This window comes from Serratia sp. CY82433, assembly GCF_052166535.1.
GTDB lineage: Bacteria > Pseudomonadota > Gammaproteobacteria > Enterobacterales > Enterobacteriaceae > Serratia > Serratia sarumanii.
In genome coordinates this window covers 848,030-905,700 of the sequence record NZ_JBJNOR010000001.1, presented here as the reverse complement: position 1 = coordinate 905,700, position 57,671 = coordinate 848,030, and the positions used below count along the sequence as shown (strand labels likewise).

Sequence of the window (57,671 nt, the reverse complement as noted above, 5' to 3'; positions counted from 1 at the left end):
CTGGAAAACCTGCCGCGCACCGACAAGGGCGCCGTCGATTTCAGCCAGGACTTCTTCGGTAAGGAAGCCTTCCTCACCGTTTCCGGCCAGCTGAACGGCGAAACCTACGCCTGTGCGCTGTCCAAGGTATACACCTTCGGCCCAACCTTCCGTGCCGAAAACTCCAACACCAGCCGCCACCTGGCGGAGTTCTGGATGATCGAGCCGGAAGTGGCCTTCGCGACGCTGGACGATGTCGCCGGCCTGGCCGAAAGCATGCTGAAGTATGTGTTCCAGGCGGTGCTGGATGAACGTGCAGACGATCTGAAATTCTTCGCCGAACGCGTGGATAAAGACGCAATCTCTCGTCTGGAGCGCTTCGTCTCTTCCGATTTCGCCCAGGTGGACTACACCGACGCCATTGAGATCCTGCTGGCCTCTGGCCAAACCTTCGAAAACCCGGTTTCCTGGGGCATCGATCTCTCTTCCGAACATGAACGTTATCTGGCGGAGAAACACTTCCAGGCGCCGGTGGTGGTGAAGAACTACCCGAAAGACATCAAAGCGTTCTATATGCGCATGAACGAAGACGGTAAAACCGTCGCGGCCATGGACGTGCTGGCGCCGGGCATCGGTGAAATCATCGGCGGTTCGCAGCGTGAAGAACGCCTCGACATGCTCGATCAACGTCTGGAAGAGATGGGCCTGAATAAAGAAGACTACTGGTGGTATCGCGATCTGCGTCGTTACGGCACCGTGCCGCATTCCGGTTTCGGCCTGGGTTTTGAACGTTTAATCGCCTATGTCACCGGCGTGCAAAACGTGCGCGATGTGATCCCGTTCCCACGCACACCACGTAACGCAAGCTTCTAATTCATACGATCAAACGTTTTTTAAACGATTTCGTTACAAAACAAAGGCCAGCCTCGCTGGCCTTTCGCATTTTTTAATATTGACGCACATCACAAAGTTCCCGAAAAATTACATTTGGTTACACATACTTTCCTTTTGCAACCTGATTGGGACATTGGTATCATTTTCGTCCTAGATTAACCCGCCTGTGAATGGAACACTGCGTTCAGACACAGGACGACACCAATCTATCAACAATAGTTCCCAAAGAATTATTGGCGGCAGTGGCAAAGGTGTCCGAATAACACCAATGAGGGTAATAATGATGAAGCGCAACATTCTTGCAGTGGTTATCCCGGCTCTGTTGGCTGCTGGTGCAGCAAACGCAGCTGAAATCTACAACAAAGACGGCAACAAGCTGGATCTGTACGGCAAAGTTGACGGTCTGCACTACTTCTCCGACGACAAAGGCAATGACGGCGATCAGACCTATGTTCGTTTCGGCTTCAAAGGTGAAACCCAGATTACTGACCAACTGACCGGTTACGGCCAGTGGGAATACAACGTTCAGTCCAACCACGCCGAATCTCAGGGCACCGAAGGCACCAAAACCCGTCTGGGCTTCGCCGGTCTGAAATTCGCTGACTACGGCTCCTTCGACTACGGCCGTAACTACGGCGTACTGTACGACGTGGAAGGCTGGACCGATATGCTGCCAGAGTTCGGTGGCGATACTTACACCTACTCCGACAACTTCATGACCGGCCGTACCAACGGCGTTGCGACCTATCGTAACAACAACTTCTTCGGTCTGGTTGACGGTCTGAACTTCGCTCTGCAATACCAGGGCAAAAACCAGAACGACGGTCGTAACGTTAAGAAACAAAACGGCGACGGCTGGGGTATCTCCTCTACTTATGACATCGGCGAAGGCGTAAGCTTCGGCGCTGCATACGCTTCTTCCAACCGTACCGACGACCAGAAACTGCGTTCCAACGAGCGTGGCGACAAGGCTGACGCATGGACCGTGGGCGCGAAATACGATGCCAACAACGTTTACCTGGCGGCGATGTACGCAGAAACCCGTAACATGACTCCGTTCGGCGGCGGTAACTTCGGTGCAGGCTGTGCAGCTACCGATGACAAGTGCGGTGGCTTCGCGAGCAAAACTCAGAACTTCGAAGTCACTGCTCAGTACCAGTTCGACTTCGGTCTGCGTCCAGAAGTGTCTTACCTGCAGTCTAAAGGCAAGAACCTGAACGTCCCAGGCGTAAGCTCTGACCAGGATCTGGTTAAATATGTTTCTGTTGGTACCACTTACTACTTCAACAAAAACATGTCCACCTACGTTGATTACAAAATCAACCTGCTGGATGACAACGAGTTCACCAAAGCAACCGGCACCGCTACCGACGATATCGTAGCCGTTGGTCTGGTGTACCAGTTCTAAGTTGTCTCGCTTAACGGCGGTTTACCGTCGGCTAAGTTAAAAAACAGGGCTTCGGCCCTGTTTTTATTTGTGTCTCCCGGTAACGTTTTATCCTGCAGATTTCCCCTTCCCCATCATTTTTTCTGTCGAATCCTTCCCGTTCACAAGATCGCGGTGTTTTTATCGCAAACGGTTGGCAAAGCCGATAACTGGCGCTACCCTGATGCTTCTGTCTGCTTAACTCCGAGATTTGGAAGCACCTGACATGTTTGAAAAAATCACCGCCGCACCCGCCGACCCGATCCTGGGCCTGACCGACATTTTCCGCGCCGACGCCCGCCCGAATAAAATCAATTTAGGGATTGGCGTTTATAAAGACGAAACCGGCAAAACGCCGGTGCTGACCAGCGTAAAAAAAGCTGAACAGTATCTGCTGGAAAACGAGACCACCAAAAACTATCTCGGCATTGAAGGCATCCCGGCGTTCGCCAGCTGCACGCAAGAGCTGCTGTTCGGCAAAGAGAGCCCGATCGTTACCGCGCGGCGCGCGCGTACCGCACAGACGCCCGGCGGCACCGGCGGCCTGCGCGTGGCGGCAGACTTTATCGCCAACCAGACCAGCGCCAAGCGCATCTGGATCAGCAACCCAAGCTGGCCAAACCACAAGAACGTCTTTAGCGCCGTAGGCCTGGAAGTGCTGGAGTACGCCTACTACGACGCCGCCAACCACGCGTTGGACTTTGACGGCCTGCTGAACAGCCTGAAACAGGCACAGGCCGGTGATGTGGTGCTGTTCCACGGCTGCTGCCATAACCCGACAGGTATCGATCCAACGGCGGAACAGTGGGCACAGCTGGCTGAGCTTTCCGTCGCCAATGGCTGGCTGCCGCTGTTCGACTTCGCCTATCAGGGCTTCGCCAACGGTCTGGAAGAAGATGCGCAGGGCCTGCGTATTTTCGCCGCCAAGCACCAAGAGCTGATCGTTGCCAGCTCCTACTCGAAAAACTTCGGCCTGTACAATGAGCGCGTCGGCGCTTGCACCATTGTGGCTGCCGATGCCGAAACCGCCGATCGCGCCTTCAGCCAGGTGAAAGCGGCCATTCGCGCCAACTACTCCAACCCGCCGTCACACGGCGCGGCGGTTGTCGCCACCATTCTGGGCAACGATGCGCTGCGCGCGATGTGGGAGCAGGAGCTGACCGACATGCGCCAGCGTATTCACCGCATGCGTCAGCTGTTCGTGAACACCCTGCAGGAGAAAGGCGCGCAGCAGGACTTTAACTTCATCATCCAACAGAACGGCATGTTCTCGTTCAGCGGCCTGACCAAAGAACAGGTGCTGCGTCTGCGCGAAGAGTTCGGCGTCTATGCCGTGAACTCGGGCCGGGTGAACGTGGCCGGCATGACGCCGGACAACATGGCGCCGCTGTGTGAAGCCATCGTCGCCGTGCTCTAAAGGCATCGACGCAGGTCATAAATCGTAAAAAAGGGCGCTCTATGCGCCCTTGATTATTTCTGCCGGGAAATAATCGTTACCACACCGCCGGCTCTTCGCGCAGGAACGGGTTGGTCTGGCGCTCGTGGCCGAAGGTCGACATCGGGCCGTGGCCGGGAATAAAGCGCATGTCGTCGCCCAACGGCAGCAGTTTGGTGCGAATAGAGGCGATCAGCGCCTGATGGTCACCGCGCGGGAAGTCGCTGCGCCCCACGCCGCCGTTAAACAGCACGTCGCCCACCAGCGCCAAACGCGCCTGCTCATTGATAAAGACGATGTGGCCCGGCGTGTGCCCAGGGCAATGCAACACCTTGAGCGTCATCTCGCCCACCTGCATCTCATCGCCTTCCGACAGCCAGCGGGTCGGCGTCAGTGGCGCGCACTCTTCCAGCCCAAACATCCGGCTCTGCGCCGGCAAACCGTCCAGCCAAAACGCGTCCTCTTTATCCGGGCCATAGATTGGCACCTGATAATGGTCCGCCAGCTCCGCCGCCGCGCCGACATGATCCAAATGGCCGTGCGTCAGCAAAATCTGGGTGACCGTCACCCCCTGCCGCGCGACTTCCGCTTTGATTTTTTCCGCTTCACCGCCGGGATCGACCAACGCCGCCTGCTGCGTGTTTTCACACCAAATCAGACTGCAGTTCTGGCTAAAGGCGGTAACGGGAATAAGATGGTATTTCATAAGGCTCCAACGACAATAACGCCGCTTCCGCAAGGGGCGGCGTTATTCACTGACGGCACAGCGATTACCAGGTCCGAACCGGGCCGGTATCGATGTGTACGAAGTTGCTACGTGGGTAATATCCTACACCACCGGCGCGCATTTTTAACGCCGCTTTGCGGATATTGCTCAATTGGATACCTTCGATGTGGAAATCCATCGCCTGGCCTTTGGTGTGGTAGCTGTGCTTGGCCACGCCGCGGCTATGCGCACGCAGTTCGTTGTTGGTGTCTACGGAACGGTATCCGGAGATCAGCTGCACCGGCTTGCTGGTGCCCAGCAGCCCCTGCAGACGATAGAGGTGATCAAACAAGCGGGGATCGATCGATTTAACCTTGTTGGCGCGATAATCGCGGAACAGATGATTTAGCCGCACCAACTCTTCTTTATTGTAACCTTTGCCGTCAAAGAACTCGGCTTTAATAGATTCACCGGTATTCAGGTTATTCAACACTAAAATACGCGGTCGAGCGGTGGAAATACTGGCAAACGCCTGCCCTGGAAGCAGCGCTATGCCCATAGCGGCGCCACCTAGCGCCAGCCATTTACGGCGGTGATGATCAATTTTGTCCATGACTCTGTTAAACCCGGCAAGAATGTCAAAATAAATGCACAAAGCAGCGCACTGTCCGAACCATAACCGCCTGCGTATGCTGAGTCAACCCGCGATACGCCTAGGTTTACAGGCCCCCGGCTACGAGGGCCTGCGGTATAGCCAAACATTCTGACCGTTATTTATTTATAATTACTGCATTTACTGCATTAATTTTTTGGCCTGAGCCAAAATTTGTGCGCCCGATCGCACCGTATTATCATAATTGTAAATATCTGTACGGAATTGCGGTTGGCCGTCATCCGAAACCCAGGCGGTCAGATAATACAGTTTTACGGGAATACGCTGGCGAATATTCACATAAGTGGTATTCCCTTCTTTCAGCGTGGAAGACACGCGGCTGTTGTTCCAGCCGGCGTCCTGCAGCAGCATATTCGCCAAATCGGAAGCCTTGTTCACCCGCACGCAGCCGGAGCTGAGCGCGCGGATGTCTTTCTGGAACAGGCTGTGGTTCGGGGTATCGTGCAGGTAGATAGCGTCCGAGCTCGGCATATTGAACTTGAAGCGCCCCAGCGAGTTGGTGGCGCCCGGCGCCTGACGCACGCGATACGGGAAGTTGCGCGCAGAGACCATGCTCCAGTCGATCATCGCCGGGTTGATCACTTCCGCATCGTTGCTCCAGCCCGACAGCACGGTATAGCCGTGTTTCTGGAAGTAGTTACCGTCACGCATCGCCTTCGGCACAATGTCCTCACGCACCAGGGTAGTCGGCACGTTCCACGGCGGATTGACCACCACGTTGTTCAACGCGCTGCTCATCAGCGGCGTCTTGCGGCTCGGCCGCCCGACGATAACGCGGGAAGACAGCACCTCATTGCCGTTCTGGTAGTAGGTCAGCGAATAGTTGGGAATGTTCACCATGATGCCGGTGCCGACATGCCCCGGCAGGATCCGCAGGCGCTGGATATTCAGCGCCAGCAGCGCGGCGCGGGTTTTCGGTGACACGTTGAGCCACTCGCGGGTGCGCACGCCGATCACGCCATCCGCCGTCAGCCCTTGCCATTTCTGGAAGCGCTTGACGCCCTCCACCAGTTCGTCGGTATAGAGGTTATCGCTCACCACGCTGCCAATCTGCGGCGGCGTCTGTTCCGCGGTCAGCTCCGTCACCGGCGCTGCCGATGGGCTGACCGTCACGCGGCTTTTCTCTTCGTCTACCGTCAGCCCGCCGTCGTCGGGCTCATTGATCTTCGCCGAGACCACCGCCGGTTCCGGCTCCGCTTCCGGCGCCGCGGCGGCGAGCATACCGGTGCGCGTCAGGATCTCACGCAGCGCCGGAATATCATTGCTCATTTGGCCTGGACGCAGGCTCGGGCCGCTGCCCACCTGCGGCCAGGGACGATTGTCCGCCAGCATGTCGCGCAGCGCCTGATGCATCTTGGCGTATTGCGGATGCTGCGGCGCGAGCGAATTCACGTAGCTCAGAGTACGCGCCTGGCGCACCGCCAGCTGCCATTGGTTGATCACCGCGGTGGGCGGCAAGCCAAGCTTGTAGGGAATATTGCTGTACAGCCAGTTGTTGCCGTTGGCACCGATAGCGGAGACGAACTGCAAATAGCCCAGCATCGCATCGGACAGCACCGCATCGCGGCCCGCTTCACTGAGCGCCGGATCGGTCAACATCTTCACCCATTGGGTGAACTGCGGCTGCACGCCGGACATCGCCAGCTCGGCCAGCTGCTGCTGAAATTGCTGAACGGCTTCGCGATCCTGCCACATCGGCTGCATGTGATTCGCCGCATACAGCGGCGCCAGCGTGGACAGGTAGTGCAAATCCATGCCGCGCGGCAACGCGGCCAGCAGTTCAGAACGGCTCTGCGCAACGGACATGCCTGCTGATGCCACCGGCAACGCCGGGACGGTGGCCGATGCGGAAAACGACGACACAAGACTACAGGCGATAGCGCCACTCAGCGCCAAACGTCGTAGAGAGTTTCCCTTTTTAAGCAACATCCCTTGCCCCCTGTATGCTCACAAAAAAAACGTCAAAAACTGCATATAGTTTCAGTATACAAACAGAAAGGCCGTTTCGCCCTGCGGGCGCCGAATAACTGTTTATGTGATTAAACTAACCGCTTTTCAACGGATAAAAAAGCAGGACTATCATCCACGCGCACAAAAAAATAGCCACCCTGCGGCGGCTATTTTCGGATTTTTAGGGCGTTTTTCTGCGTTACGGCGTTTCAACCGGCGCAGCACCCAGCGCCGGCGGCTCGCCGGCGAAACCGCGCAGCCCCACCACGTGCACATGCTCGTGGTTCTGGAACACCTTACGCACCAGTTTATAGGTGGTGCCCTTCTCCGGGCTGATGTTTTCCGGCGCCGCGATGATCAGCTGCATCTCCAGACGGTCGCACAGTTCGAACAGCGTAGCGATCGACTTGGCATCCAGACGCGCCGCTTCATCGAGGAACAGCAGGCGGCACGGCGAGATGTCTTTGCCGCGCAGGCGACGGGATTCTTCTTCCCAGCTCTGCACCACCATCACCAGGATTGACATCCCGGTACCGATGGCTTCACCGGTAGACAACGCGCCGCTTTCCGCACGCAGCCAGCCGTCGGAGCCACGGTATACCTCCACTTCCATCTCCAGGTAGTTGCGGTAGTCCAGCAACTCCTCGCCGATGGTCTGCGGCGTGCGCTGCCCCATGTCGATCTGCGGATTCAGGCGCTGATACAGTTTGGCCAACGCTTCGGAGAAGGTCAGGCGGTTGCTGTTGAACAGATCCTGATGCTGTTCCTGCTGCTCGGAGAGCACGTCCAGCAGAGTGGCGTGCGCTTCGCGCACATTGACGTTCAGCCGCACGCTCTTCACCTGGCCGAAGGAAACGGCCTGCAGCCCCTGGTTCAGCATGCGAATGCGGTTCTGTTCGCGCTGAATGGTTTTGCGAATGATGTTGGCCACGCTTTTCGAACTGATCGCCAGCTTCTGCTCGCGCGCGGTCAGCTCTTCGGTCAGACGGCCCAGCTCGATTTCCATCTGTTCGATGGCTTCGACCGGATCGTCGGTGCGGATGATGTCCTGACGGATGCGTTCGCGCAGGTGCTGGTACACCGCGATATAGAACTGAATCTTACGCTCCGGCCGCTTCGGATCTTCCGACAGGCGCAGCACGTCGCGCAGGTGTTCGTTATCCGCCACCGCCAGACGCAGCGCGCCAAGCGCCTTATCCGACATCGAGCGCAGCTCGTCGCCATCCATATACGCCAGCTCGCGGCGGTGCAGGCGGCGTTCCACGCCGTTGTCTTTCACCAGGCGCATCACCGCGCACCAGCCCGCCTTGGCGGTCACCACCTGCTCGCGCAGCTGATGATAATCGCGTTCCAGCTTGCGCAGTTTCTTCTGCAGGCCGTCCATTTCGGCTTCGCAGAAGGTCAGCTGTTTCTCCAACTGATTGCGGCGAGCGCGGTTGTTGCTCAGCGCCGCATGCAGTTCGTCGCGACGCGCGCGGGCGCGCGCTTCGGCATTGGCGTCGGCCTGCACGCCGATGTCCACCAGCTCCTGGCTCAGCTCTTTCAGCATGTCGCGCTTGGCGTCGTACGAGCTTTTCAGCGAAGCCAGCACCTGACTGTACTGGGTGAACTGGGTTTGATACTGGCGCAGTTGCTCACGGGCGCGGGCGCGTTCGGCTTCCGCCTGCTCCAGACGCTGGCGCAGCTTGTCGTTCAGATCGTTGTTGGCGTTCTGCATGCCGGCAGAATCGGTGTAGCTGAAGTGCGCGCGACGCTGCACCACTTCAGTGAGCGCGAACGCCTGCTGTTTCGCCTGACGCTGCACGCTTTGCGCCTGCGCGTAATCCTGCTGCAGCTGTTCATGCTGCTGCGGATCGCTCTGCAGCACCGACAGCAGCGGCTCCAGCTTGGCCAGCGACACGCCGTGCTGCTGAATATGACGCGCGGCGTCCTGCGCTTCTTCCAGCTCTTCGCGCATCTCGTCGACGCGGTCCTGCAACGTTTCATCGTTCAGCAACGACACCAGCGGCATCAGGCGGTTGAGCGCGGAAATGCCCTCTTTGGCCTGATCGTACTGCTGACGCTGCTGCTGGTTCTGCGCTTCGTGATTGTTCAGCGCGCGTTCGATTTCGCCACGGCGGGCGTTCAGGCCGCGGATCTCCGCTTCCGGGTCAGCGTCGAACGCCACCGCCAGATGGGTGCCGATAAAGCGGCTGAAAGCCTGGTGCGAGCGCTGGGTTTTCTGCACGTCGAACGACAGCGTGGCATAGCGCTCCGCCAGCGTTTCACGCTCGGCATGCAGCACTTCCAGGCGGTTTTCGCGCGCCGCGCGGCCGAACAACGGCACTTCCGGGTAGCGGGAATAACGCCACTGGCGATCGGCGATTTTCACCACCACCGCTTTTTCCTGCTCTTCGACGGCGAATACGCTGTCATCGAACGACTGCGGATCCCCTTCGATCAGGTAGAGATCTTCCGGGCAATCTTCCAGCCCTTCCAGCATCTCGCGCACCAGCGACAGATCCGGCACCACGATAGCGTGGCGCGAAGGGCCGTACAGCGCCGAGAAGTAAGGCGCGTCGTCGATGGTGACGTCATCGTAGATTTCCGACAGCAGCACGCCGCCGAAACGTTCGGCCAGCGTGACCAGGCGTTGATCTTCCGCGCCGCCCGGCTGGCTGAGACGTTCGATCTGCGCTTCCACTTCACGTTTGCGGGCCGCCACTTCGTCGCGCTCGACGGTGGTTTCACGCTCGCGCTCCAGCAGCTGCTGCATGTATTCGGTCACCTGCTGGCTGTTTTCCAGCGGCTCTCCGCTCTGATCGCTGAGCTGGCTCAGAGCGTCCTGCGCCGCCAGCCACACCGGCGCGCGCGCCGTCAGCTCACGGATGCGCTGCTGGATCTGCTCCAGCTCCTGGCGCATCTCCATGCGGCGTTCGCCGGCTTCGCTGACGTTCTGCGACAGCGCTTCCAGGCGCTCTTCCAGCTCCTGCTGCAGCATGTCAAGATCGTCCGGCTGGTACTCTTGGCCATGGCGTTTGCAAAACTCTTGCAGCAGGCGCTCGGCGTCCTGCTGCGAGCGCAGGCGCTGTTCCAGTTCGCTCAGGCGCAGGCGCAGCGGCTGAACGCGCTCGGCGAGGTGCTGCTGCGAAGGCCAGTCGCGCAGCAATTCGCGCGCGCACTGCCAGGCTTCGCTGCGGCTGACCTGGCCGGCGATTTTCCCCACCAGCTGATAGGCCTGTTCGAACTGGCCGTGCGCGGCGTCGGCCACGCTCAGCTTCTGTTCCAGCATCAGCAGCGCTTCGGTCGCCTCCTGCTCGCGGGCCTGGAAGGTATCCAGCCACTGTTCGGCGTTATCGGCGGTCAGATCCGGCAGTTGGCACAGCGCGCGTGCGCGCTCCAGCGCCTGCAGCGCCTGCTGATACTGAATGGCGCGGGTCTGCTGCACGTCGAGCGCCTGCTGGTAGTCGGCCAGCTGGCTCTTCAGCTCATCCACTTCCAGCTCGGCCGCTTCGGCGCGCGCTTCATTTTCGGCCTGTTGCTCGCTCGCCTCGGCCACCACTTCGTTCTGCTCTTCCAGACGGTAGGTCAGCTCTTCCAGATCGGCTTCATAGCGCTCGATCTTCTCCTGCTGACGCATCGCCGTCTGCACCAGATTCAGGTGGTCGCTGGCGGCCTGGTAATCGGTTTCCAGATCGGATTCGGCACCGCTCTGTTCGCTCAGCTCGCGCGCCATTTCCACATGGCGATACTGTTCGGCGGCCAGCTGCTTGCGGCTGCCCAACAGATCGCTGCGCAGCGCCAGCGCGCCGTCCAGATGGATGCGGCGTTCGTTGGCGTGGCGCATATAGTCCGCCGCCACATAGGAGGTAGCCTCGGAGATCAGATGCTTGAACAGATCGCGATCCGACTGGGTGACGCGGATCGCTTCCAGCGTCATGCGGTTTTCGCGCAGCGCCGCTTCCATATCCTGGAACGCCTTGCGCACGCCGCTGTTTTCCGGCAGCAGGTAATCGCGCAGCGAGCGGGTGATGGCGCTGGAAATACCGCCGTACAGCGACGCTTCAATCAGACGGTAGAATTTGCTGCGATCGGCGGATGAACGCAGGCGTTTCGGGATCACGCCCAGATCGAACATCAGCGAGTGGTAATCGGTGATGGAGTTAAACTGCTTGAACTGCACGCCCTCCATCTCTTCCACGCGATCCTTCAGTTCCTGCAGCGACAGCACGCGCGCCTGGCGCTCACCCACGGTCTGGGTCAGCAGCTCGGTCGGCTGCACCGCGGTCGGCAGGCCCTGAATGGTGAACGGTTTGATGTCGACCTTGCGATCGCGCCCCGCCACCTGCTGCAGACGCACGCCGACCACCACGCGCTGATGGCGCGAGTTGACGACGTCGAGGGTGGAGTAACACACGCCGGCGCGCAGCTTGCCGTGCAGGCCTTTATCGCGCGAACCGCTGGTGGCGCCCGCTTCGGTGGTGTTACGGAAGTGCAGCAGCGTCAGATCGGGGATCAGTGCGGTGACGAAAGCCGCCATGGTGGTGGATTTCCCTGCCCCGTTACCGCCGGACAGCGTGGTCACCAGCTCATCCAGATCAAAGGTGCGGGCGAAGAAGCCGTTCCAGTTAACCAGCGTCAGCGAGCGAAATTTACCGCGTTCAATCATTCCTGTTCATCCTCTGCACCGTCAGGAGCGTTATCAACCTGCTGATCCTCAGCCTCATTCTCATCGTTCAGCGACAGGCTGGTTTCAACCGGCATCGCCTCGCCGTCGCGAATCATGCGCAGCTGCGCTTCACGCGGATCGTCGCCGCTGCGCACGTCGGCGCCGAAGCGGAACACCGCCTCGGTAATGCGGAACTTGCTGCTGTCATTGCCCATGAAGTAAACCATGCCAAGGCGGCGCAGGCGGTTCAGCGAGGTGCGCACCTTTTCGTGCAGCTTCTGCCGATCGAGATCCGAACCGGTGGAGCGCTGATTAACGAACTTCAGCAGCTTGTTCTCATCGGCCAGGCTCAGCAGCTCGTCGTACAGCTCCTGATGGCTGAAAATGCCTTCGTGCGCCAGGCGCTCGGGGCTGAGGTACAGGTAGCACAAGATCTTACCCACCATCATATCCAGCTCGGACAGCACCGAGCGCGGGATCAGCGTGGTAGAGCGCGGGCGCAAATAGAAGAAACCTTCCGGCGCCCGAATCAGCTCGACGCTGTAACGGGTGTAAAATTCTTCCAGCTCATCCTGGAAATCCATTAAAAAGGCATGGTTGTCCAGCTCATCGATACCGATGTGACGACCCGCGCGCAGTTGGCTGTCCAGCGCCGGGAACAGCGAGTTGGACAGTGCCTTGGCCAGCTTGACTGGCATTACTTGTTCAATATTTGTCGATGACATGGGCCTGGACCTTGGCTCCGTAATCATTGATTGCCTGCCATTCCGCCGGCAACCCTGAGAAATCTGCTTCAGCCACACCGAGGCGCACAGCCTGGTCGACCACTAAACGTGCCACGTCGAAATGACGCGCACGCGGATATTGCGCCAGATAATCGCGCATCACCGCTGCAAGGTTGAGCGGCATCTGCTGTTCCTGATACACCTTCAGCGCCTCTTCGATCATCGCCGCCAGCTGTTCGCGAATTTCGCTGAACTCTTCGAACTCCAGATCCGGCGGCAGTTCCCCGGTCACTTCCTCGCTGCGCAGCGCCAGTTCTTCGTCGCGCATGTCCAGCAGACGATCGGCATTGGCATGGGTCAGCGCCCACGGGTGGTCGAAATAGGTTTGCACCGACTGGCGCAGGCGTTGGGCGAACACGCGGTTTTTATCCATATCGATAGCGGTACGGATAAATTTATGCACGTGGCGATCGTAGCCGATCCACAGGTCAATCGCCTGCTGGCCCCAGCTGATGATGCGATCCAGCTTGCTTTGCAGATCGAACACCAGCTTGTCGACGAAGCCCAGCTCCACGTTGCCGAGGGTGGCGTCCTGGATGCGCAGCAGGTTGGCCTGCAGCTTGTCGCCCGCCGCATCCAGCGTATCCTGCAGCTCGCGCAGGGTGCCCGAGGTTTCCGACAGCAGCATTTCACAGCTGGAGATCGCCGCCCGCCAGTCTTTGCTCAGCAGCGCCGCGATGTCGTTTTTCACGCTCTGCTGCTGCTCGTCCATCACGCGTTGGGTCATGTCGATACTGTCGAAGATTTCCGCCACCGAATATTTCAACGGCGCGAACACGTTGCGGTGCCAATGGAAATCGTCGCCGCCCTCGTCGGCGGCGTCGGCGGCGCGCTTGAGCTCCTGCGCCACGATCGACAGCTGCATCGACAGACGCAGCGTGGAGAATTCGCGTTGGCGAATATAGTAATCGGTAATGCCGATGCCCAGCGGCGTGAGGCGGTAAATCGCGTTACCGTCCGCCAGTTCGCTGGTAAAGCGGTTCAACAGGCGCTGGCGCACCATGTCGTTGATCGCATTGTTGGCGCGCATCGCCACCGTTTCATGCGTCTGTTCAAAACCCTTGCTGACATGGCGAAATGCATCAACCAGCTCACCTTCGCTCATCTCGCCGTCCAGCCGTTCGCCGTTCAGGGTGGCGATGGCGAGCAAAAATGCGAGACGCTCAGTAGGGAGCGAAATAGAGAAATCATTTTTCCGTGCCCAGGCGACCAGTTCGGGTACTGTCTGGGAAAATTCACTCATAGTTCGTCCTTCAGGTTTGGTTTATGCGCCATGACGTGAATATAGCGCCCCAAACTCACGTACGGCTCCTGCCGGCAATAGTGCTGTTCAAGCGCCAGTAACTCTTCAAATTTTTGTGTTTGCAGCTGTCTGCTCTGCAGATAGTCGTGGAACACCCGCACCCCGGTTTTGCCGCTGATGCGCATGCCCAGCTGTTCCAGCCAACCGTAGACCAATAGCGGATCGTGCGGATATTGCGGCGACAGCGAACGCTTGCGGCGCCGCCTGACCTCGGGATCCACCAGTTGGAAATTACCCAACACCACGTTGCGCATCAAGAGGCCGTTGGCGTTGAAAAACATCAGCGACAGCGCGCCGCCCGGCGTCAGGCAGTCATACAACGCCCGCAGCGCCGCTTCGGGCTCGGCAATCCATTCAAGCACTGCATGAAACAATATCAGATCAACCGGCTGTTCCAAATGTTGAGCGATATCCTGCGCAGAACTTTGTACGAATTGCATGTTCTGGCTCACACCTTTCTGCTCCGCCAGCTGCGCGGCGCGCTGGATCATCTCACCAGAAAGATCGCACAACAACACCTGATGTCCTAATTCTGCCAGTTGGCAGGCCATATGGCCTTCACCGCCCCCGGCGTCGAGGATGCGCAGCGGCCGCTGCGGCAACTGCGCCAGCAGCCCGGTCAGATCCTGCCAAACCACCGCCTGGCGGATTTTTCCTTTCGTGGTGCCGTAAATATTACGCGCAAATTTTTCAGCAATATCGTCAAAATTGCGATCCTGCATGGACAACGGCTCCGCTGATCTCATTCTTGTCGGCGGCAAAGAGCACGCCCATTCAAACCTGCTATTTTGGCACAGACTGGCTTAGAATGTATCTTCTTGCGGCCCGTTTATGCCTGGATGCCGCTTTTTCACCCAAAAGGATCTGATTTTCGATGCTGTTCAACCTGAAAAAGTTCTTTGGCGCCATGCTGATGCCGCTGCCGCTGTTGATGCTGCTGATGGGGCTGGCGCTACTGCTGCTGTGGTTCACCCGCTGGCAAAAAAGCGGTAAGACGATTTTCACGCTGAGCTGGCTGTTTTTACTGCTTTTCAGCCTGCAACCGGTGGCCGACCGGCTGCTGCGGCCGATCGAAGCCGAATACCAGACTTATCGCGGCAACGATCCGGTCAGCTACATCGTGGTATTGGGCGGGGGCTATACCTACAATCCCGATTGGGCGCCCAGCTCGAACCTGCTCGGCAACAGTCTGCCGCGCGTGACGGAAGGCGTGCGGCTTTATCTTGCGCATCCCGGCGCCAGGATGGTGTTTACCGGCGCGTCCGCCGGACGCATGCAAAGCAACGCCGCCACGGCGGCGCTGGTGGCCGAAAGCCTGGGCGTGCCACGCAGTGATATGGTGATCCTGGGGGAACCGCGCGATACCGAGCAAGAGGCCGCTCAGGTCGCCAAGTTGGTCGGCGAGCAACCCTTCATTCTGGTCACCTCCGCCAACCATCTGCCGCGCGCCATGCGTTTCTTCAAGGCCAAGGGCCTGCACCCGATCCCGGCGCCGGCCAACCAGTTGGCGATCGACTCGCCGCTGAATATCTGGGATCGCGCCACGCCGTCGTCAATGTTCCTCGGCCATACCGAGCGCGCCTGGTATGAAACGCTGGGCAGCCTGTGGCAATGGCTGAAAGGCGCGGACCGCGCCGGCGCCGAGTAAGGCCCGTTCAACCGGCCAGCCAGGGCAGCAGCTGTTGCGACGCATAATCGAACGGCCGCCGCTCCAGCTTGCCGGTATGGATCAAACGCCCCACCGCTTCCCACACCACGTACAGCCAGCGCCGCGCCAGAAAAGCGTCGGCGACCGGCGCGCGCCGCAGATAGCTGAACAGCAGTTGGCTGGGCATACCCGCCTCGCACAGGCGGAAAAGATCGTATTCGCGTGGCGCCCACAGCACCACGCCGGGATTGAGCATCGCCAGCAGTTGATCGCTTTTGGGATCTTTCAGCATGCTGCGCAGCGACAGGTTGCCGTGCACCAGAACGCAAGGATCGTCGAAGCCGACGAAAAAATGGGTCAGCGCTTCGCGCGTGCGGTACAGCAAACGGCGATCCGCCATGGTCAGCTGCGGAGTGGTGAGATTGACCACCGTCGCCCACAGCACTTCGACCCGCTGTTGATACCAGCAAAACCAGTCGTTCTCCTGCGTGCTGTCAACGCTGCCGACGCTGCCGTGGCTGTCGATGCGGTGCCAGGCCAATATCCCGTCAACGATCTGCTCCATCAGCATATTCCAGCGATCCGGCGAACGCGTCGGCGCTTCAGCCGACACGCCGCGCAGGCGCTCGATCAGCAGGATTTCCTTGTACGGCGCCTGGTGGGTACACACCACGCCGTACACCGTAGGCAGGCGAATATCCCCGTCGCGCGCCAGCATTGACAGCTTGTACGCCTCCTGCTGGGCGATACCCTGACAGATAAAGCTTTTCGCCATCAGCGGGATCGCGTTGCCCTGCCGATCGTACAGCGAATACATATGCGCATAAGGCTGCTCGCTCACCCGCTCCAGCCGGCTGATGGACTCACCCAGCACAATGCTCAGTTCGGCGCGTAACTGCTCCATAAGGCATTCACCTCAGGCTAATAGGGGGAATGCGTAACATCATCGAACGGTGAGCGGAAAAATTCTTCAACGCAGATCAACAAAACGGGGATCAATAATGGAGGGTATTACATCGTCGGCGCGTTGCGTGCCGCGCCGACGAACTCAGGCTCAGGGTTGAATGCTGTCGCGCACGCGCTGGAGATCTTCCGGCGTATCGACCCCCACGCTCGGGATCGCTTTCGCGACCGCCACGTGGATTTTTTCACCGTACCACAGCACCCGCAGCTGTTCCAACAGCTCGATCTGCTCCAGTTGGCTCGGCGCCCAGCTGACGTAGCGGCGCACGAAGCCGGCGCGATAGGCGTAGATGCCGATATGACGCAGCAGGCTGTCGCCGATGCTCTCTTTCGACGCGGCGAAACGCTCACGGTCCCACGGAATGGTGGCGCGTGAGAAATAGAGCGCGTAGCCCTGCGCGTCCATCACGACCTTCACCGCGTTGGGGTTGAAAGCCTCTTCGGCGCTCTCGATCGGCACTGCCAGCGTCGCCATACCGGCCTGGCTGCCCGCCAGGTTCTCAGCCACCTGACGCACGATCACCGGCGGGATCAGCGGTTCATCGCCCTGCACGTTAACGATGATCTGGTCGTCGGCAAAGCCGTAGTGCGCGATCACTTCCGCCAGACGCTCGGTGCCGGAATGGTGATCCGGGCTGGTCATGCACACTTCGCCGCCGGCGGCTTCCACCGCTTTGGCGACTTCAGGGTGATCGGTCGCCACGATGACGCGGCTGGCGCCGGACTCGCGGGCGCGCTCCATCACGTGCACCACCATCGGCTTGCCGTGAATATCGGCCAGCGGTTTGCCCGGCAAACGGGTTGAGGCGTAGCGGGCGGGAATAATAGCGATAAAACTCATGCGTGCTTCTCATCCAGCGACAGCGCACGCGCTTCATTTTCCAACAGCACCGGAATGCCGTCGCGCAGCGGGTAAGCCAACCCGTCCGCTTTGCACACCAGTTCCTGGTTTTCTTTATTGAAATAGAGTTTGCCGTTGCATACCGGGCAGGCAACGATTTCGAGTAAACGGTGGTCCATGCATCCTCCGCTAGGGGATTGGTCATCTGGGAAAGGCAGTGAGGATAGCATAACGCCCGGCCTCAGGTTAATCACCGGCGGCGCCAACCCAGCGATATTTCCTCAGCGCGCCGGCGCAACAGCTTGAACTGCGGCGCATCCCGGCGTAGAATTTTGTGACACAAATCACAAAAAGGCCGTGATACGTGATCAAACGTCTGCATAAAATCATCGCTCTGTTCGCTAACTTCAGCCACTGAGCCCCTTTGTAACGAGCGGCGCTGAACTTCGTTTTACCCCACCGACGGCGTCGCTCGTTATCCCACTTCCCAGCCGGTACCCCATTCAGCGGCCAACGCCGCCGGAATGTCGCCCAGCGCGACGCGTTGCGCGCCGTGCCATTTGGCCATACGCGCGATGGCCTGCCGAATATCCTGGGCCCGCCGTTTGCCGAAGCGCACCCGCGGCTCCGCATGAAAGCTGATGATCTCGAACACCCCCTGGCGGCGGTGCGCCTTGGCGTCAATGCGCCCCACCAGTTCACCCCGATGCAGCACCGGCAAGGTGAAGTAGCCATAGCGGCGTTTTTCTTTCGGCGTATAGCACTCCAGCCGATAGTCAAAGTTGAACAGCTCGAGCGCCCGGCGGCGATCCCAAACCACCGGATCAAACGGCGACAGCAGGCTGGTGACCGTCGATTTCAGCTTGCCCTGTTCCGCCAGCGGCAGCAGTTCCGTCAGTGAGCCGTGCACATAGAACTGCCCTTCCAGCCCCTCTACCCGCACCGGCGAAATCTCCCCCTGATCCTGCAGCTCTGCCAGCAAAGTTTTTGGCGCCACGCGTTTCAGCCGATAGTAATCCGCCAACCATTCGGCGCGGAAAATGCCCAGATAGCGGCAGGTACGATGCAACATTTGCCGGCGCGCCCGCTCCGCAGGCAGCGCATGACGCGCATCGTCCCAGGCCGGCAGCAGCCTTTCGGTCAGATCGTAAACCCGGTGGAAGTTGCGACGCTCGGCCACCATCAGCTTGCCGGCGGTAAACAGGATCTCCAGATGCCGTTTCTCCGGTTTCCAGTCCCACCATCCGCTGTTGCCTTTCTTCTCGGCGCTGAAATCGGCGGAGCGCACCGGCCCCTGTTGTTCGATGTGCCGCAGCAGGTTGTCCATCGCCGCCTGGTGCTGCTGCACCCAGTCGGCGGAATATTTCCAGCCCATATCATGCGGCGCCAGCATGCGATGCCGCAGCAGACCAAAATCCTCGATCGGCAGGAAACAGGCTTCGTGCGCCCAATACTCGAACAGCTTGCGGCCGGCGAGCGCCTGCTCCAGCCATTCCGGTTGATAGGCCCCCAAACGGCTGAACAGCACCAGATACGGGCTGCGGGCGACGACGCTAATGGTATCGATTTGTAACAGCCCCATGCGCTGGATCGCGTTCACGACGTCGTCGGGCCGAGCCTGGCGTTTAAGCGGAGAAAGCAGCCCCTGGGCGGCAAGGTGCAGCGCGCGAGCGGCGGTAAGGGAAATTATCGGGGTGGTCATCCTGATATCCGTGGCAAGTAGGCAATGGCCTGATAATAGTGGATATCGAGGGATTTATCTTCGCCAGTGCATGCGGGTGGCGACACCGGCACTGGCGAGGAAGGTAGATGCGATCAGAACGCGATAACGTCTGCCGCGGACAGCCCATGTGAGCTGCGATAGATCGAGAACTCGACGTTCTGACCTTCGTTCAACGACTTATTTTTGGTGTTGGCGATAGCGTTGCGATTGACATAGATTTCGTCGCTGCCATCTACCGGTGAAATAAAACCATAGCCTTCGGCCTGATTAAACCATTTCACGCGGCCCATTTTTAACACAGTATTTTTAAACATAACTTATATCCTTTTACTTGAGCATCCTTGACAACGTCATTTTTTATATTGTCTGGACGCTACCAGCCCATCCTAAAGTTTTTCGTAACAAACCTCTCGTGAGCAAAAAATAAAAAACCCGCACTAAGGCGGGTTTGTTGAACTTAATATCTTCCGCATGACTCAGCGCTGACGCATCACCATGGTTGTATTAAGATCTCTTATACGCGTTCCCTGTATTCTTACAGAGCAACTACGTTGGCGGCAGCCGGCCCGCGCGGGCTGTCCTGGATGGTGTACTCGACGCGCTGGCCTTCAGCCAGGGTCTTGAAACCGTCGGTCATGATTGCGGAGAAGTGTACGAATACATCTTTGCCGCCGTCGTTCTGCTCAATGAAACCAAAACCTTTGCTTTCGTTGAACCACTTAACCTGACCAGTCTTCTTAGACATTACATTTACCTTTAAATATATTTACAAAACCTGCCATAAGAGGCAATTGGGGCCGTTTCAGAAACATTACTTATGGGAGGTACTTAGAAGGTTCGTCTTTGAAGCGGAATCGGATGATAACGTTTTTGGAGGAACTGCTTAACTCTAAACTCGAACATAAATAGGTCTGGATTACAGGCCGACTTGCATTTACTCATAAAACTGGTGAATGCACAAGAGGTTTATTGCCTTAAATTCATAAATAAGCCGAATTTATTTTTATCTCCCTGAATATGCATGACTTAATTTAATGGTCGCCGCGGCCGAACCACCGCGTCTCTCCGCTCGCCAGGGCATCTTTTGCCCGTCTGTGCGCTGCAAATGAGAGCTGACGCATAAAACTCTAATATGCTTGCCACGTCTATAACAAATCCCAAACCAGATAGCTAAACTTGAGGGGAAAACAAGGCAGACGGCTTTTTCGCCAGCACTTTTGCCGCTAAAAACACGATTTTTCAGATTATGCTGAATCAAGGAGCTATGCGCATGACCGCCCAGCAGTTCGTTTCACCTAATGAAATCCGCGCCAGATTCTCTCACGCGATGTCGGACATGTATCAAAAGGAGGTGCCGCTGTACGGCGATCTGCTGGAGCTGGTGGCGGAAACCAACCGACAGGTTCTGCGCGAAGATGCCGCACTGGCTCATCAACTGCAAATTACCGGCGAGATAGAACGCCTGGCGATGGAGCGCCACGGCGCCATCCGGGTCGGCACCGCGGACGAGCTGGCCACCCTGCGCCGCCTGTTCCGGGTGATGGGCATGGCACCGGTCGGTTACTATGACCTGTCGGTGGCGGGCGTTCCGGTGCACTCCACCGCTTTTCGCGCCGTACACGAAGACGCGCTGCAGATCAGCCCTTTCCGCGTGTTCACCTCCCTGCTGCGCCTGGAACTGATAGAAGATCCCGCGCTGCGTGCGCTGGCCGAGCGCTTGCTGGCGCGCCGCCGCATCTTTACCGATCGCGCGCTGGAGCTGATCGCGCTGCAGGAAGCGCAAGGCGGGCTGAATGAAGTGCAGGCGCAAGAATTTGTCGAACAAGCGCTGGAAACCTTCCGCTGGCACAACCAGGCGACGGTCAGCGCCGAAGAATACCGGCAGCTGCACGATCAGCATCGCCTGATCGCCGACGTGGTGGCGTTTAAAGGGCCGCATATCAACCATCTGACACCGCGCACGCTGGATATCGATCGCGTTCAGCAGGCGATGCCCGGCCGCGGCATTACGCCCAAGGCGGTCATCGAGGGCCCGCCGCGCCGTCGTCGCGCGATCCTGCTGCGCCAAACCAGCTTCAAGGCGTTGGAAGAACGCGTCGATTTCGTTGAGCATGACGGCCGTGCCGTCGCCGGCCACCATACCGCGCGCTTCGGCGAGATCGAACAGCGCGGTGTGGCGCTGACGACGAAAGGACGAGAACTCTACGACCGTCTGCTGCAGGCCACCAACGATGCGCTGCAGGGGCCGCCGAGCGAGAAGAATGCCGAGCGCTACTATCAACTGCTGGAGGAAAACTTCCGGGCGTTTCCGGATGATTACGCCACACTGCGCGAGCAACAGCTGGCCTGGTTCCGCTATTTCCCGACCGAATGCGGCCTGGCGGCCAAAGAGTCGCTGGATAAGCACAGCACTCTGGAGCAACTGATCGAGAAAGAACACGTTCGCTTCCAGCCGCTGGTGTATGAAGATTTTCTGCCGGTCAGCGCCGCGGGGATTTTCCAGTCGAATCTGGGGGACAGCCGCCACGCGCAGTACAACGCCGCTTCCAGCCGGGCAGCGTTTGAACAAGCGTTGGGCAGTGAGGTGATCGACGAGCTGGCGCTGTATCAGCAAACCCAGCAGCGTTCGCTGGAAGCCTGCGCGCAAGCCCTGGGGCTTGCCACGCTGACATCCTGAGGTTACTTGGTCAGCAGAGATTCGATATCCTGCAGCAGTTGCTCAGCCTGAGCGGACGGTAGCACCGCATCAACCGGCAAATACCACCAATTGGGCTGGGCAAAGGCGCGACATTTCACCGCGTCCTTCTCCGTCATCAACAGCGTTTGATCGGCAGCAACCAGCGCCGCCAGCTGCGCCTGCTGATATTCCTGATGATCGGCAAACGCCACTTCCTGCACCACCTCGACGTTCAGTTTTTCCAACGTCGCGAAGAAACGCGGCGGATGGCCGATGCCCGCCATCGCTACCACGCGCGGCAGCTCGGCCGCCGGGCGACGTTCACCGCTCAGCAGGTTCACCGCATCACGCGCCTGCAGGCGCATGGCAATTTCCCCGGCCTGCGCCACGCCGCCATTGGCGACGCGCGCATTGACACTGCCAAGCCGCGCAGCACGCTCGCGCATCGGCCCGGCCGGCAACCACCAGCCGTTGCCGAAGCGACGCACGCCGTCGATGACCACCAGCTCGAAGTCACGCTGTAAAGCATAGTGCTGCAAGCCATCGTCGGTGACGATCGCATCCAGCGGCTGTTGTTGCAGCAAGGCCTGCACCGCCTCTGCTCGCTTGGGCGCGATCGCCACGGGCGCACCGGTCCGCTGATAAATCAGCACCGGCTCATCGCCCGCCTCGCGGGTCGAGGTATTCTGATTGAGCACCAGGGGATAGACCGCCGACTTACCGCCGTAACCGCGTGACACCACACCAACGCGATAGCCCCGCTGCTGCAGGTGTTCCACCAGCCAGATCACCATCGGCGTTTTGCCGTTGCCACCGGCGGTGAGGTTACCCACCACCACCACCGGCACCGGCGAACGCCAGCTTTTGCGCAGGCCACAGCGGTAGCTGAGGCGGATCAGCCAGCTGAACAGGCCATACAGCCAGGAGAGCGGCAACAGCGCCAGATAAAGCAGCGAACCGCCGGACCAAATGCGCTCAATCATTATTGACCAAACTGCATGCGGTGCAGTTGCGCATAGGCGCCCTGCCGTTCAAGCAACTCGGCGTGCTCGCCGCGTTCGACGATGCGACCGTCCTCCACCACCAGGATCTCGTCCGCCTTCTCAATCGTCGACAGACGGTGTGCGATCACCAGCGAAGTACGGTCTTTCTGCAGCTCGTCCAGTGCGGCCTGAATGGCACGCTCGGATTCGGTATCCAGCGCAGAAGTCGCCTCATCCAGGATCAGGATCGGGCAATCGCGCAGCAAAGCACGCGCGATGGCGATGCGCTGACGTTGGCCGCCGGACAGCATCACGCCGTTTTCACCGATCACCGTATCCAGGCCGTTTTCCATCTTGTTGATGAAGTCCATCGCGTACGCCATTTCGGCCGCTTTCTCAATCTGCTCGCGGCTGTATTCGCTCTCGCGCGCATAGGCGATGTTGTTGGCGATGGTATCGTTGAACAGGTGCACGTTTTGCGAGACCAGCGCCACCTGATTACGCAGTGAGGCCAGGGTATATTCACGCAGATCGTGGCCATCCATCAGGATTTCGCCTTCCTGAATATCGTAGAAGCGCGTCAGCAGGTTGGCGATGGTGGATTTACCCGAACCCGAGCGGCCCACCAACGCCACAGTCTTGCCTTCGGCGATTTTCAGGTTGATATCACGCAGCGCCGGCGTTTCTTTAGCCGGATAGTAGAAGGTGACGTTGCGAAATTCGATGTCGCCTTTCGCACGCTTCACTTCGCGGGTGCCGGTGTCTTTTTCCTGTTCCATATCCAAAATGGAGAACAGCGTCTGGCAGGCCGCCATCCCACGCTGGAACTGGGCATTGACGTTGGTCAGCGACTTCAGCGGACGCATCAGCGCGATCATTGACGAGAACACCACGGTAATGGTGCCGGCGGTCAGGGTTTCCATCACGCTCGGGAAGCTGGCGGCAAACAGCACGAACGCCAAGGCCAGCGAAGCGATCAGCTGAATGATCGGATCGGAAATGGAAGACGCAGAGACCAGTTTCATGCCCTGTTGACGCATGCGGTTGCTCACCGAGTTAAAGCGCTCGGTTTCCACCTGCTGGCCACCGAAGATCAGCACTTCTTTATGGCCTTTCAGCATCTGTTCGGCGCTGGTGGTCACCTGCCCCATGGTGTTCTGCATGTTCTTGCTGATGTTGCGAAAACGCTTGGACACTAGCCGAATGGCGATGGAAACGATCGGCGCCAGCACGATCAGGATCACCGACAGCTGCCAGCTGTAGTAGAACATCATGATGAACAGGCCAATGATCGAGGCCCCTTCGCGCACCACGGTCACCAGCGCGCTGGAAGAAGAAGACGCCACCTGCTCGGAATCATAGGTAATGCGCGACAGCAACGTCCCGGTGGATTGCTGATCGAAGAAGGCCACCGGCATTCTCATCATGTGGCCAAACAGGCGGCGGCGCATCTGCATCACCACCATGCCGGAAACCCAGGAAATGCAGTAGCTTGAAACAAAGCTGGTCACGCCGCGCATCAGCATCAGCGCAATCACCGCCAGCGGCATCCACACCAGCACGCTGCTGTCGGTTTTTCCAAACCCATCGTCCAATAACGGTTTAAGCAGAGACAGCATCAGCGTGTCCCCCGCTGCGTTCATAATCAACGCAATGGCGGCCACAATCAGCCCGGTCTTAAAAGGAGTGATCATCGGCCAGAGTCGACGGAACGTCTGCCAGGTCGAGAGATCTTTATCATTCATCATGCAAATACCAGCATCGGAAGAAATAGCGGCCTATTTTACTCATTATCGCCCTCTACGCCAAACCGCTGATGGTACCAACGGGGCATTAATTGTTCGCGAAAGCCTTTAATTTGCCAATCGTTGTCGAAAAAAAGCACCGACAACTGGCCGGAGCGCGTCGTATCGTGCCATGTAATGCCATTTGCCCGATACCGGGCGACCACTTTACGCGCCGGCAAACGCCATTTACCGTAACGAGATGCGGACGCCAGCGCAGCTTCGGGATTAACCGCGCGCAAAAAAGGCGGTGTTGAGGAAGTTTTGCTGCCATGGTGCCCCACCTGCAATACCGTGGCCGTTAAGCGGTCGCGCCGCAATCGGAGCAACTGCGCCTCCGCCCTCTTTTCCGCATCGCCGGTGAGCAGCAGACTGTATTTCCCGTCGTCGATACGGATCACGCAAGAGTCGTCATTAACCGGCCTTTTGAGCATTTTCGGCGGCCACAGCACCTCGAATTGCAACGACTGCCAGCGCCAACGCTCGCCGGCGATGCAGGGTAAATGCCCTTCCCCGCGTATCGGGCTGCGCACGGTAGCTTGCGGGAACGCTCGCCGCATCGTCGGGAGCCCGCCGATATGATCGAGATGAATATGGCTGATAATGATCTGCTCCAGCTCAATGCCCCGCCAGTTCAGCATCGGCAATATATGCCGTTCTGCGGCACTGCCTGTCGCCCAACGATCGCCGGTGTCGTACAGTATCCCCTTGCCGTTTTGCTCGATCACCACTGCCAGGCCGTGCCCGACATCGAGCATGTCGACGCGCCAATGGTAATCCGGTGCTTTACCTCGCCATAACACGCAGCATATGGCTATCGCTGCCAGTCCAGGCGCATAGCGCCACCACCAATGAAAGCGCCAACAGATAACGAGAAGCCATCCCGACGCGCTGGCAAGCAACGAGGCAGCCCCCAAATCCACCCAACCGCGCTGCAGATAATTTAACGGCACAAACACCCATCCCAACGTGAAATCCGCCAACCACCAAAGCCCGTAACTTAGCGAGGGGAAGATGCCGCAAATCAACGCCAGCAAAATCAACGGCACCGTCACCAATGAGACGATGGGCACCGCCCAGAGATTGGCCGGCAGCGAGGTCAACGTCAGGCCCAGAAACAGCGCGGCCTGCATCGGCACCAGCAGCAACGTCATGCCTAGCTGAATATGCAGCCAGCGCACCGGAGCCCAATACCACGCCGAACGAAATCGCTCGCCGAGCGGTGCCCACTCGAACCAAAAAATCAGGCACCCCACCGCCAGTACCGACAACCAGAAACTGTCTGACAAGACCGCCAACGGATCGCACAGCAAAATAAGCCCGATGCACCACAGCCACACTTGCCATGAAGAGCAATGCACGCCGCGCAAACGCAGCAGCATCCACAGCGTCATCGCCAACGCGGTACGCACCGCCGGCGGCTGGGCGCCCACCAACCAAACATAGATCAGCGTCGCCACCCAGCCCGCGATCAACGGAAAGCGATAACCAATCAGATGGGCGGGGAGGAAAAACTGCAGCGCGCGCAGCACTGCCCAGAACAAAATGGCGACCATCGCAACATGTAACCCCGATATGGCCATCAGATGAGCGATACCGGTTTTCAACATCAGCGTGCGCAAAGCCTGTTCGAGCGCGGTTCTTTCCCCAAACGCCAACGCCAGCAACACCGCCTTGTAACGCAATTCACCAATGTTGGCTTCAGCATGGCTGATAATGCGCTGGCGCAGGCCGCAATTCCCCTCCAGCAAGCGCGCCTGCCTGACCTGAGCGGTCAACGGCTGGCGCTGTGCGATCGCCCAACGTTGGCTGTCGAAGCCTCCTTCATTGAGCTTGCCATGCACCGGCCGCATGCGCAGTTTCAATTGCCAACGCTGCCCGGCACACAGCCGTTGCTCTTTCGGAGCCCATGTCGTGGTAAACGCCAGTGCAGGCACCAACCAATGGCCGTTGACCCGCTCGATGCGCATCAGCGTCTGCTTACTGGCGGCAGGCTCCAGTGCGACGCTGCTCACCTGTACCACCGCCGTCACGTCCGGTATGCGGCTTAAGCGCTCCATTTGCCCGAGCAGGCTTCCTGCGTTGAAAACCGCCCATATGAATCCCAAACACAGACAGGCCAAATAACGGCAGAACGGCCAACGGGTGCGCAGCAGTAAACCGGCGACCAGCAGCATCGGCCACAGCAACCATTGCTCTGGCAACTGCGGTAAAAGCAGCAGCGGCAAGATGCCGCAGATAACGGCGAATATCGCCAGATCCAGCGAAATTTTGATCGCTCTTCTCCCATCAGCTTCACCATGAGCAAAAACGCGTCACGAAGAGCAAGCAGGATTATTCAAGCGACATGTCGCCGCCAGCGGGCTTTAGTGAGGATGCGGCGAGCACGGCAAGATAAGAGAGGCTTATGCAGCAGCCACACCGCAAATGCGGCGCGGTACGCAATTCACAAGCAGAGCTCGGGGAATCGCAGGCGAAAAAAAACGGCGCCTTAAAGGCACCGTTTTATATTCTTTACAAGCAACAACGCTATGGGCAGTCAGCGACTAGCCATAGATATTGGCGCGGTCACGCAACTCTTTGCCTGGTTTGAAGTGAGGAACGTACTTGCCGTCCAGCTCGACTTTGTCGCCGGTTTTCGGGTTGCGGCCTACACGCGGGGCACGGTAGTGAAGAGAAAAACTGCCGAATCCGCGGATCTCAATGCGTTCGCCCTCAGCCAGCGTTGCGGCCATGTGCTCAAGCATCTCTTTCACTGCATCCTCAACGGCCTTCGCCGGAATATGAGATTGCTGGCCAGCAAGTCTTTCAATAAGTTCAGACTTGGTCATAGTACCTCCAAGCTTTGCAGCTAAACTACCGTATCGGGGCGGTCAGAGACCGCCCCCCGTCATTACTCGCCTTTAGCCGCTTTGAAAGCTTCAGCCATTGCGTTAGAGAAGTTGCCTTCTTCCTGTTTGTTGTTAACAGTTGCGATGGCGTCTTTCTCGTCAGCTTCGTCCTTAGCACGTACGGACAGGCTTACAACGCGGTTCTTACGGTCAACGCCGGTGAATTTGGCTTCAACTTCGTCACCTACGTTCAGAACCAGAGTTGCATCTTCAATGCGGTCGCGAGAGGCTTCAGATGCACGCAGGTAACCTTCTACGCCGCCTGCCAATTCAACTGTAGCACCTTTGGCGTCAACTGCAGTGACTTTACCAGTAACAATAGCACCTTTCTTGTTCATAGACAGGTAGTTATTGAACGGGTCTTCAGCCAGCTGCTTCACGCCCAGGGAGATACGCTCGCGCTCTGCGTCAACTTGCAGAACAACCGCTGCGATTTCGTCGCCTTTCTTGTATTCACGAACTGCTTCTTCGCCTGCAACGTTCCAGGAGATGTCAGACAGGTGAACCAGGCCGTCGATGCCGCCGTCCAGGCCGATGAAGATACCGAAGTCAGTGATAGACTTGATTTTACCTTCAACGCGGTCGCCCTTGTTGTGGGTTTCTGCGAACTGCTGCCATGGGTTGGATTTGCACTGCTTCAGGCCCAGGGAGATACGACGACGTTCTTCATCGATGTCCAGAACCATCACTTCCACTACGTCGCCCACGTTAACAACTTTGGACGGATGGATGTTTTTGTTGGTCCAATCCATTTCAGAAACGTGTACCAGACCTTCAACGCCTTCTTCGATTTCTACGAAGCAGCCGTAATCAGTCAGGTTGGTTACACGACCAGTCAGCTTGGTGCCTTCTGGGTAACGTTTCGCGATAGCAACCCATGGATCTTCGCCCAGCTGTTTCAGGCCCAGGGATACACGAGTACGCTCGCGGTCGAACTTCAGCACTTTAACAGTGATTTCATCGCCAACGTTGACGATTTCGCTTGGGTGCTTAACGCGTTTCCAAGCCATGTCAGTGATGTGCAGCAGGCCGTCTACGCCGCCCAGATCAACGAATGCACCGTAGTCAGTGAGGTTCTTAACGATACCTTTAACTTCCATGCCTTCCTGCAGGTTTTCCAGCAGTTGATCGCGCTCAGCGCTGTTCTCGGATTCGATAACCGCACGGCGAGAAACGACAACGTTGTTGCGCTTCTGATCCAGCTTGATGACTTTGAACTCAAGCTCTTTGCCTTCCAGGTGCAGAGTGTCACGTACCGGACGCACGTCAACCAGGGAACCTGGCAGGAACGCGCGGATGCCGTTCAGCTCGACGGTGAAGCCACCCTTCACTTTGCCGTTGATAACACCGGTTACAGTCTCAGCTTCTTCGTAAGCTTTTTCCAGCGTGATCCAAGCTTCGTGACGCTTAGCTTTCTCACGGGACAGCAGGGTTTCACCGAAGCCGTCTTCAACAGCATCCAGAGCAACGTCAACTTCGTCACCAACCTGGATTTCCAGCTCGCCCTGGGCGTTTTTGAATTGCTCAGCCGGGATGGCAGACTCAGATTTCAGACCGGCGTCAACCAGTACGATATCTTTGTCGATAGCAACAACGACGCCACGAACGATGGAACCCGGGCGGGTTTCGATTTCTTTTAAGGATTCTTCAAAGAGTTGAGCGAAAGATTCAGTCATGTTGTTAATCTTCAGGGTTCTTTAGTTTAACGTCCATTTAGCGTCCCGCCGAATGGGGTTGTTTCACATACCCCGCCATTGGCTCCATGCCGACAGGGTTTAAGGTTACAGGGGTAAAATTTTACCCGATATATTGCGATACCGCTATGACAAATATGACAAAAAGCCAATAGCGCCGCCGCGCTTATTGCTGCGGCAACGCCAACACTTTCTGTGCATACGTCAACGCCTGCCGGATCACTTCTTCGATCGACATGCTGGTAGAATCCAGCACGAGGGCGTCAGAAGCGGGCACCAGAGGCGCGATAGGCCGATTACGGTCACGGTCGTCCCGTTCCTTTATCTCGGCTAAAAGACGTTCAAAGTTAACATTAAAGCCCTTCTCCTGCAACTGCAGCATGCGGCGGTGCGCGCGCTCCTCCGAGCTGGCGTCGAGGAAAATCTTGACCGGCGCGTCCGGGAACACCACCGTGCCCATGTCGCGGCCATCGGCAATCAGGCCGGGCGCCTCGCGGAATGCGCGCTGGCGGCGCAGCAGCGCCTCGCGCACGCGCGGAAACGCCGCCGCTTGCGACGCGGTGTTGCCGACGGTTTCGGTGCGGATCTCGTTGCTGACGTCCTCACCTTCCAAAATCACCTGCAGCTTGCCGTCCTGGGCAACGAAGCGAACATCGAGATGTGCGGCCAGCGGAACCAGCGCTTCCTCAGAAGTGATATCCACCTGATGATGCAACGCTGCCAGCGCCAGCACGCGATAGATCGCGCCGGAGTCCAGCAAACGCCAACCCAGAGACTCGGCCAACGCTTTACACAGCGTGCCTTTGCCTGCGCCACTTGGTCCATCAACGGTTATCACCGGGGCTGTAGCCGTCATTTCTCTCTCCTTCAGGTAGAAAACCTCACAGAGACACGGCGTGCTTCGACTCGAAGCCCGTGCGCTCTGTCACCTGCCCAATCAGGGGCAAATACGGTGGCGTATTATACGCTGCCCTACGGCGATCTGTTACCCTGGAACTGTCCGGTTGTTGAAAATAAGCGCACAACCGCGAAAAAGTATAGAAGAAATGCCGGCCGCCAAAGGTTAAAAACGATAAAGGCCCACAAAGGGGCCTTAAAATAAACGATTTGACGGGTTACGCCGGCTGGCTGATGCGGGCCAGCTGTTCGAAATAGTCCGGGAAGGTTTTCGCGGTGCATTTCGGATCGAGAATGGTGACCGGCGTATCCGACAGCGCCACCAGCGAGAAACACATCGCCATGCGGTGATCGTTGTAGGTGCCGATCTCGGCGAACTGCAGTTTGGCCGGCGGCACGACGTGAATGTAGTCTTCCCCTTCGTCCACTTCCGCCCCCACTTTACGCAGCTCGGTGGCCATCGCCGCCAGACGGTCGGTCTCCTTCACCCGCCAGTTGTAGATATTGCGGATGGTGGTCGGCCCCTCGGCGAACAGCGCCGCGGTGGCGATGGTCATCGCCGCGTCCGGAATGTGGTTCATGTCCATGTCGATGCCGCGCAGTTCACCGCGGCTGCACTCGATGAAATCGTCGCCCCAGGTAATGCGCGCGCCCATTTTCTCCAGCACGTCGGCAAACCTGGTGTCGCCCTGCACGCTTTTGCGGCCGATGCCGGTCACGCGCACGGTGCCGCCCTTGATAGCCGCCGCCGCCAGGAAGTAAGAAGCGGAAGACGCGTCGCCCTCAACCAGGTAATCGCCCGGCGCGATATACGTCTGGCGCCCCTGGATATGGAACACCCGATAGTTGTCGTGGCTCACCGATACGCCGAAAGTGCGCATCAGATGCAGCGTGATGTCGATGTACGGCTTGGAAACCAGCTCGCCCTTGATGTGGATCTGCGTATCCTGCGGCGCTAGCGGCGCAGTCATCAGCAACGCGGTCAGGAACTGGCTGGAGACGCTGCCGTCAACGGTGACGTCGCCGCCCTGGAAGCCGCCGCGCAGGCGGATCGGCGGGTAATCGGTCTGCTCGAGGTAATCAATCTGCGCCCCGCCCTGGCGCAACGCGTCCACCAGATGGCCGATCGGGCGCTCTTTCATGCGCGGTTCGCCGGTCAGCACCACGTCGCCTTCGCCGAGGCACAGCGCCGCCGCCAATGGGCGCATCGCCGTACCGGCGTTGCCGAGGAACAGTTCCAGCGGCCGTTCGGCCACCAGCGGCCCGGCCACGCCGGTCACTTCGCACAGGGTGCGATCGGCGGAAAGCTGGTAGTTCACGCCCAACGCCTGCAGCGCGTTCAGCATATGACGCACGTCGTCGCTGTCCAGCAGGTTGGTCAGCCGGGTCGTGCCTTTCGCCAGCGCCGCCAGCAGCAGAGCGCGGTTAGAAACGCTCTTCGAGCCGGGTAAGTTGACGGTGCCATTGACCAGGGCGACCGGTTGTAACGTCAGGGAATCCACCATGTGAACAAAACTCTCCAATTCTGATAAACGAAACGGCTCCGGAATAATGCCGGAGCCGCTTTAATGCAAAAGGACAACAGCCTGAGGCAGCCCGCGCCTGGCGGGCTGACGGAATCAACCGTGACGACGTTCGAAGTCGGCCATGAAATCGGTCAGCGCCTGCACGCCGGCCAGAGGCATGGCATTGTAAATAGAAGCGCGCATGCCGCCAACTACCCGGTGGCCTTTCAGCGCCTGCAGGCCGATGGCCTCGGCTTCGCTGAGGAACACCTTGTCCAGCGCCGCATCGGCCAGTTGGAACGGCACGTTCATCCACGAACGGTTGGCGATCGCCACCTGGCTGCGGTAGAAGTCGGATTTATCGATGGTCGCGTACAGCAGCTCGGCCTTGGCCTGATTGCGTTTTTGCATCTCCACCAGGCCGCCCTGCTCTTTCAGCCATTTGAACACCAGCCCGGACAGGTACCAGGCGAAGGTCGGCGGGGTGTTGAACATCGAGTCGTTCTCGGCCAGCACGGTGTAATCGAGGATCGACGGCACTTCTTTGCGCGCCTTGCCCAGCAGATCGTCGCGCACGATCACCAGCGTCAGGCCGGCCGGGCCGATATTTTTCTGCGCGCCGGCGTAAATCACGCCGAAGCGGCTGACGTCGAGCGGGCGGGACAGGATGGTCGAGGAGTAATCGCCGATCACCACCTTGTCGCCGAAGTCCGGCGTTTCATCGATGGCCACGCCGTCGATGGTCTCATTCGGGCAATAGTGCACGTAAGCCGCGTCGTCGCTGAGCTGCCACTCTTTCATCGGCTTGATGCCGCTCAGGCCGTCGATGCGGGTTTTCACGTCGATGACGTTCGGGGCGCAATACTTTTCCGCTTCCTTGATGGCGCTGTGCGCCCAATAGCCGCCGTCGATATAGTCGGCGGTGGCCTTGTCGCCCAGCAGGTTCAGCGGCAGCGCCGCGAACTGCGCGCGGGCGCCGCCGTGGCAAAACAGCACTTTATAGTTGGAGGGGACTTTCAGCAGATCGCGCAGATCCTGTTCCGCCTGCTCGGCAACGGCGATGAATTCTTTGCTGCGGTGACTGATCTCCATCACTGACGTGCCCAGCCCGTGCCAGTTGCACAGTTCCTGTTCCGCACGACGCAACACTTCCACCGGCAGCATCGCCGGGCCAGAGCTAAAATTATAAACCTGAGTCATTTCCCCTCACCACATTCACTGTTCGCCGCAGAAAAGCGACCTGTCGAAAAGACGCCCGAAGTTAACGCTCGCGTTAACCAACCCATCGGTTTTATCACTCACGCCCCATGGCTGCAACGCTTATTCGCCCGTCGGCGGCAAACGGCCGCGCCGGGTGATGACAGGCTCTGCGGCCGTCGCGATTGTTTGGACGATAAAACCCTGTGACATGGGGAAATTCAGCGGGTTAACGCGGTGTTTTATGCTGTATTCAGCCAAGATGGCTGCGAGAGCCCGGCCGGCTCCCGCAGGAGAGAAAACGATCAGTACTGATTGAACATCTGCTGGATCTGCTTCGCGTCTTTGGTTTGCGTCAGCGCCAGCTGCAGCAGTATGCGCGCTTTTTGCGGATTCAGCGTGCCGGCGGCCACAAAGCCGTACTTGGCGTCGTCCACTTCCGCATCTTCGGTGGTGGCGCCGGTCGGCACGCGCGATGAGCGCACCACCGCCACACCATTGTGCGCCGCCGTCGCCAGGGTGTCGAACACGGTTTTATACAGGTTGCCGTTGCCGACCCCGGCGCTGACGATGCCCTGGTAGCCTTCGGCGATCAGCGCCTTGGCCGGCGCATCGGAGGCGTTGGCATAGTTGTAGATGATGCCGACCTTCGGCAATTCGTTCAGCTTGCTGACGTCGAACGGCGTATCCCGGGTATGCTTACGCTGCGGCGAGCGCTGGTAATCGATCTTGCCGTTGTGGATATACCCCAGCGGGCCGTAGTTCGGCGACTGGAAGGTCTGCACGGCGGTGGTGTTGGTCTTGGTGACGTCGCGCGCATCCAGCACGGTGTCGTTCATCGCCACCAGCACCCCGCGGTTGGCCGATTGCGGATCCGCCGCCGTCACCACCGCGTTGTACAGATTGAACGGGCCGTCGGCGCTCATCGCCGTCGCCGGCCGCATCGCCCCCACCAGCACCACCGGCTTGTCGCATTTCACCGTCAAATCGAGGAAATAGGCCGTCTCCTCCAGCGTATCGGTGCCGTGGGTGATGACGAAGCCGTCGGTCTTGCCGCAGTCGGCGTCAATTTTCTTCGCCAGCGTCAGCCAGACCTGATCGTTCATGTCCTGCGAGCCGATGTTCACCACCTGCTCCCCCTGCACGTTGGCGACGTTCTTCAGCTCCGGCACCGCATCGACCAGCGCCTCGACGCCCAGCTTGCCCGCGGTATAGTTGGATTTCGTCGCCGAATCGCCGCCGCCGGCGATAGTGCCGCCGGTCGCTAGCAGGGTGATGTTGGGCAGCGCCAGCGCCGAGGCGCTGAAGCCGGTCAACAAGAGGGTTAACGCGCTGAGTTTCACTGATTTCATTAGATTTCTCCGTGACAGATAACTCGCTGAATTATGGCGCCTATCCTTAAAAAAACTGTGACTTTGCCGCCGCTTTAGGAATACGTGGAGCTCCAGCGTAAAACCCCGTATCATTGCGCGTTTTTAGTACGCGCAAAAAGTGAAGACAATGACGCAAACTTTTATCCCCGGTAAAGACGCCGCCCTGGAAGACTCCATCGCCCGTTTCCAGCAGAAACTGAGCGATCTCGGTTTCAACATCGAAGAAGCCTCCTGGCTGAACCCGGTGCCGCACGTGTGGTCGGTGCACATTCGCGATCGCGATTGCCCGCTGTGCTTCACCAACGGCAAAGGCGCCAGCAAAAAAGCCGCGCTGGCCTCCGCGCTGGGTGAATATTTCGAGCGCCTGTCCACCAACTACTTCTTCGCCGATTTCTATCTGGGCAAGCAGATCGCCGAAGGCGACTTCGTGCACTACCCGAATGAGAAATGGTTCCCGATCCCTGAAGACGACGCGCTGCCGGCCGGCATCCTCGACGAACGCCTGCACGCCTTCTACGATCCGCAGCAAGAGCTGAGCGCCAGCGATCTGGTCGATCTGCAGTCCGGCAACGCCGATCGCGGCGTGTGCGCGCTGCCGTTTACCCGCCAGTCCGATCAGCAAACCGTGTACATCCCGATGAACATCATCGGCAACCTGTATGTTTCCAACGGCATGTCTGCCGGCAACACCGCCAACGAAGCGCGCGTGCAGGGCCTGTCGGAAGTGTTCGAGCGCTATGTGAAAAACCGCATCATCGCCGAATCCATCAGCCTGCCGGCGATCCCGGACGACGTGCTGAACCGCTACCCGGGCGTGGTGGAAGCCATCGCCAAACTGGAAGAGGAAGGTTTCCCGATCCTCTCCTATGACGCCTCGCTGGGCGGCAACTACCCGGTGATCTGCGTGGTGCTGTTCAACCCGACCAACGGCACCTGCTTCGCCTCGTTCGGCGCGCACCCGGACTTCGGCGTGGCGCTGGAGCGCACGGTGACCGAACTGCTGCAGGGCCGCAGCCTGAAAGATCTCGACGTGTTCACCGCGCCGACCTTCGATGACGAAGAAGTGGCGGAACACACCAACCTGGAAACGCACTTCATCGACTCCAGCGGCCTGATCTCCTGGGATCTGTTCAAACAGGACGCGGATTACCCGTTCGTTGACTGGAACTTCAGCGGCAGCACGCAGGAAGAGTTCGCCACCCTGATGAGCATCTTCGACAAGGAAGACGCGGAAGTGTACATCGCCGACTACGAGCACCTGGGCGTCTACGCTTGCCGCATCATCGTGCCGGGCATGTCCGACATTTATCCGGCTGAAGACCTGCTGCTGGCCAACAACAGCATGGGCGCGCACCTGCGCGACACGCTGCTGGCGCTGCCGGGCAGCGAGTGGGAGCCGGAAGAGTACCTGGCGCTGATCGAGCAGCTGGACGACGAAGGGCTGGACGATTTCACCCGCGTACGCGAACTGCTGGGCATTGCCAGCGGCAAAGACAACGCCTGGCATACCCTGCGCGTGGGCGAGCTGAAGGCGATGCTGGCGCTGGCGGGCGGCGATCTGGATCAGGCGCTGATCTGGACCGAATGGACGCAGGACTTCAACGCCTCGGTGCTGAGCCCGGCGCGCAGCAACTACTACCGCTGCCTGCAAACGCTGCTGCTGCTGGCGCAGGAGCCTGAACGCGAAGCGGCGCAATACTATACCGCGTTCGTGAAGATGTATGGCCAGGAAGCGGTCGACGCCGCCTCCGCCGCCATCAGCGGTGAAGAACGCTTCAACGGGCTGTTCGCCGTCGATGCCGATCTGAAGGCGCTGCCGGCCCATCAGGCGCTGCTGGCGGCCTACGAGAAGCTGCAGGCGGCCAAACGCCGCCACTGGGCTAAGGCCTAAGCGTCATCAGGGGCACTACCACTTTGGGAGTACCCCTGCTGCCAAACGCCGCACGCCGTTGCGGCGTTTTCATTTTTGCGGTTTATTTCAACGCATGCGGTTTTATTTTTTCGCCGGAAAATAGGCGGTTAAACGACCATAAAAATAAATAAACCGTCAATTGTTGCCGGACGGTGAAATAATAATTAACCGATAATTAAACTTTCAGCCCTGCGCGGCGACAAAACGCCTAAAAATTTAACTTTAGCGCCTGCGGCCCACCCTGCACATTCAAAAAAATTTGCAAACATTAAAAAATTGTTTTATCTTAAAAATCAATAGATTAACCACAAAAACCACACAAAAAACACGTCATTTTGCCGCTCTACTTCCCCGCCTTATGATCCAAATCAAATTTTCCCCTATACTGCTTTGCTAGTATCTCATTGCGTTGTTTTAACCCTTAAGAGCGAGAGTTAGTTTGAAAACTGACAGCCCCTTCGATCTGATTTTACCTGCGGCAACGGCGAAAATCGCTGAAGATGCCGGCGTGTATAAAGCCACCAAACATCCGCTGAAAACGTTTTATTTGGCGATCACCGCCGGTGTCTTCATTTCCATCGCCTTCGTCTTCTACATCACGGCGACCACCGGCACCGCCGGCGTGCCTTTCGGGCTGGCGAAACTGGTCGGCGGCATCTGCTTCTCTCTCGGGTTAATGCTGGTGGTGGTGTCGGGCGCCGACCTGTTCACCTCTACCGTGCTCATCGTCATCGCCAAGGCCAGCGGCCGCATCAGCTGGGGCCAGCTGGGCGCCAACTGGCTGAACGTTTATCTCGGCAATCTGGTCGGCGCGCTGTTCTTCGTGGCGCTGATCTGGTTCTCCGGCGAGTATATGGTCGCCAATGGCCAGTGGGGGCTGAATGTCCTGCAAACCGCAGACCACAAGCTGCATCACACCTTTATCGAAGCCGTGTGCCTCGGCATTCTGGCTAACCTGATGGTCTGCCTGGCGGTCTGGATGAGCTACTCCGGCCGCACCCTGACCGACAAGATGCTCGCCATGGTGTTGCCGGTCGGGATGTTTGTCGCCAGCGGCTTCGAGCACAGCATCGCCAACATGTTTATGATCCCTATGGGCATCGTGGTCAAACACTTCGCCACGCCGGAATTCTGGCAAGCCGTAGGGGCGGTACCTGAGCAATTCGCTCATCTGACAGTAAGCAACTTCATCATCGACAACCTGATTCCGGTCACCATCGGCAACATCATCGGTGGCGGTCTGCTGGTTGGGTTGACTTACTGGGTAATTTATCTGCGCGGGGGCCGCGAACAGCACTAAGCTGTGAGTTACCGCGCGCAGAGTTAGAAATCCACAATCAAAGGTAGGTGTACAATGACCGAACTTAACGAGAAATTAGCCAACGCTTGGGAAGGTTTCAGCAAGGGTGACTGGCAGAATGAAGTCAACGTTCGTGACTTCATCCAGAAAAACTACACGCCTTATGAAGGTGACGAGTCCTTCCTGGCTGGGGCAACTCAGGCCACCACCACCTTGTGGGACAAGGTTATGGAAGGGATCAAACTGGAAAACCGCACTCACGCGCCGGTTGATTTCGACACCAACGTTGCTTCAACCATCGTTTCTCACGACGCGGGTTACATCGCCAAAGAGCTGGAAACCATCGTGGGTCTGCAGACCGACGCCCCTCTGAAACGCGCGCTGATCCCGTTCGGCGGCATCAAAATGGTCGAAGGTTCGTGCAAAGTGTACGGCCGCGAGCTGGATCCGCAGCTGAAAAAAGTGTTCACCGAATACCGTAAAACCCACAACCAGGGCGTATTCGACGTTTACACCAAAGACATCCTGAACTGCCGTAAATCCGGCGTGCTGACCGGCCTGCCGGACGCCTACGGCCGCGGCCGCATCATCGGCGACTACCGCCGCGTGGCGCTGTACGGTATCGACTTCCTGATGGCCGACAAGCTGAACCAGTTCAAATCGCTGCAGGAAAAACTGGAAAACGGCGAAGATCTGGAAATGACCATCCAGCTGCGCGAAGAGATCGCTGAACAGCACCGCGCTCTGGCTCAGATCAAAGAGATGGCCGCCAAATACGGCTACGACATCTCCGGCCCGGCCACCAGCGCGCAAGAAGCGGTGCAGTGGACCTACTTCGGCTACCTGGCCGCGGTGAAATCCCAGAATGGCGCAGCCATGTCCTTCGGCCGCGTGTCCACCTTCCTCGACGTGTTCATCGAGCGCGACATCAAGGCGGGCAAACTGACCGAAGAACAAGCGCAGGAACTGATCGACCACCTGGTGATGAAACTGCGTATGGTGCGCTTCCTGCGTACCCCTGAGTACGATGAGCTGTTCTCCGGCGACCCAATCTGGGCAACGGAATCCCTGGCCGGTATGGGCGTCGACGGCCGTACTCTGGTCACCAAAAACAGCTTCCGCTTCCTGAACACCCTGTACACCATGGGGCCGTCTCCGGAGCCGAACATGACCATCCTGTGGTCTGAGAAGCTGCCGCTGAACTTCAAGAAATTCGCGGCGAAAGTGTCCATCGACACCTCTTCCGTTCAGTACGAAAACGACGACCTGATGCGCCCTGACTTCAACAACGATGACTACGCCATCGCTTGCTGCGTCAGCCCGATGATCGTCGGCAAACAAATGCAGTTCTTCGGCGCCCGCGCCAACCTGGCGAAAACCATGCTGTACGCCATCAACGGCGGCGTTGACGAAAAACTGAAAATGCAGGTCGGCCCTAAAGAAGCGCCGATGATGGACGAAGTGCTGGACTATGACAAAGTCATGGCGCGCATGGACCACTTTATGGATTGGCTGGCCAAGCAGTACGTGACCGCGCTGAACATCATTCACTACATGCACGACAAGTACAGCTACGAAGCTGCGCTGATGGCGCTGCATGACCGTGACGTTTATCGCACCATGGCTTGCGGCATCGCCGGCCTGTCCGTTGCAGCCGACTCCCTGTCTGCCATCAAGTACGCGAAAGTCACCACCATTCGCGACGAAGACGGCCTGGCCATCGACTTCAAAGTGGAAGGCGAGTATCCGCAGTTCGGTAACAACGACGCCCGCGTCGATGACATCGCCTGCGACCTGGTGGAACGTTTCATGAAGAAAATTCAGAAACTGCGCACCTATCGCAATGCGGTACCGACCCAGTCCGTACTGACCATCACCTCCAACGTGGTGTACGGTAAGAAAACCGGTAACACCCCGGATGGCCGCCGCGCAGGCGCACCGTTCGGCCCAGGTGCCAACCCGATGCACGGCCGCGACCAGAAAGGTGCAGTCGCCTCCCTGACCTCGGTAGCCAAACTGCCGTTTGCCTACGCGAAAGACGGGATCTCCTACACCTTCTCCATCGTGCCTAACGCGCTGGGTAAAGACGACGACGTGCGTAAAGCCAACCTGGCGGGCCTGATGGATGGTTACTTCCACCATGAAGCCTCCATCGAAGGCGGCCAGCACCTGAACGTCAACGTGATGAACCGCGAAATGCTGCTGGACGCGATGGAAAACCCTGAGAAATACCCTCAGCTGACCATCCGCGTTTCCGGTTACGCCGTGCGCTTCAACTCGCTGACCAAAGAGCAACAGCAAGACGTGATTACTCGTACCTTCACTCAAACGATGTAATACGCCGGCCGGGCGGGAAACCGCTCGGCACCAACGCAGGGGCCGGTTTTGCCGGCCCTTTTCTCCCACCGCTCTCCCCTGACTCTGTACGAGTCTGTTTTGCCGGACATCTATACTGAATGGATAGCCGGCAAAACAGTTATCCGGCAACTGACCGGCCGACAGGCATCATTACCCCGGTGGCGGTTCCACCCGCTGCTGCATCGCAGATACCTGGCCGGCGGCCACGCGCCTATTTTTAGACTGCGTTTGACAGTCAATATTGGAGAAAACCCCGCAATGTCAGCAATTGGTCGCATCCACTCCTTCGAATCCTGCGGCACCGTCGATGGGCCCGGGATCCGCTTTATCGTCTTCTTCCAGGGCTGCCTGATGCGCTGCCTCTATTGCCATAACCGCGACACCTGGGACACCCACGGCGGCAAGGAAGTGACCGTCGAAGAGCTGATGAAAGACGCGGTGGCCTACCGCCACTTCATGAACGCCTCCGGCGGCGGCGTGACCGCGTCCGGCGGCGAGGCGATCCTGCAGGCTGAATTCGTGCGCGACTGGTTCCGCGCCTGCCACGCCGAAGGCATCAATACCTGCCTGGACACCAATGGCTTTGTGCGCCGCTACGATCCGGTGATCGACGAGCTGCTGGACACCACCGATCTGGTGATGCTGGATCTGAAACAGATGAACGACGAGATCCACCAGAACCTGGTCGGCGTCTCCAATCACCGCACGCTGGAATTCGCCCGCTACCTGGCGAAACGCAACCAGCGCACCTGGATCCGCTACGTGGTGGTGCCGGGCTGGTCAGACGACGATAAGTCGGCGCACCTGCTGGGCGAGTTCACCAAAGACATGACCAACATCGAGAAAATCGAGCTGCTGCCCTACCACGAGCTGGGCAAGCACAAATGGATAGCGATGGGGGAAGAGTACAAGCTGGACGGCGTGCACCCGCCGAAAGCCGAGACCATGGATCGCGTCAAAGGCATCCTGGAAAGCTACGGCCACAAAGTGATTTACTGATTGGCGCACGCCAAAAGAAAAAACCGGCTCATGGCCGGTTTTTTCATGCTCAGGCGGCGGCGAACGGCGTGTGATGGTGATCCGGCTTCTGTTTCTTCAGCAGCATCAGCAGGTAAACCAGCGCCACGGCGGCGATCATCACGAACAGCACGCGGTCGGAATAGTTTTGCATCAGTAACGCCGTCATCGACGGCCCCAGCAGGCTGCCGATGGTGTAACTCATCAACAGCGCCTGGTTCATCGCCACCAACTCGTGCGGCAGCGCCTTCTCGCAGGCCCAGGACATCGCCACCGGATACAGGGTAAAGCCGGCGCAGCCGAGGATGAACAGCGAAGGCGCCATGGCGTAGTTGCCGAGCATCGCCACGCTGGCGAGGATCACCACAAACACCTGAATGCGCAGCACCAACAGGCGCCCGTAACGATCGGCCAGGCGCCCGACCGGCCATTGGCCGACGATGCCGGAGCTGACCAGCAGCGCCATCCAGTAACCGACGTTGGCGTCGCTCATGCCCTGATGGGAGAGGTACAACGGCATCAGGCCGTACAGCGAACCGAGCACGATGCCGGAAATGATGCAACCGTTGATGCCGAGGCGCGCGCTGCGGCGTCTCAGCATGGTCCACACCGCCGCCTGCTGCGGCTCGTCTTCATGGCGGTTGACCCGCGCGAACAGCATCGGCAGCATGGCGCTGATCACAATGGCGGTCACCCACGGCACCACGTGCAACAATTCGGTCGAGGTCATGCTCAACAGCAATTGGCCGGTCACCGTACCAAGGTAATAAACGATCATATAGGCCGCCAGCAGCTGGCCGCGGTTGCTCAGGTTGCCGCTGCGCAACAGCGCGCTCTCCACGATCACCCAGATCCAAGCGCAACCGACGCCGGCGAAGAAGCGCCAGCCCAGCCAGCTCCAAAAATCGATCGACAGCACCATGCCGGCGGTCGCGGCGGCGAACACCAGACAAGAAAGATGATAGCTGCGGGTAAAGCCGACGCGCTGGATCAGTTTGCCCGCCACCAGCGTGCCCAATAGGTTGCCGCTGAAATAAGAGGAGCTGACCATTCCCACCTGCCAAGTCGACAGCTGAGCATGGGTTAACCAAAGAGGCACTAACGTATTCAAAACGGCAATGGATACCGTGAGCAGCAAGAGGCCGCAGAGCAATAAGAGCACTGGGCGGGAGTATGCGGACATAGTGAAATTGTGACCGAACGCGCAATGAGAGTGCGCGCATCATGCCACTGGCGATAAAAAAGTCAATCGCCTCTTATCGTTCCACCGCACGATTTGTTTCCGGCTAACCGGCTGAAAAAGCGCTATGCTCAGCGCAGAGCGAATTTGACGACAGAGAGGCAAGATGAGTCAGGCAAATGATGCGGCGGTAGAGGCCCTGCTGGCGGACATCGGCAGCACGCAAGGTGACCTGCTGGCCATTGTGCAGCAGGTGCGGCGAATCGCTGCGGCGAGCGGCAACGGCGTCACCGAGTCGGTCAAATACGGCGGCATCATGTTCTCGCATAGCCAATTTTTCTGCGGCGTTTTCGCCTACCGCCACCACGTCACGGTGGAATTCGGCCACGGCTACCGGCTGGCAGACAGCCATAACCAGCTCGAAGGCAGCGGCCAGTATCGGCGACACATCAAGCTCCACTCGCCCGCCGAGGTGAAAAGCAAGCATCTGGCGGACTACCTTCAACAGGCTTATACGCTGGCGCCAGACTGAATTCTCGACATAAAAAAGCGCCCGCAGGCGCTTTTTTCGTGGTTTGCCGTTTAGCCGATATATTCCAGGCCGCCCATATAAGGACGCAGCACTTCAGGCACCTGAATGCGGCCGTCGGCCTGCTGGTAGTTTTCCAGCACCGCCACCAGCGTACGGCCAACCGCCAGGCCGGAGCCGTTCAGCGTGTGAACCAGACGCGGTTTCTTGTCGGCTTTGCTGCGGCAGCGCGCCTGCATGCGACGCGCCTGGAAGTCCCACATGTTGGAGCAGGACGAGATCTCGCGGTAGGTATCCTGCGCCGGCAGCCACACTTCCAGATCGTAAGTTTTGCACGCGCCGAAGCCCATGTCGCCGGTGCACAGCAGCACCTTGCGGTAAGGCAGGTTCAGCAGCTGCAGCACTTTTTCCGCGTGGCCGGTCAGCTCTTCCAGGGCATCCATCGAATCTTCCGGACGAACGATCTGCACCATCTCGACCTTGTCGAACTGGTGCATGCGGATCAAACCGCGGGTGTCGCGGCCGTAAGAACCGGCTTCCGCGCGGAAGCATGGCGTGTGTGCGGTCATTTTCAGCGGCAGAGTTTCCTCTTCCACGATCTCGTCGCGCACCAGGTTGGTCAGCGGCACTTCCGCCGTTGGGATCAGCGCGTAGTTGCTGCTGTCGGCTTCTTCTTCCAGCGGACGGGTATGGAACAGGTCTTCGCCGAACTTCGGCAGCTGGCCGGTACCGTACAGCGTGGCGTGGTTAACCAGGTAAGGCACGTAGGCCTCCAGGTAGCCGTGCTGCTCGGTGTGCAGATCCAGCATGAACTGGGACAGCGCGCGGTGCATGCGGGCGATTTGCCCTTTCATCACCACGAAGCGCGAACCGGTCAGCTTAACCGCGGCGGCAAAATCCAGCCCGCCGGCCATTTCGCCCAGATCGACATGATCGCGCACCGCGAAGTCGTACTGGCGCGGTTCGCCCCAGCGGGCAACTTCCAGGTTTTCGCTGTCGTCTTTACCATCCGGCACGGCGTCGTCCGGCAGGTTAGGCAGCGTCAGGGCGTAATCGCGGATCTCGCTCTGCAACGCATCCAGCGCCGCCTTGGCGGCATCCAGCTTGTCACCCAGCTCGTTCACTTCGCGACGCAGCGGCTCGATGTCTTCCCCACGCGCTTTGGCCGCGCCGATGGATTTCGATCGGGAGTTGCGTTCCGCTTGCAGCGTTTCAGTTTCTACCTGCAGAACTTTGCGACGTTCTTCCTGCGAACGCAGCAGATCCAGATCGAGTTTAAAGCCTCGGCGAGCCAGTTTGACGGCGACTGCGTCTAGCTCATTACGCAGCAGATTGGGATCGAGCATGCTAATCCTGTGCTTGTTGTTATTGAAAGAAGTGTTGTTGTTCTATGCGGCTGATTTATAGCCGCATAAAAGAAGAGTGATACCCGCTAACCTTACCGCAACGGCCTCGCTAGCGGTAGCGTTTTGTCGGGCTATTTTGATCCTGCTCAGCCAGCCATGCCAACTTTTCGCCGATTTTCCCTTCCAGCCCGCGCGAGGTCGGTTGATAGTAGCGCGTATGGGCCATTTCGGGCGGGAAATAGTTCTCGCCGGCGGCGTAGGCGTTGGGTTCGTCGTGGGCGTAGCGGTACTCCGCCCCCAGCCCCATTTCCTTCATCAGCTTGGTCGGCGCGTTGCGCAGGTGCTCCGGCACGTCATAATCGGCCTGCTCTTTGGCGTCGCGCATGGCGGCCTTGAACGCGGTGTAAACCGCATTGCTCTTCGGCGCGCAGGCCAGGTAGACGATCGCCTGCGCGATGGCGCGCTCGCCCTCCGCCGGCCCCACGCGGGTGAAGCAATCCCAGGCGGCGATCGCCACCTGCATGCCGCGCGGATCGGCGTTGCCCACGTCTTCAGAGGCAATCGCCAACAGACGGCGCGCCACGTAGAGCGGATCGCCGCCGGCGGTAATGATGCGCGCATACCAGTACAGCGCTGCGTCCGGCGCCGAGCCGCGCACCGATTTATGCAGCGCGGAAATCAGATCGTAATAACGGTCGCCCTTGTTGTCGAAGCGCGCGCTGCGCTCGCCCGACACCTCTTTCAGCAGCTCCGGCGTCAGCACCCGCACGCCTTTGGCGTCCAACTCCGCCATGTCGGCCATCATTTCCAGGCTGTTCAGCGCCCGGCGTGCGTCGCCGCCCACCAGCTCCGACAGCAGGCGGCGCGTTTCCGCCGGCAGCTCGATATTCTGGCCGCCAAAGCCGCGCGCCTTGTCGCTCATCGCCTGATCCAGCACCTGGCCGATATCTTCGGCGGTCAGCGCCTTCAGCAGGTAAACGCGGGCGCGGGACAACAGCGCCGAGTTCAGTTCGAACGACGGGTTTTCGGTGGTGGCGCCGATAAAGGTGATGGTGCCGTCTTCGATATGCGGCAGGAAAGCGTCCTGCTGGCTTTTGTTAAAGCGGTGCACTTCGTCGACGAACAGGATGGTGCGGCGGCCGGCGTCGCGGTTTTGCCGCGCCCGCTCAATCGCCTCGCGGATCTCCTTGATGCCGGAGGTCACGGCAGAGATCCGTTCGACATCCGCCTGGCCATAACGGCCGATCAGCTCTGCCAACGTCGTCTTCCCGGTGCCCGGCGGCCCCCATAAAATCATCGAGTGCAGTTGCCCGGCCTCAATGGCACGCGGCAGCGGCTTGCCGGCGGCCAGCAGGTGCTGCTGGCCGATATACTGCGCCAGCGTGGTCGGCCGCATACGCGCGGCCAACGGCTGGAACTCGTTCTGGGAAAAATCGAGCGACAGATTATTACTCACTTGCACCTCACTGGCGCTGGTCGTCCAGCGTCACCCCCTTCGGCGGGGTAAATTTGAATTTGGCCGGATCGGCGGCGACGTTCTGCTGGCTTTTCAGCGTGTAGGAACTGCGCTGGCCGTCCTGCTCCACCGCGGCGAAGCTGCGGATGGTGCCGCTGTTGGTTACGCTGATGGCGAACTGCTTCAGGTTGCCGCTGGCGGACTTCGGCGTCAGCTCGAAATCATCGCCCTTTTGCTTCACGTTGTACTGTTTCCAGTCGCTGGCATTATTGCGGGTGATCAGCATAAACGGCGTATTGCCGGTGGCGTTCTTCAGCCAGGTTGCCGTCACCTGCTCGACGAATGGGTTATAGAACCACAGGGTCTGGCCATCGGAGACCAGCACGCTCTCATCGGGCGAGGTCATATGCCAGTTGAACAGGTTTGGCCGCTTCACCCACAGCTCGCCTTCCCCCTGTTGCACCGCGGCGCCGTCGGCGCTGGTCACGGTTTGTGAGAAGCTGGCGTGGAAACTGTTCACCTTCGCCAGGCGACTTTGCAGATCCTGTGCGGCATCGGCCAGCACGGAAGTAGAAGCGAATCCCGAAAGCAGACAGCAGGCAACTAACAGTTTTTTCATTATTCCAGATACCTTATGAAATGCGTTAACCGCAGGGCGACGCCGTGCGGGTCAAATCAACCCTTTACCCCGTTACTTTACCCGAAGCCGGCGATCGGCCGGTAGGCCAATGTTCCGAGAAGAAACGGGTTTACGCTTCTTTGCACAAGGGCCGCTTAAGCGGCCCTTTCTTATTGAATTGCAATGGCTAAACGACCATCAATCGTGCCGCGGCGGCGCCAGCACCTCGCGGTTGCCGTTGTGCCCCTGCTCGCTGACGATGCCCTGCGCTTCCATCTGTTCGATGATGCGCGCCGCGCGGTTATAGCCGATACGGAACTGGCGCTGTACGCCGGAGATGGAGGCGCGGCGTTTATCCACCACGAAATCCACCGCCTGGTCAAACAAAGGGTCCAGCTCTTCGTCGCCGTCCATACCACCGCCGGCACCGCCCTCGCCGTCTTCGCCGCCGCTGAGAATGCCCTCTTTATATTGGGGCCGCTCGCGCGCTTTCCAATCCTTGACCACCGCGTGCACTTCCTGATCGCGCACGAATGCGCCATGCACGCGCACCGGAATCGAGGAGTTCGGCGCCAGATAGAGCATGTCGCCCATACCCAGCAAGGACTCGGCGCCCCCCTGATCGAGGATGGTGCGGGAGTCGATCTTGCTCGACACGGTAAAGGCGATACGCGTCGGGATGTTGGCCTTGATAAGACCCGTGATCACATCCACCGATGGACGCTGGGTCGCCAGCACCAGATGGATACCCGCAGCACGCGCTTTCTGCGCCAGGCGAGCGATCAACTCTTCGACCTTCTTGCCGACCGTCATGATCAGATCGGCGAATTCGTCGACCATCACCACGATGTACGGCTCTTTCTCCAACACCGGCGGCGTGATGTCCATGCTGTCGGTCGGCTTCCAGAACGGATCCGGGATCGGACGCCCCATCGCTTCGGCCTGATCGACGCGCTCGTTGTAGCCGGCCAGGTTACGCACGCCCAGGGCAGACATCAGCTTGTAGCGGCGTTCCATTTCCCCCACGCACCAGCGCAGCGCGTTGGCGGCATCTTTCATGTCGGTGACCACATCGGTCAACAGGTGAGGAATGCCTTCGTAAACCGACAGCTCCAGCATTTTCGGGTCGATCATGATAAAGCGCACTTCTTTCGGCGTGGCTTTATACAGGATGCTCAGGATCATAGCGTTGACCCCGACCGACTTACCGGAACCGGTGGTACCGGCGACCAGCAAGTGCGGCATTTTGCCCAGATCGGCCACCACCGGTTCGCCGGAGATGTCCTTACCCAATACGATGGACAGCGGCGACGGGTTGTCACGGAAGGCCGGGCAATCCAGCACTTCGCGCAGGTACACCGTTTGCCGCTTGGCGTTCGGCAGCTCCAGACCGACGTAAGGCTTGCCGGGGATCACTTCTACCACGCGCACCGCCGACGTCGACAGCGAGCGCGCCAGATCGCGCGACAGGTTGGAAATGCGCGCCGCTTTAACGCCCGGCGCCAGATCCAGCTCGAAGCGGGTGATGACCGGCCCCGGCAGGATGTCTACCACGTCGGCTTTCACGCGGTAATCGGCCAGGCTGGCCTCCACCAGACGCGCCTTCTGTTCCAGCGCGAAGGAGTCGACCGGTTCTACCTCTTTCGGGGCCTCGGTCAGTAGATCCAGCGTCGGCAGCGGCGTGGTCGGCTTCTGCAGCGGCTGATCGTTGCGCATCAGGAACGGGTGAATCAAGCTGTCCATCGCCGGATGCTGCTCGGCCTGAGTTTGCTGAGGCTGCTGCACCGGTTGCTGTGGCTGCTGATATGGCTGCGACGGCTGTTGATACTGCTGCTGCGACGGCTGTTGATACTGTTGTTGCTGCGGCTGCTGGTATTGCTGAGGCTGCGAGTGCGGTTGCTGAGGTTGGGCAACCGGCGCCGCAGGCTCAAACTGGCCGAACGGCACGTCGTCCTGTTGCTCGCTTTGCTGTTCAATGCGCTCTTCAAGCTGCGGAGACAGCGTGAACATCGGCTCGCTCGGGCCATCATCCACCAGATCCGCCATCGGCGAGAAGCTGAAAGCATTGCGGGTATCGACCGGGCTGGCGGCCGGCGCTTGCGGAGCAGGCGCTTGCTGGCCGTAGCGCGCCTGCTGCTGCTCGGCGAACGCCTGGCGCAGCGCGGCCTCTTGCAGCGCCTCTTCGTCGTCCTGTTGATAGCCTTCGCCGTAGCGTTGGTTCTGCTGCTCGGCAAACGCCTTGCTCAGCTCGGCTTCCTGCAGGGCGCTCTCGTCATCTTGTTGCTCCGGCGCGTAGCTTTCGCCGTAGCGTTGGCTTTGCTGCTCGGCAAACGCCTGACGCAGCGCGGCTTCCTGCAGCGCCTCTTCTTCCTGCGGGCTCACCGCCGTCGGCTGCTGAGGATCCGCCTGGCGCTGTTCCTGCTCGGCCGCACGCTGCGAAGGCAGCTTGATGCCGTAAGAAGCCAGCTCGCGACGGGTCGGGATGCGCACCGGGTTCGGCCGCGGCAGCTCAGGGCCGATGCCCTGCTTAACCTGCGGATTGCCGTCGCTGGTGGCCGTGAAGGCCGGCATGAAGGTCGCCGCTGCGGCGCCCGCAGCGGCAGCGGCTGCCGTATCCAGCTGTGGCTTGGCACCGGTAGCGCTGAAACCACCCGCTCCGCTGACGTCGGCGCTGTCGCGCTGCGCGGCGGTAAAATCAAAGGGAGAACGCGCCGGCGGCTGCGGCGCAGCCGGCTCTTGCCAATTGCCGAGACGCGGCTCATCGTCATCCTGATAAGGATCGACAGGGCGCGTCGCCTTCGGTGCAGGCGTTTCTTCCGGAATTTCGAAGGAGTACAGCGGCGGCGTGGCGTCTTGCGCCGGGGCGCTCACCGGGTGCTGATTGACCGAAGCCGGCGCGGCCGGTGCCATCGTTACCGACGGCGCCTGAGCGGCGATCGGCGCTGCAACGGGCTCGTGGATCTCTGCCTTCACCGCCGGTGCAGGCGAAGCCGCCGGCGCGATTGGCGCGGCGTCGGCTTCAACCTCAGCATCGTCGGCTCGCAGGCCGCTGAGCAACGGATCGGCGGCGTCTTCCGCCGCCTCTTTGGCGCTTTCGGTGACCGAAGGCGCAGAGAACAACACGTCGTCATCGGCGGCTGCGGCTCCGGCGGCGGTCGCGGCAACCGCTGCGGCGGCGCCCTTCCCTGCCTGCTCAGGCTCGCCGTCAACGTAACGCTCGTCATCCTCGAAATAACGCGCTTCGCGACGCGAACGGTTGGTCATGAAGGTCGCGACGCCCAGCACCGCCCCGCCGATCTTCTCGGCGATCACCAGCCAGGACCAGCCGGTAAACAGCGTCAGCCCCGCCGCCCACACGCACAGCAGCGCCAGCGTGGCGCCGATGCCGTTGAACCATGGCAACATGGCGTTGCTCAGCAGGCTGCCGATCACGCCGCCGGAAGCGAAGTAATAGAGATCGTCAACGTTCAGCGCCGCCAGCCCACAGGAGGTGAGCACTAACGCCAGGGTGCCGATCAGGCGCAGGGAGAGCGCGAAATAGTCGACGTAGTCTCTGTTGGCTCGTTGGCGATAGGCCGCCCAGCACAGAACCAGCATGATCGGCGGTATCGCGTAGGCGAGCACCCCGAAGGTGAAGAACAGCGTGTCGGCCAACCAGGCCCCAACACCGCCGCCCAAGTTGTGAATCGGCTCATGCCACGCGGTCTGCGACCAGCTTGGGTCAGACGGGTTGAAACTGACCAGCGCAGCCATGAGGTAAACGGCAAAAATCGCTACCACGATAAGCACAGCCTCCAGCAAACGCCGGCCACTGCTGAGTCTTTTCAGGGTAACTTCTTTATCTTCTGTATATTCCTGGCTCAAGAAAGGCTCTCCAGGTTCCTGTTAGCTGACATAGCAACAGCGCCGAGAAGCTTCCCCGGCGCCGAAACTGTATGAATAAACAGGAGTGTAACCAATTTAATCAGGTTTTGCACCTGCACCTTACCGTGTTTTGATAACCAGACGGTTACTCTGTTTCACTTCTTCCATCACTACGTAGGTACGGGTGTCGTTGACCCCCGGCAAACGCAGCAAGGTTTCGCCCAGCAGTTTACGGTAAGCCGACATATCCGGTACGCGGGTTTTCAACAGGTAGTCGAAATCACCGGAAACCAGATGACACTCCTGAATCTCTTCAAGCTTCTGCACTGCCGAGTTGAATTGCTCAAACACATCCGGCGCGCCGCGGTTCAGCGTGATCTCCACGAAAACCAGCAGGGACGCATCCAGATAATGCGGGTTAAGCAATGCGGTATAGCCATGAATGAAACCCTGGCGCTCGAGACGGCGCACGCGTTCTAAACATGGTGTCGGGGATAACCCCACGCGCTTCGAAAGCTCGACGTTCGAAATACGCCCATCCTTCTGCAGCTCATTCAGGATGTTGCGGTCGATACGGTCAAGATCTTTACCCGGGCGTTTCTTGTTGTCTGCCATTATTATTGTCTCTCTTATTTTCTTCCGTGCACTTGCCACACCCTAGCCAACGTCAATGTGTAAGGGTTCGTTCCAAGCGAAGACCCGATGCCTGTCATATGCTTCTTCACTACCATCATTCCACGCCGCGCAGCCTGTCTGTCCAACCCCGCGCGGCGTCGGTAACGACGTTAAGGTCGAGAAAAAATCAGCAAACGCTTGCGCGCCCTGCTCCGCACATCCACCGCGCATTGCCGCCTCGCGGCGCAAATACGTACGATTTGCTGGTGTTACGGGGATAATTTCTTCTTCCTATGATGTTTTCGCAAATGCGCAGCGGATTGTCAAAGTAAAAGAAGCAAAATCAGAACAACGTACCGTCACGAAAAGTCTGCATCCCATTTTTGGTTATGAATCGCTGGCAGATAAACCCCGGCAGGGAGCGGCCTAAGTCGCAGAATGCGCCGTTTTTGCGCGCTTGGCGATTCAGCGGCCTAATGCGACTTTGATAAGGTAAATTTCTGCGTTCGGCGTACGATTTGCCGACAGCGGGTGCATTAATAGGCGACAGCTATCATACAAATCGTTAACAACGTCGCCCGGCGCTTTTTTTACTGCGTCATTTTCCCTACAATCGGCTTCATTGTCCGCCATTGTGGAATAAAGAGGTTATTCATGGGCACGGCTAAACATAGCAAATTACTGATTCTGGGCTCCGGCCCGGCCGGTTACACCGCCGCCGTTTACGCGGCGCGCGCCAACCTGAGCCCGGTGCTGATCACCGGTATGGAACAAGGCGGCCAGCTGACCACCACCACCGAGGTGGAAAACTGGCCGGGCGACGCCGAAGGCCTGACCGGTCCGGCGCTGATGGAGCGCATGCGCGAGCATGCGGAGAAGTTCCAGACCGAAATCGTCTTCGATCACATCAACAGCGTCGATCTGCAGCAGCGTCCGTTCCGCCTGTTCGGCGACAGCGGCGAATACAGCTGCGACGCGCTGATCATCGCGACCGGCGCCTCCGCCCGCTATCTTGGCCTGCCTTCCGAAGAGGCCTTCAAGGGCAAAGGCGTTTCCGCCTGTGCGACCTGCGACGGCTTCTTCTACCGCAACCAGAAAGTCGCGGTGGTCGGCGGCGGCAACACCGCCGTTGAAGAAGCGCTGTACCTGTCCAACATCGCCGCCGAGGTTCACCTGATCCACCGCCGCGACAGCTTCCGCTCGGAGAAGATCCTGATCGACCGGCTGATGGAAAAAGTGAAAAGCGGCAACATCGTGCTGCACACCGACCATACGCTGGACGAAGTGCTGGGCGATGAAATGGGCGTGACCGGCGTGCGTATCCGCAGCACCAAAGCGGAAAACGAAACCCGTGAACTGGAACTGGCCGGCGTGTTCATCGCCATCGGCCACAGCCCGAACACCGGCATCTTCGGCGGCCAGCTGGAGCTGGAAAACGGCTACATCAAAGTGCAGTCCGGCATTCACGGCAATGCGACCCAAACCACCATCCCCGGCGTGTTCGCCGCGGGCGACGTGATGGATCACATCTACCGCCAGGCGATCACCTCCGCCGGCACCGGCTGTATGGCGGCGCTGGACGCGGAGCGTTACCTGGACGGCATCGCCGGCGCAGAAGTCTGCTAAAACGTTCTCTTCATCAGCAAAAAGCGGCTCTCGAGCCGCTTTTTTTGTTTCCCCCCTCCGTACTCCCCTTCTCGCGTCTGTTATAGCCACATTTGGCCGCTTTATTATTTTCAGTCTGCCGGGTGACGAGGTAACATGGGGCCTCGCTTGTTTGTCGCCGATTGCGCCAAACACTATTATTTAACAGTACGTTAACCCAGCCCGTAACAAACGGGCGCCGGCGACGCAGACGCATATCTGATGAAAAAAACCAGACAGCAACAGTTAACCCGTTGGCTTAAAACCCAGAGTTCGTTAGCGCAGCGTTGGTTGCGCCTTTCCATGCTGTTAGGGCTGTTCAGCGGCCTGCTGATCGTGGCGCAGGCGTGGCTGTTGGCCAGCCTGCTGCACGCCCTGATCATCGAGCATACCCCGCGCGAACAGCTGATCCCTTCGTTTATCTGGCTGGCAGCCGCGTTCGCGCTGCGGGCGCTGTTGAGCTGGCTGCGGGAACGGGTCGGTTTCCGGTGTGGCCAGGTGATCCGCCAGCGCATGCGCCAACAGGTGCTGGATAAGCTGCAGCAGCTCGGGCCAGCCTGGATCCAGGGCAAACCGGCGGGCAGTTGGGCCAGCATCATCGTCGAGCAGATCGAGGATATGCAGGACTATTACTCGCGCTATCTGCCGCAGATGTATCTGGCGGTCTTCATCCCGCTGCTGATCCTGATCGCCGTCTTCCCGATCAATTGGGCCGCAGGCATCATTCTGCTGGCGACCGCGCCGCTGATCCCGCTGTTCATGGTGCTGGTCGGCATGGGGGCCGCCGACGCCAACCGCCGCAACTTCGTGGCGCTGGCGCGATTGAGCGGCAACTTCCTCGACCGCCTGCGCGGCCTGGACACCCTGCGGCTGTTCGACCGCGCGCAGGCCGAAACCGCGCAGATCGCCAAATCTTCCGAAGACTTCCGCAGCCGCACCATGGAAGTGCTGCGCATGGCCTTCCTCTCTTCCGGCGTGCTGGAGTTCTTCGCTTCGATCTCCATCGCCGTGGTGGCGGTGTACTTCGGCTTTTCCTACCTCGGCGAACTCAACTTCGGCAGCTACGGCCTCGGGGTAACGCTGTTTTCCGGTTTTCTGGTGCTGATTCTGGCGCCGGAGTTTTTCCAACCGCTGCGCGATCTCGGCACCTTCTACCATGCCAAGGCGCAGGCGGTCGGCGCGGCGGAAGCGCTGGAAACCTTCCTCAGCGCAGAAGGCGAGCAGATGGGCAACGGCACGCGGCAACTGCCCGCCGATCAACCGCTGACGCTGCAGGCGAACGCGTTGGAAATCCTGTCGCCGAACGGCGTACTGCTGGCCGGGCCGCTGAGCTTCACCCTGCAACCGCAGCAGCGCGTGGCGCTGGTCGGGCTGAGCGGCGCCGGTAAAAGCTCGCTGCTGAATCTGCTGCTCGGCTTCCTGCCCTATCGCGGATCGCTGACCGTCAACGGCGTCGAGCTGCGTGACCTGTCCGCAGAAAACTGGCGCCAGCAGCTGAGCTGGGTCGGTCAGAACCCGCACCTGCCGGCGCAAACCCTGCGCGCCAATATCCTGCTGGGCTGCCCGCTGGCCGACGAAGCGCAGCTGCAGCAGGCGGTGGAACACGCCTACGTCAGCGAATTGCTCCCTTATCTGCCGCAGGGGCTCGACACCGAAGTGGGCGACAACGCCGCCCGCCTGTCGGTCGGCCAGGCGCAGCGCGTGGCGGTCGCCCGGGCACTGATCGGCCCGCGCCGCCTGCTGCTGCTGGATGAACCGGCCGCCAGCCTCGATGCCCACAGCGAGCAGCGGGTGATGCAGGCGTTGAACGCCGCTTCGCATCAGCAAACCACCCTGCTGGTGACGCACCAGTTGGAAGACACCGAAGACTACGATCAGATTTGGGTGATGGATAACGGGCGCATCGTGCAACAGGGCGATTACGCCACCCTCAGCGCCCAGCCGGGCCTGTTCGCCACTCTGATCGCCCATCGCCGCGGGGAGCTTTAATCATGCGCGTTTTGCTGCCGTTTTTGGCGTTGTACCGCCGCCATAGCCTGCTGATTAGCCTCGGCATCCTCTTGGCGATCGTCACTCTGCTGGCCAGCATCGGCCTGCTGGCGCTCTCCGGCTGGTTCCTGGCCGCCTCGTCGCTGGCCGGACTGGCGGGCCTGCTGACCTTTAACTACATGCTGCCGGCCGCCGGCGTGCGCGGCGCGGCGATCTTCCGCACCGCCGGGCGCTATGCCGAGCGCGTGGTCAGCCACGACGCCACCTTCCGCGTGCTGTCGCATCTGCGGGTGTTCACCTTCAGCAAGATCCTGCCGCTGACGCCGGGCGGCATCGCCCGTTTCCGCCAGGCCGAGCTGCTCAACCGCCTGGTGGCGGACGTGGACACGCTGGATCACCTTTATCTGCGGGTGATCTCGCCGCTGATCAGCGCAGCGGTGGTGATCCTGGTGGTCACCTACGGCCTGAGCTGGCTGGATCCTGCACTCGCCCTGACGCTGGGCGGCATCCTGTTGCTGTTGTTGCTGCTGGTGCCGCCGGTGTTTTATTGCGCCGGCAAGCCGATCGGCGGCCAGCTTACCGCGCTGCGCGGCCAATACCGCACCGGCCTGACCGCCTGGCTGCAGGGGCAGGCGGAATTGGTGGTGTTCGGCGCCGTCAACGACTTCCGCCAGACGCTGAACGCCACCGAACAGCGGTGGCAACGCCGCCAGTGGCAGCAGGCCTCGCTGAGCGGCATGGCGCAGGCGCTGATGATCCTCGCCAGCGGGCTGACGGTAACGCTGCTGCTGTGGCTGACCGCCGCCGGCATCGGCGGCGATACCCAGCCCGGCGCGCTGATCGCGCTGTTTGTCTTCGCCGCGCTGGCGTCGTTCGAAGCGCTGATGCCGGTCGCCGGCGCCTTCCAGCACCTCGGCCAGGTCATTGCCTCCGCCACGCGGGTCAAGCAGATCATCGATCGTCAGCCGGAGGTCACCTTCCCGGCCGCCGGCCCGGCCGCCGCCGATCGGGCTCAGCTTAGCCTGCAGCAGCTGAGCTTCACCTACCCCGACCAACCGCAGCCGGTGCTGCGCGACGTCTCGCTCGAGGTCGCGGCCGGCGAACACGTCGCTTTGCTCGGCCGCACCGGCTGCGGCAAGTCCACCCTGCTGCAGCTGCTGACCCGCGCCTGGCGCACCGACGGCGGAAAAATTCTGCTCAACGGCGAACCGCTGGAGGATTATGATGAAGCCACGCTGCGTCGGATGACCACGGTCGTCAGCCAGCGGGTGCATATCTTCAGCGATACGCTGCAGGAAAACCTGCGGCTGGCCGCGCCGGATGCCGACGACGCTCGCCTGAGCGAAGTGCTGCGGCAGGTGGGGCTGGATAAATTGCTGGACAGCGACGGCGGGCTGAACGCCTGGCTGGGCGAAGGCGGCCGACAGCTGTCCGGCGGCGAACAGCGCCGCCTGGGCATCGCCCGCGCGCTGCTGCACCCGGCCCCGCTGCTGCTGCTCGACGAACCGACTGAAGGGCTGGACGCCGAAACCGAGCAGCAGATCCTGGCGCTGCTGCGCCGGCATTGTCAGGGTAAAACGCTGATCCTGGTGACGCACCGTCTGTACGGCCTGGAGCATCTCGACCGCATTTGCGTAATGGACGACGGCCGGATTGTCGAACAGGGCGATCACGCCACCCTGATGCGCCGGCAGGGCCGCTATGCCCGCTTTCGCAACCGTATCAGCAACCTGGCGCCGTAATCGGCCCGTAGAGGACGCAGAGACCCCGTATGCGCATCGTGAAGCTTTCCCCACAGTCGCTGGCGTTCCCCTCGCCTGAAAGCGCCCTGCGCGACCCTAACGGCCTGCTGGCTATCGGCGGCGACCTGACGGCGCCGCGGCTGCTGGCGGCCTACGAGCGCGGCATCTTCCCCTGGTATTCGCCGGGGGAAGCCATCCTGTGGTGGTCGCCCGATCCGCGTGCGGTGCTGTTCCCGACAGAGTTTCATCTCAACCGCAGCCTGAAACGCTTTTTGCGCCACGATCCGTTTCGCATCACGCTCAATCACGACTTCGCCGCGGTGATCGCCGCCTGCGCCCACCGGCCGGATGAAGGCACCTGGATCGGCCCGGAGGTACAGCGCGCCTATCAGCATCTGCACCGCCTCGGCTACGCGCACTCGGTGGAGGTATGGCAGGATAATCAACTGGTCGGCGGCATGTATGGCGTGGCGCAGGGCGCGTTGTTCTGCGGCGAATCGATGTTCAGCCGCGTCACCAACGCCTCAAAATGCGCATTGATGGCCTTTTGCCGCCATTTTGCCGCTTATGGCGGGGAATTGATTGACTGCCAGGTGCTGAACGCTCACACTGCCCGCCTTGGCGCGCGTGAAATTCCGCGCCGTCAATTTTTGCAGCAGCTCAGCACCCTTCAACGGCGGCCTTTGGCGCCGGCGTGCTGGGAGCCGCAAGTCATATCCCCACAGCCGGCTGAACCGCCCTCTCCAGTAAACTAATTGGTGGAAACGGTGCAATGTTCACCGACACATCTTTACATAATGGGGGTTTTTCGGCATTATCTTGCCGGTTAAAAACTAAGGTAGTTAGACCTAGAGGATTCGATGGCCAAAGAAGACAATATTGAAATGCAGGGCACCGTTCTTGATACGCTGCCGAACACCATGTTCCGCGTTGAATTGGAAAACGGGCACGTGGTAACCGCACACATCTCCGGTAAAATGCGTAAAAACTATATCCGCATCCTGACGGGCGACAAAGTCACTGTAGAGCTGACCCCGTACGACCTGAGCAAAGGCCGCATTGTCTTCCGTAGCCGTTAATCGGCTCACCGCGCGCCACACGTTGGCGGCATCGAGGATGTAATCCCTCGGGAGCCCTTTCCGTTTACCCCCGCAGCGACGTTACACAACGGGTTGCAGGTGCGCAGGTAAACTGAGAGGGCTCACTCGTTTCTGTTGTACGGTGAATCTCACCCATAAAAAAAGCGATGCCGAAGCATCGCTTTTTCTTTGCCTGAAGGCGGCCTTAGTGCACCGCGCCCTCGTCCGCCTTGCGCTTGGCGGCGCTGAGGAAGTGGTAGGTCAGCTGTTTCTTGTCCTTGTCCAGCTCGACCTTCACGGAGCCGCCGTCCACCAGCGAGCCGAACAGCAGTTCGTTGGCCAACGGTTTCTTCAGATTTTCCTGCATGACGCGCGCCATCGGACGAGCGCCCATCGCGCGGTCGTAGCCCTTCACCGACAGCCAGTCGCGCGCTTCGTCGCTCACTTCCAGCGAGACGCCCTTCGCATCCAGCTGCGCCTGCAGTTCGACAATAAACTTGTCGACCACCTGCTGGATCACCTCGGTAGACAGATGGTTGAACCAGATGATGTTGTCCAGACGGTTGCGGAACTCCGGCGTAAACACCTTCTTGATCTCTTCCATCGCGTCAGTGCTGTTGTCCTGCTGCACCAGGCCGATCGACTTGCGTTCGGTTTCCCGCACCCCGGCGTTGGTGGTCATCACCAGGATCACGTTGCGGAAGTCCGCCTTGCGGCCGTTGTTGTCGGTCAGCGTGCCGTTGTCCATCACCTGCAGCAGCAGGTTGAACACGTCCGGGTGCGCCTTCTCGATCTCATCGAGCAGCACCACCGCATGCGGATGCTTGATCACCGCATCGGTCAGCAGCCCACCCTGATCGTAACCGACGTAGCCCGGAGGCGCGCCAATCAGACGGCTGACGGTATGCCGCTCCATGTACTCGGACATGTCGAAACGCAGCAGCTCGATATCCATCGCCTTGGCCAACTGTACGGTGACCTCGGTTTTCCCGACCCCGGTCGGCCCGGCGAACAGGAAGGAACCGACCGGCTTGCGCTCGTGGCCC

General features: G+C 59.5%; 44 protein-coding genes (2 of these 44 running past the window's edge). 15 read left to right on the top strand and 29 right to left on the bottom strand.

Translation table 11 applies throughout. The annotated features are described in order from the left end of the window. The 3 genes from asnS to ACJ8PI_RS04390 form a co-directional block, all read left to right on the top strand. On the top strand, window positions 1-852 hold the 3' portion of the coding sequence (gene asnS, locus ACJ8PI_RS04400) for an asparagine--tRNA ligase (protein WP_033637870.1). Its footprint begins 549 nt before the window's first position; 852 of the gene's 1,401 nt are visible here — the last part of the coding sequence; its start codon lies off the left edge, out of view; its stop codon occupies window positions 850-852. Between the two features lie 301 nt (window positions 853-1,153). After that, on the top strand, window positions 1,154-2,281 hold the full coding sequence (gene ompC, locus ACJ8PI_RS04395; RefSeq protein ID WP_039566689.1) for a porin OmpC: 1,128 nt from the start codon (window positions 1,154-1,156) through the stop codon (window positions 2,279-2,281). A 244-nt stretch (window positions 2,282-2,525) separates the two neighbouring features. Continuing rightward, the gene (locus tag ACJ8PI_RS04390; RefSeq protein WP_164134103.1) at window positions 2,526-3,716 is read left to right on the top strand and encodes an amino acid aminotransferase; all 1,191 of its coding nucleotides are present in this window, start codon (window positions 2,526-2,528) and stop codon (window positions 3,714-3,716) included. 76 nt (window positions 3,717-3,792) lie between these two features. Here the strand turns inward: ACJ8PI_RS04390 and ACJ8PI_RS04385 are convergent, their stop codons facing one another. From ACJ8PI_RS04385 to cmoM, 7 genes are all read right to left on the bottom strand, one after another. Further along, window positions 3,793-4,440 (bottom strand): MBL fold metallo-hydrolase, encoded by a 648-nt coding sequence (locus tag ACJ8PI_RS04385; RefSeq protein WP_033646596.1) that lies wholly within the window; start codon window positions 4,438-4,440, stop codon window positions 3,793-3,795. 64 nt (window positions 4,441-4,504) lie between these two features. After that, a complete protein-coding gene (locus ACJ8PI_RS04380; RefSeq protein WP_033637866.1) occupies window positions 4,505-5,053 on the bottom strand; it encodes a YcbK family protein in 549 nt (182 codons plus the stop codon). A 180-nt stretch (window positions 5,054-5,233) separates the two neighbouring features. Next, window positions 5,234-7,042: a L,D-transpeptidase gene (gene ldtD / locus ACJ8PI_RS04375; protein ID WP_049233767.1), complete on the bottom strand. Its 1,809-nt coding sequence runs from the start codon at window positions 7,040-7,042 to the stop codon at window positions 5,234-5,236. 220 nt (window positions 7,043-7,262) lie between these two features. Further along, the gene (mukB, locus tag ACJ8PI_RS04370) at window positions 7,263-11,711 is read right to left on the bottom strand and encodes a chromosome partition protein MukB (protein ID WP_033637864.1); all 4,449 of its coding nucleotides are present in this window, start codon (window positions 11,709-11,711) and stop codon (window positions 7,263-7,265) included. Then, window positions 11,708-12,436, bottom strand: coding sequence for a chromosome partition protein MukE (mukE, locus tag ACJ8PI_RS04365; RefSeq protein WP_033637863.1), 729 nt, complete (start codon window positions 12,434-12,436; stop codon window positions 11,708-11,710). The genes mukB and mukE overlap by 4 nt, the downstream gene beginning before the upstream one ends. Continuing rightward, window positions 12,417-13,739, bottom strand: coding sequence for a chromosome partition protein MukF (gene mukF / locus ACJ8PI_RS04360; protein ID WP_004928228.1), 1,323 nt, complete (start codon window positions 13,737-13,739; stop codon window positions 12,417-12,419). Before mukF ends, mukE begins: the two co-directional genes overlap by 20 nt. After that, window positions 13,736-14,521, bottom strand: a complete 786-nt coding sequence (gene cmoM, locus ACJ8PI_RS04355) for a tRNA uridine 5-oxyacetic acid(34) methyltransferase CmoM (RefSeq protein ID WP_033646604.1) — start codon at window positions 14,519-14,521, stop codon at window positions 13,736-13,738. The genes mukF and cmoM overlap by 4 nt, the downstream gene beginning before the upstream one ends. Window positions 14,522-14,673: 152 nt before the next feature. Between cmoM and elyC the strand changes: the two genes are divergently transcribed. Beyond that, on the top strand, window positions 14,674-15,447 hold the full coding sequence (gene elyC, locus ACJ8PI_RS04350) for an envelope biogenesis factor ElyC (RefSeq protein ID WP_033646606.1): 774 nt from the start codon (window positions 14,674-14,676) through the stop codon (window positions 15,445-15,447). A 7-nt stretch (window positions 15,448-15,454) separates the two neighbouring features. Here elyC and ACJ8PI_RS04345 read toward each other — a convergent pair whose 3' ends face one another. The 6 genes from ACJ8PI_RS04345 to cspE all read right to left on the bottom strand — a co-directional run bounded on the left by ACJ8PI_RS04345 (window position 15,455) and on the right by cspE (window position 19,719). Further along, window positions 15,455-16,351, bottom strand: a complete 897-nt coding sequence (locus ACJ8PI_RS04345) for a YcbJ family phosphotransferase (protein ID WP_033654240.1) — start codon at window positions 16,349-16,351, stop codon at window positions 15,455-15,457. A 150-nt stretch (window positions 16,352-16,501) separates the two neighbouring features. Then, window positions 16,502-17,251, bottom strand: a complete 750-nt coding sequence (gene kdsB / locus ACJ8PI_RS04340) for a 3-deoxy-manno-octulosonate cytidylyltransferase (protein ID WP_004928235.1) — start codon at window positions 17,249-17,251, stop codon at window positions 16,502-16,504. Further along, window positions 17,248-17,430, bottom strand: a complete 183-nt coding sequence (locus tag ACJ8PI_RS04335; protein WP_004928237.1) for a Trm112 family protein — start codon at window positions 17,428-17,430, stop codon at window positions 17,248-17,250. Before ACJ8PI_RS04335 ends, kdsB begins: the two co-directional genes overlap by 4 nt. A 296-nt stretch (window positions 17,431-17,726) precedes the next feature. Next, on the bottom strand, window positions 17,727-18,953 hold the full coding sequence (locus tag ACJ8PI_RS04330) for a winged helix-turn-helix domain-containing protein (RefSeq protein ID WP_033654242.1): 1,227 nt from the start codon (window positions 18,951-18,953) through the stop codon (window positions 17,727-17,729). Window positions 18,954-19,066: 113 nt separating this feature from the next. Continuing rightward, window positions 19,067-19,288 (bottom strand): cold-shock protein, encoded by a 222-nt coding sequence (locus ACJ8PI_RS04325; RefSeq protein ID WP_004928241.1) that lies wholly within the window; start codon window positions 19,286-19,288, stop codon window positions 19,067-19,069. A gap of 221 nt (window positions 19,289-19,509) precedes the next feature. Next, the gene (cspE, locus tag ACJ8PI_RS04320) at window positions 19,510-19,719 is read right to left on the bottom strand and encodes a transcription antiterminator/RNA stability regulator CspE (protein ID WP_019454537.1); all 210 of its coding nucleotides are present in this window, start codon (window positions 19,717-19,719) and stop codon (window positions 19,510-19,512) included. Between the two features lie 525 nt (window positions 19,720-20,244). Here cspE and hglS point away from each other — a divergent pair. Continuing rightward, window positions 20,245-21,651, top strand: a complete 1,407-nt coding sequence (gene hglS, locus ACJ8PI_RS04315) for a 2-oxoadipate dioxygenase/decarboxylase HglS (RefSeq protein ID WP_033637856.1) — start codon at window positions 20,245-20,247, stop codon at window positions 21,649-21,651. A gap of 2 nt (window positions 21,652-21,653) precedes the next feature. Here the strand turns inward: hglS and lpxK are convergent, their stop codons facing one another. The 9 genes from lpxK to ansB all read right to left on the bottom strand — a co-directional run bounded on the left by lpxK (window position 21,654) and on the right by ansB (window position 33,954). Continuing rightward, window positions 21,654-22,634 carry a tetraacyldisaccharide 4'-kinase gene (gene lpxK, locus ACJ8PI_RS04310; RefSeq protein WP_033637855.1) on the bottom strand — a complete coding sequence of 327 codons (981 nt, stop codon included), beginning with the start codon at window positions 22,632-22,634 and terminating at the stop codon, window positions 21,654-21,656. Beyond that, the gene (gene msbA / locus ACJ8PI_RS04305; protein ID WP_021504329.1) at window positions 22,634-24,382 is read right to left on the bottom strand and encodes a lipid A ABC transporter ATP-binding protein/permease MsbA; all 1,749 of its coding nucleotides are present in this window, start codon (window positions 24,380-24,382) and stop codon (window positions 22,634-22,636) included. The genes lpxK and msbA overlap by 1 nt, the downstream gene beginning before the upstream one ends. Window positions 24,383-24,417: 35 nt before the next feature. Continuing rightward, window positions 24,418-26,688, bottom strand: a complete 2,271-nt coding sequence (locus ACJ8PI_RS04300; RefSeq protein WP_080298838.1) for a ComEC family protein — start codon at window positions 26,686-26,688, stop codon at window positions 24,418-24,420. Window positions 26,689-26,964: 276 nt separating this feature from the next. Next, window positions 26,965-27,249, bottom strand: a complete 285-nt coding sequence (gene ihfB, locus ACJ8PI_RS04295; RefSeq protein ID WP_004928264.1) for an integration host factor subunit beta — start codon at window positions 27,247-27,249, stop codon at window positions 26,965-26,967. A 62-nt stretch (window positions 27,250-27,311) separates the two neighbouring features. Further along, entirely contained in the window at window positions 27,312-28,985 is a 1,674-nt protein-coding gene (gene rpsA / locus ACJ8PI_RS04290) for a 30S ribosomal protein S1 (protein WP_004928267.1), read from the bottom strand. A gap of 184 nt (window positions 28,986-29,169) precedes the next feature. Continuing rightward, window positions 29,170-29,859, bottom strand: a complete 690-nt coding sequence (gene cmk / locus ACJ8PI_RS04285) for a (d)CMP kinase (RefSeq protein WP_004928270.1) — start codon at window positions 29,857-29,859, stop codon at window positions 29,170-29,172. A 259-nt stretch (window positions 29,860-30,118) separates the two neighbouring features. Next, window positions 30,119-31,405, bottom strand: a complete 1,287-nt coding sequence (gene aroA / locus ACJ8PI_RS04280) for a 3-phosphoshikimate 1-carboxyvinyltransferase (RefSeq protein ID WP_033637854.1) — start codon at window positions 31,403-31,405, stop codon at window positions 30,119-30,121. 114 nt (window positions 31,406-31,519) lie between these two features. After that, on the bottom strand, window positions 31,520-32,605 hold the full coding sequence (serC, locus tag ACJ8PI_RS04275; RefSeq protein WP_033637853.1) for a 3-phosphoserine/phosphohydroxythreonine transaminase: 1,086 nt from the start codon (window positions 32,603-32,605) through the stop codon (window positions 31,520-31,522). 302 nt (window positions 32,606-32,907) lie between these two features. Then, complete coding sequence (gene ansB / locus ACJ8PI_RS04270; protein WP_049212662.1) at window positions 32,908-33,954, bottom strand: L-asparaginase 2; 1,047 nt, start codon at window positions 33,952-33,954, stop codon at window positions 32,908-32,910. A 148-nt stretch (window positions 33,955-34,102) separates the two neighbouring features. On the opposite strand from ansB, the gene ycaO reads away from it, so the two are divergent. From ycaO to pflA, 4 genes are all read left to right on the top strand, one after another. Next, window positions 34,103-35,866, top strand: coding sequence for a 30S ribosomal protein S12 methylthiotransferase accessory factor YcaO (ycaO, locus tag ACJ8PI_RS04265; RefSeq protein ID WP_164134102.1), 1,764 nt, complete (start codon window positions 34,103-34,105; stop codon window positions 35,864-35,866). 460 nt (window positions 35,867-36,326) lie between these two features. Next, on the top strand, window positions 36,327-37,187 hold the full coding sequence (gene focA, locus ACJ8PI_RS04260; protein WP_019454548.1) for a formate transporter FocA: 861 nt from the start codon (window positions 36,327-36,329) through the stop codon (window positions 37,185-37,187). 54 nt (window positions 37,188-37,241) lie between these two features. Further along, a complete protein-coding gene (gene pflB / locus ACJ8PI_RS04255; protein ID WP_004928286.1) occupies window positions 37,242-39,524 on the top strand; it encodes a formate C-acetyltransferase in 2,283 nt (760 codons plus the stop codon). 279 nt (window positions 39,525-39,803) lie between these two features. Further along, window positions 39,804-40,544, top strand: a complete 741-nt coding sequence (gene pflA / locus ACJ8PI_RS04250) for a pyruvate formate lyase 1-activating protein (RefSeq protein ID WP_033637850.1) — start codon at window positions 39,804-39,806, stop codon at window positions 40,542-40,544. Window positions 40,545-40,593: 49 nt separating this feature from the next. On the opposite strand, the gene ACJ8PI_RS04245 is transcribed toward pflA, so the two are convergent. Then, window positions 40,594-41,745, bottom strand: coding sequence for an MFS transporter (locus ACJ8PI_RS04245; protein ID WP_033637849.1), 1,152 nt, complete (start codon window positions 41,743-41,745; stop codon window positions 40,594-40,596). Window positions 41,746-41,908: 163 nt separating this feature from the next. Here ACJ8PI_RS04245 and ACJ8PI_RS04240 point away from each other — a divergent pair, with 163 nt between their 5' ends. Continuing rightward, a complete protein-coding gene (locus tag ACJ8PI_RS04240) occupies window positions 41,909-42,274 on the top strand; it encodes a DUF1801 domain-containing protein (RefSeq protein ID WP_060427873.1) in 366 nt (121 codons plus the stop codon). A gap of 50 nt (window positions 42,275-42,324) precedes the next feature. On the opposite strand, the gene serS is transcribed toward ACJ8PI_RS04240, so the two are convergent. The 5 genes from serS to lrp all read right to left on the bottom strand — a co-directional run bounded on the left by serS (window position 42,325) and on the right by lrp (window position 50,171). After that, window positions 42,325-43,617: a serine--tRNA ligase gene (gene serS, locus ACJ8PI_RS04235; RefSeq protein ID WP_033637847.1), complete on the bottom strand. Its 1,293-nt coding sequence runs from the start codon at window positions 43,615-43,617 to the stop codon at window positions 42,325-42,327. A 109-nt stretch (window positions 43,618-43,726) separates the two neighbouring features. Further along, window positions 43,727-45,013 carry a replication-associated recombination protein A gene (locus tag ACJ8PI_RS04230; RefSeq protein ID WP_161764301.1) on the bottom strand — a complete coding sequence of 429 codons (1,287 nt, stop codon included), beginning with the start codon at window positions 45,011-45,013 and terminating at the stop codon, window positions 43,727-43,729. 67 nt (window positions 45,014-45,080) lie between these two features. After that, window positions 45,081-45,692 (bottom strand): outer membrane lipoprotein chaperone LolA, encoded by a 612-nt coding sequence (lolA, locus tag ACJ8PI_RS04225; RefSeq protein ID WP_019454555.1) that lies wholly within the window; start codon window positions 45,690-45,692, stop codon window positions 45,081-45,083. A gap of 198 nt (window positions 45,693-45,890) precedes the next feature. After that, window positions 45,891-49,556: a DNA translocase FtsK 4TM domain-containing protein gene (locus ACJ8PI_RS04220; protein WP_164134101.1), complete on the bottom strand. Its 3,666-nt coding sequence runs from the start codon at window positions 49,554-49,556 to the stop codon at window positions 45,891-45,893. Between the two features lie 120 nt (window positions 49,557-49,676). Then, window positions 49,677-50,171: a leucine-responsive transcriptional regulator Lrp gene (lrp, locus tag ACJ8PI_RS04215; RefSeq protein WP_004928318.1), complete on the bottom strand. Its 495-nt coding sequence runs from the start codon at window positions 50,169-50,171 to the stop codon at window positions 49,677-49,679. A 654-nt stretch (window positions 50,172-50,825) separates the two neighbouring features. Here lrp and trxB point away from each other — a divergent pair. The 5 genes from trxB (at window position 50,826) to infA (ending at window position 56,625) form a co-directional block, all read left to right on the top strand. Continuing rightward, window positions 50,826-51,797 carry a thioredoxin-disulfide reductase gene (gene trxB, locus ACJ8PI_RS04210; RefSeq protein ID WP_033637844.1) on the top strand — a complete coding sequence of 324 codons (972 nt, stop codon included), beginning with the start codon at window positions 50,826-50,828 and terminating at the stop codon, window positions 51,795-51,797. Between the two features lie 240 nt (window positions 51,798-52,037). Continuing rightward, window positions 52,038-53,804: a heme ABC transporter permease/ATP-binding protein CydD gene (cydD, locus tag ACJ8PI_RS04205; protein ID WP_164134100.1), complete on the top strand. Its 1,767-nt coding sequence runs from the start codon at window positions 52,038-52,040 to the stop codon at window positions 53,802-53,804. Window positions 53,805-53,806: 2 nt separating this feature from the next. Next, window positions 53,807-55,546 (top strand): heme ABC transporter ATP-binding protein/permease CydC, encoded by a 1,740-nt coding sequence (gene cydC / locus ACJ8PI_RS04200; protein ID WP_164134099.1) that lies wholly within the window; start codon window positions 53,807-53,809, stop codon window positions 55,544-55,546. Window positions 55,547-55,575: 29 nt separating this feature from the next. After that, window positions 55,576-56,301: a leucyl/phenylalanyl-tRNA--protein transferase gene (gene aat, locus ACJ8PI_RS04195; RefSeq protein WP_033637838.1), complete on the top strand. Its 726-nt coding sequence runs from the start codon at window positions 55,576-55,578 to the stop codon at window positions 56,299-56,301. Window positions 56,302-56,406: 105 nt separating this feature from the next. After that, window positions 56,407-56,625, top strand: a complete 219-nt coding sequence (infA, locus tag ACJ8PI_RS04190; RefSeq protein WP_002211347.1) for a translation initiation factor IF-1 — start codon at window positions 56,407-56,409, stop codon at window positions 56,623-56,625. Between the two features lie 205 nt (window positions 56,626-56,830). Here the strand turns inward: infA and clpA are convergent, their stop codons facing one another. Continuing rightward, a protein-coding gene (gene clpA / locus ACJ8PI_RS04185) for an ATP-dependent Clp protease ATP-binding subunit ClpA (RefSeq protein WP_025302261.1) crosses the window boundary here: on the bottom strand, window positions 56,831-57,671 show its 3' end. 1,439 nt of this gene lie beyond the right edge of the window; only the last 841 of its 2,280 coding nucleotides appear in the window; the start codon falls outside the window, past its right edge; the stop codon is at window positions 56,831-56,833.

Excerpts from the sequence above, each read along its gene's own strand:
- ompC (WP_039566689.1), top strand. The coding sequence starts at position 1,154 with ATGATGAAGCGCAACATTCTTGCAGTGGTTATCCCGGCTCTGTTGGCT.
- ACJ8PI_RS04390 (WP_164134103.1), top strand. The coding sequence starts at position 2,526 with ATGTTTGAAAAAATCACCGCCGCACCCGCCGACCCGATCCTGGGCCTG.
- ACJ8PI_RS04385 (WP_033646596.1), bottom strand. The coding sequence starts at position 4,440 with ATGAAATACCATCTTATTCCCGTTACCGCCTTTAGCCAGAACTGCAGT.
- ACJ8PI_RS04380 (WP_033637866.1), bottom strand. The coding sequence starts at position 5,053 with ATGGACAAAATTGATCATCACCGCCGTAAATGGCTGGCGCTAGGTGGC.
- ldtD (WP_049233767.1), bottom strand. The coding sequence starts at position 7,042 with ATGTTGCTTAAAAAGGGAAACTCTCTACGACGTTTGGCGCTGAGTGGC.
- mukB (WP_033637864.1), bottom strand. The coding sequence starts at position 11,711 with ATGATTGAACGCGGTAAATTTCGCTCGCTGACGCTGGTTAACTGGAAC.
- mukE (WP_033637863.1), bottom strand. The coding sequence starts at position 12,436 with ATGTCATCGACAAATATTGAACAAGTAATGCCAGTCAAGCTGGCCAAG.
- mukF (WP_004928228.1), bottom strand. The coding sequence starts at position 13,739 with ATGAGTGAATTTTCCCAGACAGTACCCGAACTGGTCGCCTGGGCACGG.
- cmoM (WP_033646604.1), bottom strand. The coding sequence starts at position 14,521 with ATGCAGGATCGCAATTTTGACGATATTGCTGAAAAATTTGCGCGTAAT.
- elyC (WP_033646606.1), top strand. The coding sequence starts at position 14,674 with ATGCTGTTCAACCTGAAAAAGTTCTTTGGCGCCATGCTGATGCCGCTG.
- ACJ8PI_RS04345 (WP_033654240.1), bottom strand. The coding sequence starts at position 16,351 with ATGGAGCAGTTACGCGCCGAACTGAGCATTGTGCTGGGTGAGTCCATC.
- kdsB (WP_004928235.1), bottom strand. The coding sequence starts at position 17,251 with ATGAGTTTTATCGCTATTATTCCCGCCCGCTACGCCTCAACCCGTTTG.
- ACJ8PI_RS04335 (WP_004928237.1), bottom strand. The coding sequence starts at position 17,430 with ATGGACCACCGTTTACTCGAAATCGTTGCCTGCCCGGTATGCAACGGC.
- ACJ8PI_RS04330 (WP_033654242.1), bottom strand. The coding sequence starts at position 18,953 with ATGACCACCCCGATAATTTCCCTTACCGCCGCTCGCGCGCTGCACCTT.
- ACJ8PI_RS04325 (WP_004928241.1), bottom strand. The coding sequence starts at position 19,288 with ATGTTTAAAAATACTGTGTTAAAAATGGGCCGCGTGAAATGGTTTAAT.
- cspE (WP_019454537.1), bottom strand. The coding sequence starts at position 19,719 with ATGTCTAAGAAGACTGGTCAGGTTAAGTGGTTCAACGAAAGCAAAGGT.
- hglS (WP_033637856.1), top strand. The coding sequence starts at position 20,245 with ATGACCGCCCAGCAGTTCGTTTCACCTAATGAAATCCGCGCCAGATTC.
- lpxK (WP_033637855.1), bottom strand. The coding sequence starts at position 22,634 with ATGATTGAGCGCATTTGGTCCGGCGGTTCGCTGCTTTATCTGGCGCTG.
- msbA (WP_021504329.1), bottom strand. The coding sequence starts at position 24,382 with ATGATGAATGATAAAGATCTCTCGACCTGGCAGACGTTCCGTCGACTC.
- ihfB (WP_004928264.1), bottom strand. The coding sequence starts at position 27,249 with ATGACCAAGTCTGAACTTATTGAAAGACTTGCTGGCCAGCAATCTCAT.
- rpsA (WP_004928267.1), bottom strand. The coding sequence starts at position 28,985 with ATGACTGAATCTTTCGCTCAACTCTTTGAAGAATCCTTAAAAGAAATC.
- cmk (WP_004928270.1), bottom strand. The coding sequence starts at position 29,859 with ATGACGGCTACAGCCCCGGTGATAACCGTTGATGGACCAAGTGGCGCA.
- aroA (WP_033637854.1), bottom strand. The coding sequence starts at position 31,405 with ATGGTGGATTCCCTGACGTTACAACCGGTCGCCCTGGTCAATGGCACC.
- serC (WP_033637853.1), bottom strand. The coding sequence starts at position 32,605 with ATGACTCAGGTTTATAATTTTAGCTCTGGCCCGGCGATGCTGCCGGTG.
- ansB (WP_049212662.1), bottom strand. The coding sequence starts at position 33,954 with ATGAAATCAGTGAAACTCAGCGCGTTAACCCTCTTGTTGACCGGCTTC.
- ycaO (WP_164134102.1), top strand. The coding sequence starts at position 34,103 with ATGACGCAAACTTTTATCCCCGGTAAAGACGCCGCCCTGGAAGACTCC.
- pflB (WP_004928286.1), top strand. The coding sequence starts at position 37,242 with ATGACCGAACTTAACGAGAAATTAGCCAACGCTTGGGAAGGTTTCAGC.
- pflA (WP_033637850.1), top strand. The coding sequence starts at position 39,804 with ATGTCAGCAATTGGTCGCATCCACTCCTTCGAATCCTGCGGCACCGTC.
- ACJ8PI_RS04245 (WP_033637849.1), bottom strand. The coding sequence starts at position 41,745 with ATGTCCGCATACTCCCGCCCAGTGCTCTTATTGCTCTGCGGCCTCTTG.
- ACJ8PI_RS04240 (WP_060427873.1), top strand. The coding sequence starts at position 41,909 with ATGAGTCAGGCAAATGATGCGGCGGTAGAGGCCCTGCTGGCGGACATC.
- serS (WP_033637847.1), bottom strand. The coding sequence starts at position 43,617 with ATGCTCGATCCCAATCTGCTGCGTAATGAGCTAGACGCAGTCGCCGTC.
- ACJ8PI_RS04230 (WP_161764301.1), bottom strand. The coding sequence starts at position 45,013 with ATGCGGCCGACCACGCTGGCGCAGTATATCGGCCAGCAGCACCTGCTG.
- lolA (WP_019454555.1), bottom strand. The coding sequence starts at position 45,692 with ATGAAAAAACTGTTAGTTGCCTGCTGTCTGCTTTCGGGATTCGCTTCT.
- lrp (WP_004928318.1), bottom strand. The coding sequence starts at position 50,171 with ATGGCAGACAACAAGAAACGCCCGGGTAAAGATCTTGACCGTATCGAC.
- trxB (WP_033637844.1), top strand. The coding sequence starts at position 50,826 with ATGGGCACGGCTAAACATAGCAAATTACTGATTCTGGGCTCCGGCCCG.
- cydD (WP_164134100.1), top strand. The coding sequence starts at position 52,038 with ATGAAAAAAACCAGACAGCAACAGTTAACCCGTTGGCTTAAAACCCAG.
- cydC (WP_164134099.1), top strand. The coding sequence starts at position 53,807 with ATGCGCGTTTTGCTGCCGTTTTTGGCGTTGTACCGCCGCCATAGCCTG.
- aat (WP_033637838.1), top strand. The coding sequence starts at position 55,576 with ATGCGCATCGTGAAGCTTTCCCCACAGTCGCTGGCGTTCCCCTCGCCT.
- infA (WP_002211347.1), top strand. The coding sequence starts at position 56,407 with ATGGCCAAAGAAGACAATATTGAAATGCAGGGCACCGTTCTTGATACG.